Genomic DNA, 57,671 nt, shown 5'->3' on the forward strand with positions numbered 1-57,671 from the left:
ACGGTAAGAAAGGACACCCCGGCGGAACCGGAAGACCCCGTGAGAAGAAGGACGAGCGGCAGGCAGCGCAGGGCCTCGCTGGAGGAGTACCGGGAAACGTACCTCACCGTCCCGAAGATCAGGAACCGCAAGACGGTGTTCGTCAGTGAGGATGTGAGGGACGAACTGGACGCCGTCGTCCGCAGGCTCGGCGGGCGTGGCATGAGCGTTTCCGGACTGCTGGAGAACCTTGCCAGGGAGCATCTTGCCGCCTACCGTGGGGACATCGAGCAGTGGAGAAAAATCTGACAGCCTGTTACCGGGCGTGGAGTATACCCGATGTATGCACCGTCCCCTGTGTACCCGCTTCAATGTGGAAAATGCGGGGGGATTTTTCTGTGTGGGGAGCAAGGGTATGTTTCCGGATTCCCGAAAACCTTTGCTCCCCGCGCCCGGCGGTTGCAAGGAGGGCAAATCCGCTCCCACCGGTCGCAGATTTTGGAATGAAAGAAGTACGGACGAAAAAGAAAAAACATATGACAAAGGATGTGAATGGGATGAAGAAAAGACGCGGGCGTCCGGCACTGGGCAGGACGCGGAAGCTGACCAAGGGAGTGACAGTGAAGTTCTCCCCCGTCAGCTACGAAACTCTTAGGTTCAGAGCAGGGAAGTCCGGCCGGAGCCTGGCGGTCTATATCAGGGAGGCGGCACTGGCGGCCACCGTTACGGCAAGGCATACGCCTGAAGAAAACGCGCTGCTGCGCAGCCTGGCGGGAATGGCGAACAACCTGAACCAGTTGACAAAGCTCCCATACCAGACAGGCTTTTACAGGACAAGGCTGCTGATAGAGGGGCTGCTGGGAAAGCTGAAGCGGATCATGGATGATTACAGGCCGAAAGGAGGATAGCCTCATGATAGGGAAGATCAGGAAAGGCCGCTCGTTCAGCGGCTGCATACGCTACGTGACGCAGAAAGACGACGCAAAAATCATTGCCTCGGAAGGCGTGCTGCTGGGAACGGTGGAGGAGACGGCACGCAGTTTCCGGTGGCAATGCCTGCTGAATCCGGACGTGGCGAAACCGGTGGGGCACATTGCGCTCAGCTTCAAGCCGGAGGACGCACCGAGGCTGACCGACGCGTTCATGGCAAGGCTGGCGGAGGAATACCTGGAGCTGATGGGGATACGGAACACGCAGTTCATCGTGGTGAGGCATCACGGGAGGGACAACCCGCACTGCCACATCGTCTTCAACCGGGTGGACTTCGACGGGAAGGTGATTTCCGACAGCAACGATCTCAGGTGCAACGAGAGGGTAACGAAAATGCTCAAAGACAAGTATTCGCTCACCTATTCCGAAGGCAAACAGGCCGTTAAAACGGAAAAACTGCACGCTTCCGAAAGGGTGAAATACGAGATATATCGTGTGGTTAAGGAAGCTTTGAGGAGTGCAAGTACATGGAAGGAATTTCAAAATAAGCTCTTAAAAATGGGCGTGAAAATGGAATTCAAGTATAAGGGAAATACCAGTGAGGTGCAGGGCATCCGCTTTATCAAGGACGGTCTGTCATTCAAGGGGAGTGAGATTGACCGCAATTTCAGCTGGTCAAGGCTGGATACGGCATTGGACCGTAACCATGCCACGTTTTCGGAAAATATCATTTTCCGAAAACGACTGTACCATGAACAAAGTCATGGTTCTGTTATTGATAACCTAGTCGAAGTCATCGGTACGGGCGGCGTGTTCATGCCGTCGGTGGCACCGACGGAGGACGAGAAGGATGCGAAACGTCTGCGGAAAAAGAAAAAGCGCAGGAAAGGAAGGAGTTTGTGAACCATATGTATAACGAAAAAACTTTGAAAGATGAAACAGGAAAATTATCTGGAAGGCATCTATGGATGCCTTGAAAGGATCGAGAAGAAAGTGGGGGCGCTGCCTGTGGAAGGCACAAGCCCCACAGTTGAAAACCGGACCATTTCCCCGGAAGGGATTGCGGAACTGAAAATCCGTCTGGAACGCCTGCAATCCGCAGTGGAGAAAAACAGTTCGGAAATAGCAGCGGTACGTAGCCATACCGCCTGGTTGTCGGAAGGCAGGCCGTTGTCTGCCGAAACGTTTGCCGGGGAAATGGAAAAGACAAGGGACTGCCTGCGGCAGGACAACCAGGCGGTAAAGGAAACGGTAAGACGGCTGGATGAGAGAATGGTCCTGTTGAAAAAGGAACCGGAGCACAAACTGGTGACCTACCGTCTGGAAAGTGCATCCAAGGCGGTGGTAACGACAGCTTCAGCACTGATCCTGGCACTGGTCGTTTCCGTCTGGGCCAACTGCAACCAGTACCGCACGAACCGGCTTTTGAAAGATGCCGATTTGAAATACCGAGCCATCAGGATCTGCCTACCGGGAGATGATCCCGACATCGCCTTCTTGGAGAAGCATTTCACCATCGAGCGAGACGAGGAAAAGATCCGGCGTGTGGAAAGGCTGGTGACCGCTTTTGAGGACTCGGTCAGGAATCGCATCCGTAATCATGAAATGGCGGCCTACAAGGACAGTCTGGCGCACCGGCTGTTTAGGGAGGCACAGGAAATCAGGAAGCAACTGGACAATCCTAATTCAAAATGACTACACTATGGCAACAATCAAAACCAAATTCAGGTCCTCGTCCGTGGAAGGCAGGGAGGGGACGCTCTATTTCCAGGTCATCCACGGAAGGGTGGCGCGCCAGATAAACACCGGTTACAGGCTGTTCCCTTCGGAATGGGACGGACGCACGTCGGAAATCATACTGCCGGTATTCGGTGATGCCAGAAGAAGCCTCCTGCTTGCGTTAAAGGAGCGGATGGAAAAAGACATCCGCCGTCTGGAAAGTATCATTGCCGGACTGGAACGTTCCGGCGGTACCTATCCCGCCGGCAGGGTTGTCGAACTTTTTCACAACCCGCCCCCTGAGGACAGCCATAATTTCATGGCCTTCGGAAAGAGGCTCGTGGAGGAACTGGAGCGTGTCGGCAAGAAGCGCACCGCCGAGAGGTACACCACCGTACTGAACAGCTTCACGCACTTCCGGGGCAGGGACGGCGACATCCCGCTGGAGGATATCGGCTCCACCCTCATGCTGGAATACGAGGCATGGCTGAAGGACAAGGGGATATGTCCGAACAGCACCTCCTATTACATGCGGAACCTGCGTGCCGTCTACAACCGTGCGGTGGACAGGGAACTGACGGTACAGCGCAGCCCTTTCAAGCATGTCTACACCGGAATAGACAAGACCGTAAAACGTGCTGTTCCATTGAAAGCGGTCCGCATGATACGTGACCTGGACCTGCGCCTTTCCCCGGGCATGGAATACGCCAGGGATATGTTCATGCTGAGCTTTTATACCCGGGGCATGTCGTTCGTCGACATCGCCTACCTGAAAAAGGCTGATCTGAAGAGCGGCGTGCTGACCTACCGCAGGCGGAAGACCGGCCGGCGTCTGTCCATTAAATGGGAGAAGCCCATGCAGGAAATTCTGGACAGGTATGGCCACAATGACAGCCCCTACCTTTTTCCGATCATCAGGGATACGGCCAAGGATGCCGTGCGGCAGTACAGGAGCGCAGCGCATTTCATCAACGGAAAACTCAAGGAACTCGGGAAACGGCTCGGACTCGGTATGCCGCTCACCATGTATGTAGCGCGCCATGCATGGGCGAATATTGCCAGAAGCAAGAATGTGCCGCTGGCAACCATCAGCGAGGCGATGGGACATGATTCGGAAAACACGACCAGAATCTACCTCGCCTCGCTGGATACCTCACAAGTGGACAAGGCAAACGACATCATACTCAAATCCTTATAACGGGGACGGATGCGGCACGCAGAATACCGGACAAAGGCTGTGCCGTTCCTGCTTCTCTTGGCAAGAGAAATATTACAATGTGCAAAGTTACGTAAAATATTGAAAAAACAATAGAAAACGGGTGATAAAATTAACCAAAACATTCATACAGAGTGTATTTGCTTAACATATGTCGGATAAGTACCATAATGCTGTTCCGTATTTCTATCTGTCCGTCAGCCAGTTACGTAAAATATGATCCCCGGATATTTCTCTTGCCAAGAGAAGTAGCGGCAGAAGCCCCGGAAATGAGGTCTGTACACTTTGTCAAAAGTATGGGACTGATAGTGGATATTATGAATAAAGGAAATGTAATCTGTTGTAATACATACCAATATACGAATTGGCATGAACTAGGGGTATATCCTCACCTATAAAATAATCCCGGCAATATGGGTATGAGTTTTTCTACGGTGGAAGAAAAAAAGCAGGTCCGCTGGTTCGTCATGCGCGCCTACAAGAATGAGAAAATGGCGGAGGACAGGCTGAAGGACAAGGAATACGGTCTGGAATATTTCATTCCGAAACATTACGCCGTAAGGATCTACCACGGTGTGAAGTCGACAAGGTTGGTGCCGGTCATACCGAGTCTGGTTTTCGTCCACGCCAGCCACTCGCAGATCACCGAATTCAAGAAACGGTACAACTTCCTGCAATTCGCCATGTGGGAAAAAAGCACGGGTATGGAATATATCACCGTGCCGGACGACCAGATGGACAGTTTCATCCAAATAGCTTCCCTGCATGAGAAGGATACGGTCTATTATAAGCCGGATGAAATCGACATACGGAAAGGTACCCGTGTATGTATCCACGGCGGCAAGCTTGATGGAGTTAAGGGTGTGTTTATGTGGGTAAAAGGGAAACGCAACCGCCGGGTGGTCGTGATGCTTGAGGGGATTATGGGGATATCGGCTGAGGTTCATCCCGATTTGATTGAAGTCATTTCCTGATATGGAAAAGTATGGAATCCCCACTCACGGTTTTACGCAAATAAAAAAAACAATATCTATATATGTATTTTTGGATTGTAAATTGTTCCCTGGCGTTCCTGCTTTGTGTCCTCTGTGCGGGTATCGTCATTCCCCAGATTCTGCTGATCGCTTTTCGCAAACAGCTGTTCGACCTTCCCGATGAACGGAAGATACATCATTGTGCGGTGCCCCGATTGGGTGGTATCGCGTTCAAACCGGTCGTGTTTTTCACCATAGCTTTGTTACTGGGAATCAATATGGCACTGGGACATTCGGAAATGTTGTCTGAAATCGGAAACGATGTACGGCCTTTGGCTTTTGCTTTCTGCTCCATCATGGTACTGTATCTGGTTGGCATGGCCGATGACCTGATCGGCATCCGTTATCGAGCCAAGTTTGTCATCCAGATTCTGTGCGGCGTGATGCTTATCGCCGGTGGGGTATATATCAACAACCTATACGGTATCCTGGGCATCCATGCGGTGCCGTTATGGTTAGGGTATCCCTTGACCATTTTAATCGTGGTCTTCATCATCAATGCCATCAACCTGATTGACGGCATTGACGGATTGGCTTCCGGGCTATGCAGTGTCGCCTGCCTGTGTTATGGTCTGACTTTTTTCATGCTCCACCAGCATGTCTATGCCATACTGGCGTTCGCCACATTGGGAGTGTTGGTACCGTTCTTCTATTACAATGTTTTCGGGAACGCCGAGCACGGAAGGAAGATCTTCATGGGTGACACAGGCAGTTTGACCGTTGGCATGATGCTCTGTTTTCTCAGTCTCAAACTGACCATGTGCGGTCTAGACGATAATACAGGAAATGTACATCCGATGGTGCTGGCCTTCTCACCCTTGCTGGTTCCATGCTGCGACGTAGTCCGGGTTTACCTGCATCGGGTACGTAACGGGAAGAACCCGTTCCTGCCGGACAAGAATCATATCCATCATAAGCTGCTTGCTTTCGGAATAAAGCAGCGCAATGCCATGATTATCATTGTCTCCGTATCAATAATATTCATACTGCTCAATATTCTTCTGTCCCTTTATCTCAATGTGAACTGGATCGTGCTGGGCGATATTCTGATATGGACTCTTGCCAACATTAGGCTGACGAAATCTATCAGACAACTTCAATCGGAACAGAAAACCAACAAATAAAAATCAATAAAATATGAAAATCAGATACATTTTATTCTTATTGACCGTGGCTTTCCTGCTGGGATCATGTGCCACGCCGAAAGTCGCTTATTTCGCGGACCTGAAACCGGGTACCGCAGAGCAAGTCTTGAACCCGCTGGAAATCCGGGTGCGTCCCGAAGACAAGATCTCAATACTGGTCAACAGCAAGGACCCCTTGTTGATGAACCTTTTCAACCTTCCGATCATATCCAGACAGATCGGTACGACATCGGGAATATCCAATAGCCAGGGGATATCAGGATATACGATCAACAAGGATGGAGATATCGATTTTCCAGTGTTGGGGCATATCCATGTGGCGGGAATGACACGCGAGGAAATCGCCTCGTATATAAAAGAGGAACTGGTTTCGAAAAATCTCGTGAAAGACCCCGTTGTTACAGTTGAGTTCATGAACCTGACCGTTTCCGTGTTGGGTGAGGTTGCCAACCCCGGACGTTTCAATATCGATAAGGACAAGCTGACGCTTTTGGATGCTTTAAGCATGGCCGGAGACCTTACCGTCTACGGGAAACGAGAGAATGTCTTGGTACAACGGGAGGAAAACGGCAAACAGACCTTGTATCAGGTCAACCTGAATTCGGGATATGACCTTTATGCCTCTCCCGTGTATTATCTGCAGCAGAACGATATCGTTTATGTGGAACCCAACTCGATGAAAGCACGGCAGGCGACTGTCAACGGCAATAACGTCCGCTCAGCTTCTTTCTGGATGTCGTTGGCCTCGCTGCTAACTACCATTACCGTGTTGATTGTGAAATAATATAGAATCAGATATGATGACCATAAATCAAAAGAATATAAAACCGGGACAGCAGGATGATTTCCTGCGGATACAGGATCTGTTGTACTTGTGCCTTGCAAGATGGAAGTGGTTCGTCTTGTCTTTGGCGATAACGGTCGGTGCCGCTACCGTTCATCTGTTACGTACCCCTGCTGTATATACACGTACCGCTTCGGTATTGATCAAGGAGGATTCCAAAGGCAAGTCGGTCTCCTCGGATCTGGAATCCTTCTCGGAGTTCGGGTTGTTCCAATCCGGTACAAATGTGAATAACGAACTTATCACCTTTCAGTCACCGTCTTTAATGACCGAGGTGGTTAAAAGGTTGCATTTGGATATGAATTACTTCGTTCCGGGGAAATTCCACCGTCAGGTGGCCTATGGACTGACATTACCTGTGGATGTAACGATAAATGACTTGCCTGAAAATGAATCAGCCGGTTTTACGCTGGAAGTGCAGCCAGACGGCACGTTATTCCTATCCGACTTTATACGTAACGGGACGGATCTTGATGAAAAGGATATAAAGGGAAGCTTGCTCGACTCCATTCCTACGCCATTGGGGAAAATCATTATCAATACAACACCCAATTACGTGAAAGGCGAGTCATATATATTGTATATAGACAAATCCAGTTTGTATAACGCTGTAAACTCCTGCTCATCCAATCTGTCCGTTTCATTGAATAATGAGAAATCATCGGTTATAGACCTGGCATTCAAGGATAACTCCATACAGCGGGCGGAAGATGTATTGAGCATGTTGATTTCCGTTTATAACGAGAACTGGGTGAAGGACAAGAACCAGATCGCTGTCAGTACCTCAATGTTCATCAATGAGCGTCTGGGCGTAATCGAACAGGAGCTGGGGAACGTGGACGAGGATATTTCCTCCTACAAGTCAGAACACCTGTTACCCGACGTGCAGGCGGCATCGAGCATGTACATGGCCCAAAGCAGTGCGACCAACGCACAGATCCTAGCCTTGAACAACCAGCTTTACATGACCCGTTACATCCGGAACTATTTAGCCAACGATGCCAACCGTACCCAACTGCTTCCGGCCAATTCCGGTATAGAGAGTGCCAACATCGAATCGCAGATTGCCGAATACAACAAACAGCTGTTACAGCGTAACAGCCTGGTTGCGAACAGCAGCGCAGAAAATCCGCTGGTCGTGGATATGGATCAGGCTCTGGCATCCATGCGTGGGGCGATAATCAGGTCTATCGACAATCAGATAGTAACCTTGAATTCGCAGATAAAAAGTTTACGGCAGACGGAGCAACAGACGACATCACGTATAGCGGCCAACCCTACACAGGCCAAATACCTGCTTTCGGTGGAACGCCAGCAGAAGGTAAAGGAGGCTCTTTACCTGTTCCTACTGCAAAAACGCGAGGAGAACGAACTCTCGCAAGCATTTACGGCCTATAATACCCGCATTGTCACTCCACCGCACGGCAGTATGTTGCCGACATCCCCTGTACACAAAAATATCTTTATGGTCGCATTTGCTCTGGGGCTGCTCATTCCGATAGTCATTATCTTCATGCGCGAGAATATGAATACCCGTGTACGGGGAAGGAAAGACCTGGAGAGTGTGACCGTACCGTTCATCGGCGAGATTCCGCTGTTTACAAGAAAGAAGAAAAGAATATTCGGGAAAAAGCCGCAGGAAGTCAAGGCCATTGTCGTCAAGGAGGGCAACCGTGACATCATCAACGAGGCGTTCCGTGTATTGCGTACCAATCTGGAGTTTATGACCGGCAAGGACAAGACATCGAATGTCATCATCGTGACCTCATTCAATCCGGGCAGTGGCAAATCGTTCCTGACCATGAACATCGCCGTGAGCTTTGCCATCAAAGGGAAGAAAGTGTTGGTAATCGACGGTGACCTGCGTCACGGATCTGCGTCATCCTATATCGACTCTCCTGCCAAGGGATTGAGCGACTATTTGGGAGGCCGTATCGATAACCTGAACGAAATCATCGTATCCGATCCGAAGCAAAAATCTATGGATATACTACCCGTGGGGACGATTCCTCCCAACCCAACGGAACTATTGTTCGACGAACGCCTGAAGCAGGTGATAGATACCGTAAGGGGACAATACGACTATGTGCTGATCGACTGTCCGCCCATCGAATTAGTGGCAGACACGCAGATTATCGAGAAGCTGGCAGACCGTGCCATTTTCGTAGTTCGTGCAGGATTACTTGAACGGAGTATGCTTGCTGAATTGGAGAAAATCTACGAGGAGAAAAAATACAAGAACATGTCCCTGATCCTGAACGGAACCGAGGGAAGCGGTGGTCGCTACGGATACCGTTACGGCTATCGGTATGGTTACCACTACGGTTACGGTTCGGGATACCACTACAGCTCCGATGAAAAGTATCGTGGTAAATAACTGGTTGTCAAATAATTAGAAATTAATGTTGCAAATAAAATCTTCATATCATTGTGTGGCCTTTCAGAAAACGCATCCCGCTGAAAGATAGCGGCATATTCGAGGGGTTTACCGACTGGCACTCGCACATTCTGCCGGGTGTGGATGACGGGGTGCAGACTATGGAGGAGGCGTTGGAGATATTGCGTCTGTATGAGGAGTTGGGTGTGAAATCCGTGTGGTTGACGCCGCACATCATGGAAGACATCCCCAATACTACAGCACACCTCTGGGAGCGTTTCGCGGAACTACAAGCCACCTACACCGGCCCGATAACGCTACATCTTGCGGCTGAAAATATGCTCGATAACCTCTTCGAGGAACGATTGGAAAAGAACGACCTGCTACCTTTGGGTGAGAACGGCGACCATTTGTTGGTGGAAACCTCTTATTTTAACCCTCCGATGGGATTGAACAACATCCTGCTCCGCATCAAGTCGAAAGGCTATGTCCCCGTCCTGGCACATCCTGAACGGTATGTGTATATGGAGTTGAAAGATTACGAACAGTTAAATCGTATAAATGTCGCTTTCCAGCTCAATCTGTCCAGTATCGTTGGTGGCTATGGGTCGGAAGTCAAAAAGAAAGCCGAATGGCTGTTGAGGAACGGCTTCTATGGCTTGACAGGCAGCGACACCCATTGTCTTGCAGCTTGGGAAACAACCATAGCGAGGAAGATAACTAAAATCGAAGACTTGCCACTGAAAAACAGGGGCATGCTTTCGTAGGTTCCAAATCGTGATGACCCACAATCAATGCTTTAGGGAATCTGCGATGCAAGTCCGCAAGCAACCGCTCCAAAGCCTTCTTTTGGGCAGGTGTCCGGGTGTCCATGGGAGTTTTGCCATCGGCAGCCAAACCACCGATATAGCATACCCCGATGGAATGACGGTTATGGTTCTTACAATATGCTCCAATCATTTCTTCGGGTCTGCCCGCTTCGATGGTGCCGTCAGTAGGAATCACATAGTGGTAGCCGCAGCCCAGCCAACCGAGGGAGCGATGGTAGCGGTCGATGTCTGCCATGCGGAGTGCGCTGTCCGCCTTATTGGCGGAACAGTGCACGATAATCAGGGTGATGGTTCTCATAAGTTACCTCCCAACATGCCGCCTGCGGCACCACTGATGAGCAATTCGATGATACGGACGATGTACAACAGTACGGTTTTCCATTTTTTCTTCATGTTACTTTTTGTTTTTAATAAGACAATTATCAATAAATCCATAACTCTCATGTTACTGCAACATTTCATCGTTATCTCCTGTGTTGCCGGAATCATCGCTACCACCGTCCGTCGGCTTCTTGCCTTTTGCGGTGTCGATGTCCACAAGGCCAATGCCGGATTTCTCCGCCTTCAGCGTAGCCACTTGCGCCACACGGCTTGCCACGGGATTGAACTCGGCACGGTCAATGAGATTCTCAAAGTCGGCCCCCGGTGTAAAGAGTATGTTCACACCCTTAATGTTGGCGGCAGTGAACTTCTGGCAGTTCTCCGCACCCGTGCTGGTCAGCGACAGCCAGAAGTCGCCCAACTCGTCAAGTTGCACTTTCTTGCCCTCCAGCAGCATTTCCACCAGGCACTCGCACATATCGGAGAGCACGCCTTTCACTGTGCCGCGCTTGTGACCTCCGTGGTCGGCGATGTGCTGCACAAAACCACGGAACGACATCACTTCCGAAACCTGAGCCTTGGCGAAAGCTTTGGGCGCCGCTTCTTTGTTCTGTGGATTGGGGAGCAAGAATACACTGTAATTGATCATAACAATTGCCCATTGCCGGTATGGGACTTGGTATTTACACAGCCCATTATTAAACTGTGCCCGGCAGAGGTTAGAAAATAGAATTAATCCAATAATAATAAGGTGCATTCCCTCGCTATGGTTGTTGTGTCAAGCTGTCAAAGAACGCTCTGTAACCGGGTTACGTCAGCAAAGTTAATTCAGACTTTTGCCTATTCCCATACTCGTTTGGAAACGCTTCCGAATGTTCAGGAACAGACTCCTTGCCATTTAATCCTGTTCGGTTTCCAGCACCCTAAAACATCCTGAAATGAACGAAAAGACCCTATAGAGAAGTACCGGGAATTCTTCGACATGGCGAAGGAGAGCAGGCTTTTTGAAGGCACCCTCAGCCTACTGCAACGTGCCACCAAAGCGCGTGAAGTGGCGGAGGTAGTGGCATGGCTGTTCGGTGTGGGTAGTGTCAACTCCGACCGGGTGGTCACCAAAGAGTTCATAAGCATCCTCCTTGGAGTGGCGACCCACCTCCAGAAGGGCAGTTCGGTGAACAACCTCCGTGAGCACATCAACAGCATCATCGCCCGTGACCGATGGAAGGCACGGGAGAAGGAAAGCCGTGAAAGCAAACCTTTCAAAATCAACGAGAACACCATCACTGTAAACTTCTCCGTAACTTTCGACCGGGATAAGTTCGCTTTGATGCAGGAGATTATCCACCAAATGGATATGGTTCTGAGCTGGGTCACCGTCAGCCATTTCGACGGTCATCCCGATACAGCCTTCCCCGTCTATCAATTGCAAGGGGCATCCTCGTTTGTGGCGGCGGCACTCCGCCAGATATGCGACAGTTTAGGTACGGATTCCCTTACCGACATGCGCTATGCTTCGGAAAGCTACGGCTTTGAGCGCAGTCACCTCACCCTCTCGCAAACCATCCAGTTAGCAGAAAATGAATATTGACCACAGCCATATATTCCGGCAGATGGCCGAATCGCTCCGTCATTACTACGGCATACAGGCAGTTCCCGAGGTCGCCCACGGTGCAGACTATCTTTTCGCTCTACAACCTTGCCATGGGAGACGGCGTGGACATCGGTGAGACGGTATGCCGCTATGCCCTGTTCCATGCCTTCCTTGAACTGGATGACTATGAGGTAGCACGCCGCCACCTCGATGCGTTCCGCCGGGGAGGTGCAACGCCTGCACCTGGACCGCCGCTCGCCGGAACAGCGTGAGGAGGCACGCGGACAGGTGCTCGTACAGCTGTACTTTACCATGCTGCACGAATCGTTCCACATCATCTTCCGCCACTCGCCCGAATCGGCGAAGATGGCGGCAGAAACCACACGGGAGTTGCTGCGAGACATGAAGGACGAACTGGCAGACCAACTCTCTCTTATCACCAACGACGAACTGCTCTCGGACTCCAAGACCCAAGAGCATCTTGCCGCACTTATTCCGCCTGCGTTGCCACAGGAAGAGCGGGAAGCGATGATGGCACAGATGTGCGAGGAAATGAAATCCAATCCTTATTCCACGGATTATATAGACCGATTGGTCAATGGGAGTGACAACGTGCTGGTTGAGGAACTGGCATGTGACCGCCAGGCATGGCTCAACTTCGTGGATATGGCTACTGCGAACGGATGCTCTACAGAAGATCTGCTCCAGTTCCATCTATGTTTTTTCGTTGTGTTCTGCGCCATGGATTTCAATCAATCCATCTTGTCACAGTACCGTCCGGCCCTTCGTGCCCACTACCAATAGGATGGCAGACGAGTTGTCTTGCGGCATAACGCATTCAAGGTGCTGCTTCGGCAATACAATCCCGAAGTGTACCATCAGATCAGACACCAGTACCTTGAATTGAACAAAGGACTGGAAGCCATCTTCCGCACCGCCACCCTCGGCATCTACAACTATCAAGAGGATTTCATCCATCTCCATGCGCTTTATCAGGCAAGAAAGGCAGATCCTGTCCTCCCTGATATGCGGGCGATACGCCAATTGGAAGCGGAAATGGAAACCGTTGTCAAGGACTTGTAGATGGGAGAAAGAATAAAAGCGGCTTCAACAGGTGTTGAAAGCGGCTTCGCAGACCAACGAAATCGTCTTCATCGCTTATCGAAGTGTATTACGTGATGAGAAGCTATCCCAACCACAAGTAACAAGTGCAGATGTGGTATCTAAAAGGTTTATTTAGAACGCTAAAAAATATAATGCATTAAGAGTAGAAATGGCATGACTTAAAATAAATTCACTAATCTAATCACGAAAGTTACTGCTTGAATGACACAGGAAAACTTTTCCATGAAATATTAAGCGAATCTGGATACTTATAAAATAATCGTATACAATCATTTTTTGCTTTCAACAATGAAAAAATCAAAAATAGATAACACATCCGTTAGGAAACAACATTTGGATAATTTGTCGATAATTCGTGGCATATCCATTATTGTAGTTGTGGCCTTTCATGCATACGGTATGATGTATGTGCATTTTGATGATGCTACCAATCAGATGTATTCACAAATATATGAGAAATTCAATCAATCGGTACTGATATGTATAGCCATGCCTATGTTTGTTTTTGTGTCAGGATTCCTATTCTCATACCTTCTTTCATTAGGTAAATACAATACATGGAAAGAGCTTGTTAGAAAAAAGGTGCAGCGCATTTTGCTTCCTTTCCTTGTTTTCAGTTGGTTTTTCATGATTACTACTGGTGATTGGCGACCACTAGACCCTATTATACAAGGTACATACTGGCATCTTTGGTTTTTACCAATGCTTTTTTGGTGCTTTATCATATACTATGGCTTTATGAAAAAATTGTGGCTAACAATTCCTTTGTTAATGATTACACTGGGGTGTGCAAGCTTACCAAAGTTTGTACCAATGTATATAGGTTTGCACAACATTCATAAATGGTTCTTTTGGTTTTATCTTGGAGGTTTGGTGTGTCAATATCATAATGTAATTTGTAACATACTGTCGAAATATCGTTTATTTTTACTGTTAGTTTCACTATACATTATATATGCAATGGTAGATATTAGAGCTTATGGCGAAGATACGTGGTATGCTACGCTTGGCAACGCCTCTATGGTCATTGCACTTTGGTATCTTTCAACCAAAATAGATTGGACCAGTCAGCGGGTCTCAAATTGCATAATCAGCTTTTCAACCTATAGTTTTGGTATCTATATTTTCCATAATTGGGTAGAATTACTGCTGTTAAGCAATACGTCAAAGCGTATTTTCCATCTCGATATTTTAGCCGCAAATCATGAGATACTTTTTCCACTTGGATTTTTTCTCATAGCGCTTTTTATCTCATAGATTCTCACAAGACTCCTTATGATGACAAAAGTAGGCAAGTTCTTAATCGGTTGATGATATTTTATGGCGGAAACAGATTCACGAGTTAAGAAATCCATGCTCAACGCACGGGTTAATCTTATCTTCTATTTCATCATTCTTGGTCTATCTTTCTTTTCGCGAAAGATATTCCTCAATACTCTTGGAGCCGATTTTGTAGGCTTTACGGGCGCTCTCCAGAACCTGCTCGGTTTTCTCAACCTTGCAGAACTGGGCATAGCGACAGCTATCGGTTATGTACTCTACAAGCCACTCTTTGACCATGACAGACAGAAAATTAACGAGGTTGTATCCGTTCTTGGCTACCTCTATCGTTGGATAGGTATCATTATTCTCGTGGTTGGCCTAATATTGTCAGCATTCCTTCCGTTAATATTTCCCCATACAAATTTCGATTTTGCTCTCATATATTTTGCCTACTATTCTTTTCTGGCATCTACACTTATTGGTTACTTCATCAATTATCGACAGAATCTTCTTGGGGCAGACCAAAGGAACTATGTGGTTGTCAGCTATTTCCAGACTTCAAACATCATCAAGATATTGGTTCAGATGGTATCAGCCTATTATACTGGCAGCTACTATCTTTGGGTTGCCTTCGAATTAGTTTTTGGAATCGTATATTCGTTTATTCTTAACTGGAAGATTAACCAAACCTATCCATGGCTAAAAACAGAATTGAAGGAAGGTCATCGACTGTTTAAAAAGTATCCTGAAGTTATAAAATATACCAAACAACTGTTTATACAGAAAATTAGCGGTATCGTACAGTGGCAGACTGTACCTTTTTTAATTTATGCATTTGCAAGTTTGCAGATGGTAGCTTTTTACGGCAACTATACCATCATAACTGACAAGCTCGCTCAGTTCATCAATACCTTTCTTGAAAGTACCGGTGCCGGTGTTGGCAACCTCATTGCAGAAGGGAACAAGAACAACATCAAGAAAGTCTTTTGGGAGCTTCTGTCAATACGTTATTTCATTGGTGGAGTCATCTCATTTTGCATTTACATGCTCATTGATCCGTTTATCAGGCTTTGGTTAGGCGACCAATACATATTAGACAGCATTGTTGTCTTCCTCATTGTGGTCAACGTATTCATCAGCTATACACGTGGTGGCATCATGCAATTCAATTATGGTTATGGTCTTTTCTGGGATGTTTGGGCTCCTATTGCCGAGATTGTCATTAATTTAGGGGTAGCATGTGGTTGTGGCGCTTTATGGGGACTTCCCGGTGTCTTGATGGGTGGTATTATAAGTCAGCTCCTTATTGTAAATATTTGGAAACCATATCTTCTATACCATTGGGGGTTTAAAGATAGTATTTGGGAATATATCCGGGGAGTTCTTCGTCTTTATTCCATTATACTTCTCCCCATGACGATTGTATATTTTGCAAGCCATATTTTTGTTCCTTTCCAAAACAACACATCGTTTTTGAGTTGGATTACATATAGTGTGATTATTGCGGGTTCGTATTCGTTGATTACATTCATGTTAATGTACACTTGCGTACCGCAGTTTAAAAACGTTGTACATCGATTTAAATAAGAAAATTCATATTATATGGGTATGTCATGTTATCAGGGCTCTGGGGCATATCAGAGTTTATAAATTCAAGATGAACATTTGTAAGACTATTTTCTATTCAATAAAGTTCAAAGGTTGTTGCGTGATAGGCAATACTATAATATCTAGCAAGGGGGGGGTAAAATTTGCAACACCTAAAAGTGTATTAATAGTTGGTATTTCAGGAACGACAAACGTTCCTGCTCAGTTTCTATTAAATGGAACCCTTGTCGTAGATGGATGTGTTGATTTTTACAAGGGGATTAAAGTCGTAGTAAAGTCTAATGTTTCACTATCAATCCAAAATGGAACATATATTAACGAATACTCTCGCATCTTTTGTGCAAAAAAAAATAACTATAGGTAGAGAAGTCGCTATATCATGGTACGTTAATATTATGGATACGGACATGCATCAAATATTTGATAATGATAAACAAATCAATTGTGATCAAGAAATACATATAGGCAACCATGTATGGATAGGAGCAAACTCATTTATAGGTAAAAACGCCAATATTTCCGATAATATAATTATCGGTTCTAGTTCATTTGTAAAAGGAACAATAAAAAGAAGTGGGTATATATATGCAGGATTTCCTATATCTCCCATCAAACAGTTTACTAAATGGTTATAATAGAATAATAAGAACATGAATATTAGTGGTAAGTTATTGCGTAAGTTTATACCATATCGTTGGTACAAGCTACTTGCTAATGGATTTATCGTTGTCCCCAAATACTACAAGAATGCAATTGAGGAGTTGGAGCAATGTTTTGATTTATCTCTTGAAGATCACATCAACAAGGACTTGATGCTGATGCGAAAGTTCGGTCATATTATAGACAAGGGACTCCATCGTGAAGATGCAGCCCCAGGTCACAGCAAAGTATATTACAATGACCTTAAAGAGCTTGTTAAGAAAGTTCAGCATACAGAGTATGCCAATGACCCCACAGTCCTTTGGGCAGCAGAAAAGATATCTAAATATGAGACTTTGCAGTCACATCCAGAACAGTTCACACCTGTTCGTCAAGAGTCCCCTATAAGTCAGATTAGCTTTGAACAACTTGAGCAACTTGTCAAGGAAAGACGCTCTAATCGCTGTTTTACTGATAAAGCGGTTACCGATGAGGTTGTCACACAACTTAAGGATGTAGCTAATTGGGCTGCTAACAGTTGCAACAAACAGCCTATACGTATTTTTGTTGCTAACGAACAGAATCTGGCAAAAGAGTGCCTGAAATGCTGTGCGGGAGGTACGGGGTTTGGAAATAACATTCCTTCTTTCTGGTGTTTTACTGCTAATGTTCGCGGCTATGTGTGGCCATCAGAGATGTATCTTCCTTCTATAGACACAAGTTTGGGGGCACAAAATGTATTTCTTGCGGCACAAACAATTGGCATCACTGGTACAGTGTTAACTTGGGGGCAACATACACCACAAGACGACAAAGTTCTTAGACGACTTCTCAATATACCTAATGACTATGCAATTATTTTTTGTGCAGTCATGGGTTATGCCGAATATGGTTATTTGACTCCTGCACGTAAGAAAAGTTAAAGATGAAAAGAATAGGAATACTGACATATCATTGTGTCATAAATTTTGGGGCTCAATTGCAGACTCTTTCGTCAATTGGGTATTTCAGGAATAACGGGTATGAACCAATCGTATTGAATTGGTATCCTCATGATTTGGAAGAGTTTTATCGTACAGAAGTTCCTTCTTGCCAATACGACGAACAGTTTTCTTTCTCACAGTCTCAAATGCCAGTTTCACGTCTTTGCCGTACAGTAGAGGATGTGGCTAAAGAAATACAAAGACTGAATATAGAAGCTGTATTTATAGGAAGCGATGCTCTTTTCGATTACTCGCCCCAGAAAAACAGAAAGCATTTGGACATCAAGTCAATGAGGTTCGTTTCTAATGGTCCTGTTGGTGCTACACATGATTTACCCAATGCTTTTTGGGGTAGTTTCAATGATTTTCTCCCCAAGCCAATACCATGTGTTGGATTTTCAATTTCCTCTCAGAGTGCACCATATTTTCGATATAACCATGCGGAGCTTAATGAGCTAAAACGTCTTTTGGGGAATTTTGGTTTTTTAAGTCTCCGGGATGATTGGACTTGTAATATGGTTAAGTACATTTGCGGTCGTCAGGATGTAACAGTAACTCCTGACCCAGTATTCGCTTTCAATATAAATACCTCTTACTCTGTTCTTAAAGCAGATTTACTTAAAAAGTATAAATTACCCAAGAATTATATTTTGATAAGTTTCTGTCATGATTATCTTTCTTGCGATTATGTTAACCGCATCATCACTCAAGTGGAAGATGCTACTGGTTGCTCATGTGTTTCTTTCCCAATGCCAAGAAAACTAAAAGAATATAATACAAAATATTCTGTTTCATTACCACTTCCTACGCTTGATTGGTATTACCTTATTAAGTATTCTCAGGGTTATATCGGAGAACTTATGCATCCAATAATAGTCAGTTTACACAATTCAGTGCCTTTCTATTGCTTTGACCAATATGGTACTTTTAAAACCGTAATACCAATGATTTGGCATAAGAAAATCCCCGAATCAAGTAAAATCTATGATATTTTGAAACGAGGTGATTTCCTATCTAATGTTTACGCATATAATCAAAATAATATTCCAGAGGTCAAAGATGTAGTAAATGCATTCTTACATTTTGATAAGGATAAATGTAAGAAATTTGCGGCAACAATGCTGACCAAATATAAATCCGCAATGAAAGAAATAGAACACATATTAAAATAATTCATATAAAACATGAAGATTACATTGTTGTTAAGGGTCCCATTTCTTGACAAAATTCCGAACTTAAAAACTCTTATAGTTGATTTTGCCAAAAAAGGTGTTGACATTACTATCATCTCAGCTGTTAACGAGAATTATCCGGTTTCTGATTTGAGTCGTTTCTCGAATGTTAAAATGGTGCTTGTCAAACAGCGCACTAAGAGGTTTGAACTGCCTACTTCAGCTAAACTTTTACTTGCTACGATAAAGAATATACTTTTTAGTAAATCCAATTATTATATAGGAGGTGATAATTACGCGAGTCATTTATTGATGATATTGAAGAAGTATTTTTCATTCACATACATTAATTTTATATTGGAATATCCCGATATAAATAAAACTGTCGAATTGAATGAAATAGAAGCTGCAAATTACATAATCACACACGACCATTGGCATGCTGAATTTATTAGCAAATATTGCAACTTAAGAAATGGTCAGATACTGTTTCTACCGAATGCATCTTATACAGATGAACATAGAGTACATGACAATTATCTTGCCGAGTGCCTGCAAATCCCATCCGACAAGAACATCATTCTACATTCTGGTGGTTTAGGAAAGTGGTTCTGTAGCAAAGAGCTGGCTGAGGCTGCAATGCAATGGTCAGAGGATAATGTATTGGTTTTTCACACCAGTCATATTGTCGATCATGATTCTTATTTCCAGTCCGTAAAGAGTCTGGTTTCAGATAGTGAAAAAGTTTTCTTTTCAACGAAACCGGTTTCTAATGAAGAACTTGACAGACTTGTTGCTTCAGCAAAGATAGGTATTGCACTATATTCTTTGGCAGAACTTGGATACAGGGCAGAAAATATGGGTCTTGCCGCAGGTAAGATTGGTAATTATTTGAAGTGTGGGATTCCTGTAATTGCAACAAAAGTACACTCTCTATCCTATCTTGAAGATTATCAGTGCGGTATATTGATTGACGACCCTGCCCAAATAAATGACGCAATAAATGATATTGTGCATGATTACGACAACTATGCTAAAAACTCATATACATGTTACGAGACTCTGTGGCATCCAAAGAAGTATCTTGATAAAATATACGAAACATTTATTAATAAATGAAATTTATAATTGATTTTATCCGAAGAATTCGCATACAGACCATTCGTCAGTTAATCTCGCATAAGTCTTTGTTTCCCTTGCCCGAAACCGCCATTATTTTCGCCCCGCATCCTGACGATGAAGTATTTGGCTGCTGTGGGTTGATACAGCGGATGCTGGCGAAGGGAAAGCGGGTGGAGCTGATTGTGATGACTGGCGGCGGAAAAAGTCACAGCGGTTGTTGCACTTTGGATGAAGCGACTCTCATCGCACGGCGACGGGATCTGACGGTCAAGGCAGCGGTTCTCTATGGGCTGGGCAAGGAGCATATCCACTTTCTGGACTTTCCCGACGGGGAAATCTCAGTAGAACACCCTGAGTTGGCTCGGCTGAGAGCTTTGCTGGATGCTCTTCTGAAAGAATGTCGGGATGCAGTGGTATATTATCCCCATCGCCAAGGGGAAGGATGGCCCGATCATGTTCATACGGCGGAGATTGCAGCGGCCTTGTGCAACTCTCATCACACCCAAATCACGCAATACGAATACTGTGTATGGTTTTGGTTTTACAACTGTTGGAAGATAGACTGGTGCAACGCGCGCATTTTGCGTATGGACAAGCGGGAGTACTGCTGCAAGCAGGAGGCTATCAATGCCTATATTCTCCCACAAGCACCCTGCGGCATGCCCTGGAGCGGCGTCTTGCCCGAGATGTTCGTGAAGGCCAACCGATGGAATAAGGAATTGTATTTTGAAGTTAGATGAAGAAAGTTATTATTATAGGAGATTCCACGCACAACACACTCAGTGCCGTTCGCAGCTTTGGTGAGGGTAAAGTTCCTTTTACATTGATTCTAGTTTGTCAGCAGGATAACTGCTACGTGCGGTACAGCAAATACCTTAGGCATGGCAACCTCTATGTGATTAGCGAATTGGATGAATGCACAGTGGTGCTTCGACAGTTGGCTGCGGAGAAGGGACAGCTTCTGATGACTACCTTCGATGCGGCAGCAGAATGGGTGGATGCACGAGAACCTCAACTCAGTAAGCTATTCCTCACTCCTTGTAGGGGCAAACAACTGGGAGTACTTTTCAATAAGGAAGCGCAATGCAAACTGGCTAAAGAATGTGGACTGATTGTTCCTCACTCTATTGTTTATCATCGTGGAGAACGTATACCAGAGGATTTACTCTACCCAGTTATTACTAAACCGCTGGTAAGCAGTAAAGGGGAAAAAAGCGACATACATATCTGCCATTCCGAGAATCAACTGGCAGATGCATTGAGGCAGGAGAGTTACAGCGAATATTTGATTATTCAGGAGTTTGTTAAGAAAGAGTATGAAATTGATGCTGTTGGGGTCAGTACCGAGCGGGGCGTGGTGATGGGTGGTGCAATTCATAAGTATCGCCATTGGCCACGACTGGTAGGTGCAGGAGCTTTTGGCGTGTTTGAACACATAAATCAATTTAATGTAGATATAGCTGCCATTAATCGATTTATCAAGAAGTCAGGCTATCATGGCCCCTTTAGCGTGGAGTTTCTCCACACAAAAGAAGGGAAAAACTATTTTATGGAGGTTAATTTCCGCAATGAGGGACTAGCATATACCTCCACATGTGCAGGCGTCAATCTGCATGCTCTTTATGCAGATTCTGCACATAAGATAGACTGGAGTAGGTTTCGTCGTACCTATATGATGAACTATAGCATCGACCTGCTCTATGTGAAAGAGGGGGACATCACCCTATGGCACTGGCTGAAGGACTTCCTCAAGACCCGTTGCTTCATCAATGTCTGCCTTACTGATTTAGGGCCAACATTGGCATATTACAAACATAAGATTTTCAATAAATGAAAGTATTGGTATGTATTCCGTGCCTGCTGACAGGTGGTACTGAGATACAGACACTGAATCTGGTGCAAGCCTTGGTGGATGGTGGACACGAGGTGACGACAGTTTGTTACTTTGAATATTCGCCTGACATGGTACAGTGCTATGAACAGGCTGGTAGCAAGGTGAAGCTGCTGAGTTCCGATGGTACACGACCTGTCGGAGTATGGCATACATTGACGTTCCTGTTCAAAGGACTCGGGCGAGTAGTAAAATCATGCTGTCCCGATGTGGTACATGTGCAGTACATGGCACCGGGCGCCATTCCTATTATCATATTACGTCTGTTAGGTATCAAGCGCATAGTAGCGACGGCTCATACGGCTGCCGACATCTATCTTTCTTTGCGATTATTACACTTCGTTTCGCGATATATACTTACAGCATTTCAATGTATTACAGAACGAGCAGAGAAATCGTTCTTCGGAAATTCGCAAATGTATAAAGCTGAAATGAAGTTAACCCGACATGGCAATCATTTTACCATTTACAATAACTTGCCACCTTATATCTCCATAGCCAATAAAGAACAACGAATCGGCAAAGTGATAACCATAGGAGTTGTAAGCCGCCTGGAGCCTATCAAGGGAATGGACTTGGTAGTGCCTGCTTTTGCAAAAATTCATGCCATGAATCCAAATACGCGCTTGTTAGTAGTGGGTGATGGCTCGCTATGTCCACTAATGGAGCAACAGAAGAATGATGCCGGATTGAATGAAGTCGTTAAGTTTGCAGGCGTACAACCACAGGAGGCTTTGCAAGCGTATTATGACAGCATAGACATACTGTTGATACCTTCGCGCAGCGAAGGATTCGGACTGACTGCAATAGAAGGAATGGCACGGGGATGTGTAGTGGTTGCGGCAAATACCGGAGGATTACCGGAAGTGGTAAGTAATGGTAAGGTAGGTTTGTTGCATGAACCGGAATCATCGGATTCGCTTGCAGAAAAAGCCATACGGCTTGTAAATGACAGGGAATTGCTTATGACCATGAAACAGAATGCCATCGGTCATGTAGCAAGATTTTCATTTGCACATTATTCTGAATTAATCAATAACTTGTATTCGAAATTGTAATTATGGCTATTGTCATTAACGCAATAATCACGGTCATACTTCTGTACTATGCCTATAAGTATGCTTCCGGTGGCACAATGATCATAAAACATCCGTTTAAGGTTGGCGAATATTATGAATGCAACAACAATTTGTCGTTTATGATATTCAGTGTAATGACGGCAATGGTGTTTTTAGGACCACTATCACTGGTGAAATATGCTATATGGATATTCTTCATGTTGTTGATGTTACGCCGATGGGTCAAGAAATGGGATGGTGTGATGACGATATACCTGATTTTCATATTATGGAATCTATATACGCTTACCTATTCTCACTATGTCTCTCAAGGCTGGATGATGATTGTCAAATTTTGCCTACCGATACTCTATTTTTGGATGGGATATAATGCCATTGAAGATAGTCTGGACTTATGGATATTTCTGAAGCGTACAGTACTAATCTGTGTAATCTATTCATTTCTGATAGGTGGAGTATCTGCTAAGTTGATTAGTCCACTTTATGGGTTTCTTTGTTTTGGAACCGGAGGAACATTCGTTGCATACGCTTCTTTGGCAGACTTTTATGCAATACTGATAGGCGTTCCCGTAATGCTGTATATTTTTACGTCTGAAAGGAAATTTTTATATGCAGCAGGACTGTTGTTTTTATCATTGATATTGGAGAGTGTGCGAACAGGCATCGGCGCATCCATTCTTGGTCTTTCACTTCTGTTTTTAGCCTATAAAAAAGGACGGGCTGTTCCAGCCGTGATGCTTTTGATAGCACTCTTTGTTGGCTCCGTATTCTTTGTCAAACCCGTAAGAGAGAAAATGTTTGGCAAACAGGCAGAAACCGTTACAATCAGTAATGTAGGCAAGGCTAAAATCGAAACTAGCGGACGCGAATACATGTGGAAAAGGATAATGAATCACTGCTACAATCCAAATCCCACGTTCGGTAGTGGCTGTGGTGGAGCCTTGGGATGGCTGAAGGACATAAACAGTAAGGGAGGATTGGTTCTTATTCATTCTGATTGGGTGCAGATGATGTCGGAATCAGGCAATATCGGTTTGTGTCTCTATATTTTGTTTGCCGTATTCATGTTGTTTAAGGTGCTGGCCATCACATGGAGGTATAGGAGCAATAAGATGTTGACACTCTTGGGCGGCACAACCGCAGGAGCCTTTGCCGCCTGTTTCTTTTGCATGGGATTTGACAATGTCATCACATACGCCCAACAAGGCTATGTACTGCCGTTTATGCTGTTCGGCATATTCCTTAAGACAATTGACTTGACTGAAAACAGAGAATTTGAAGAAGAAATAATTCCATAATATTTTGAATTAATGATATCTGTTGTTATACCTTTATATAATAAGGAAAAGAGCATTGCGCAGACACTGGAATGCGTACTCAATCAGACGTACAAGGATTTTGAGGTAATTGTAGTGGATGATGGCAGTAAGGATAATAGCGCTGCTATTGTGGAGGCATTCAATGACGAAAGAATAAGATTAGTGAGGCAGAAAAATGGCGGTGTGAGTGCTGCGCGTAATCGTGGCACAGCAGAGGCACGTGGTGAGTATGTGGCTTTTCTTGATGCTGATGATGCATGGAAACAGAATCATCTGGAATCTATTACAAATCTGATACATCAATTTCCTAAGAGCGGAGCGTGGGCTACGTGCTATGTCAATAACCTAAATGGAGAGAATCATCGGATCATTCTTAACAAGCTGCCTTTCAATGGAGATACAGGTTTGTTAACCAATTATTTTGAAGTATGTAGTTGCTCCCATCCCCCCGTATGGAGTAGTGCCGTGTGTGTTGAGAAGTCCTTGCTACAAGAGATTGGCGGTTTTCCTCTGGGGGTTACTTCAGGTGAAGACTTGCTGACTTGGGCCAGAATTGCAATAAAAACCGACTGGGCATATACAAAGAAAGCGACAGCTGTTTATATGATGCCAGCTACAAATTCATTTACAGAAAGGCCAACTCGCCCAAATGATGAAGGAGACCCTGTTTGCGATGGACTGAAATTATTACTGAAAACGGAGTATTCAAGAAAACATGAATTGAGGCATTTCATAGGTCGTTTCTACAAAATGAAGGCTAGTACGAACTTGCGGTATGGTGATAGGTGGAAGACCATTTGTGAGTGTATGAAGTCACTTGTTTATAGGCCGTTTGCGAAAGAAACTTATCCTATATTGCTTCTTGCCTTGATGCCAGAATTTATTCAGAGAAGGATTTTCACCATCCATTCTTATGATAAAGTAGCTGATATTAAAGATGTAAAAAAACTAATAGGGAGGTAAACATGGGCTTTTCGCATTTAGTTATTCATTGTCTGAATACAATGGAATTGATGTTTTAAAATGAGATAAACGATTAGTATAAAATATGAGTTACATGAACAGAATAGGTTATTATGTATTTCGTTGGTATGCTGTAGCAATAAAACTGATTAGCCAGAAGGGGTATGACAAATGGATTGTAAGAGCCCATAAGAAAGCGGGTGTCATTTTTATTGGAAGTCCGGAATACATTGACTCACATTCGCATTTAGACCCATCTGGAGGATTGACCATAATGTGGGGGGCAGTTATTTCTACTAATGTGATAATCCTTACACATGATTGGTCTTTTCTAAAAGGGTTGATAGCTATCAATAAGGTTAATGAATGTATTTCTTCATTTCATGCTCTTGCTTATAATGGCGTCAGCATTGGAGAAAATAGTTTCATCGGTGCTGAAGCCGTGATTTTACCTGGTACCAAGATTGGAAAATTTTGTATCATTGGAGCCGGATCTGTTGTGAAAGGGAATATTCCTGATTATTCTATTGTGGTCGGTAATCCTTGCAAGATTATCAATGACACGCGAAAGTTTGGGGAAAAATTTTTAGTTCGGTCGAAAGAATCATGAATATCTATTTTAAATATTTACTGTCTTTGCCCAAATCATTATGGTTTAACTTCCGCCACCTGCCACTGAAACAGGCGCTGAAGCTACCGTTTTATGTCCGCTATGGAACACGCGTCAGCGTTAAAGGACGAATAATAATTGAAGATGATAATCATGTAGGTATGGCTATGATTGTTATTGGATCCCATGAAGCTGATGTCTCGGACCCCAAGCATACCACTTGCTTGACGGTGGAAAGAGGCGGAGAATTGGTATTTCAGCACACTGCACACATCGGACTGGGAACGAAGATATTCGTTAAGCATGGAGCAAGGATGTATCTTGGCGATAACTTTGCTGTAAGTGCCAACTCGCAGTTTGTATGTTACAAAAGCATCATTATGGGGCGTGACATACAGTTTGCCTGGAATTGTTTGGTAATGGATAGTGACACACATTCCATCTATAGTGACAAGGGGTGTATCCAAAAAATGAATCCCGACAAAGAGGTTCGTATTGGGGATAAGGTATGGATAGGCTGCAGAGTAACTATCTTGAAAGGCTCGCATGTGCCGAGCAATTGCGTTATTGGTGCAACAAGTTTTGTATCGGGAAGCAAGTTTGAATCCAATAGTCTGATTGTTGGCTCACCAGCTAAGTCGGTCAAACCTATTGCAGGATGGGAATTATAGATTAGAGGATTTCTATCTCTGTTAATAGTTATAAGTTATTTAGGTATTATGTTGGAAAATAATGCAAAGATTCTGTTTGTTTGTCCCTTGCCGCCGCCAGTACATGGCTCGTCAATGGTGAGCCAGAGCATCAAGGAGAGTAGCGTGCTGAACGATGAGTTTGAGATGGACTTTGTGAATCTTTCCACTTCGCGCACGATGGAGGAGATTGACAAAAGGTCGTGGTCGCTGTATGCACGCAAGGCGGTGAGGTTCATCGGGGCTTATGCCAAGACGCTTTGGCTGTTGACTACGCGCAAGTACGACCTGTGCTATCTTGCCATCACTTGCCATGGAGTGGGCTTTCTGAAGGATGCTCCGTTTGTACTGCTGTGCAAACTTTTTAGGCATAAAGTGGTGATACACCAACATAACAAGGGGATGGCTAAAGATGTGGATAGGCATATTTACCGATGGTTGCTGCCTATGGTATATCGGAACACGAAGGTTATATTGCTGTCGTGGCAACTGTATGCTGATATAGAAAAGGTTGTGAAACGTGAGCAGGTGATGATTTGCCCTAATGGGATTCCCGATACGAATAGCAAAATGACTTCTGCGGAAAGGCATAATGATGTACCGCACATTCTGTTCTTGTCTAACTTGATAGTTTCCAAGGGAGTGTTGGTCCTACTCGATGCGCTGAAAACATTAAAAGAAAGGGGATGCAGATTCGTTTGCGACTTTGTTGGAGGAGAGACAAAAGAACTGGATGGTCGGAGATTTGCACTGGAGATTGAAGCAAGGGGATTGGATGATATCGCCGTGTATCATGGCAGGAAATATGGCAAAGATAAGGAGGCGTTTTTGCAAACGGCTGATATTTTCGTTTTTCCAACTTTCTATTTCAACGAATGTTTCCCTTTGGTCATCATAGAGGCTATGATGAATGGACTGCCGGTAATCTCTACCGACGAGGGCGGAATAAGGGATGAGGTGAAGGACGGAAAAAATGGATTTGTGGTGAAACCGCAGGATTCCAAAGTTCTTGCTGATGCGATACAACGATTGTTGGATGATAAGAATGCAAGGCATACAATGGGAGCAGAAGGAAGACGGATGTTCAAGGAGCGATTTACAATGGTGTATTTTGAAAACAACATAAAAGGTATTTTGATTGACTGCATTGAGGCCAATGACAAATAGCTTATGAGTACGCTTTGAGATGGAGTCTCCGAGGTACTTTGTGAATTGGAGCCATGTGAGAAACAGTCTAATAATTAATTCTATTTTGTAATGTACGATTTTTGGCAAGATAATTATGAATGGTTATTATCGGGCATAATTCCTACCTTGATAACGGCAATCTTTGGTATAATTAAATATAGAAAGAACAAAAGGAACAAGGACGTATCTCAAGAAAAGAATATCCAAACTAATACTATTTATGCCAATAACAATTCAGGTCATGTAACTAACAACAACCAGAATATCAATATTGGAGACACGAAGAACACCGCTGAAAGGAGATATAAGAATGCCATTGAAATCGTAAAGAATGAATTATTAGATAATTATCGTAATTTATGTGTGTTGATAAATGGAATTGAAGAACGAGTTCCTCAGAAATTCTGGGATGTACGCAAACCCAACGAATCGGAAGATACATTTCAGGAACGGGCAAAAAACTTTCATAAGGAATATCAAACAGGAATTTTTCAACTGATTCAGACTTTTAAAATAAAAGAAGAGATATACAACATATCCAAACAAGACTTGTCTTTCAATTGTAACAATGCAAACTGCATAAAAAACATATACTATTGGCAAAAAGATGTGTATGACACGCTAAATAATTTTTCATCCACATTATCGCACTACATATCTCTTAATTACAGAAATTACGAACTTTATTTGAAAAACAAATCGCTCCATGAGGATAAGGTGCTTAAATCAAAAATATCACTGTTGCAATCGTTAAGAGAATTCATACATGTATATCCAAGGGAGGAAGACAGCCTCTTTATCCATATCAGTGAAATGGGATTTGACCATATAACAGCAGGTATGGACATAAACATCCAAAATCTAAACATTGAATTGAAAGAGTTATATACGAAAAGGTCGGATATATTAAAAAAAGAAATTCCAACGCCTCTCAGAACGTTAGAAATCGAAAGGATTATGCGAGATCCCTTTTTGATGCTTTTGCGTAAAAGTGCAGGATTGACAGAAGAATTAACCCCTGCTGAATATAGTGCGTTGTTGAATAAAGAAATTCAAACAGAGGTGACTGATCCTCAGAAGTTAATTTCACTTGCAATAGCGTCATACACAGAATCTGACGGAAGAGGGGCAATCTATTATTACAGAAAGGCTTTGGATTGCAAAGAACTACCCTCAAACATCAGGGTCTTTATAGAACAATCATTGTCAAGATTGCTAAATCCAGACATTTATGATGGTGGAATTGGTCTGATTATTTTAGAAATTCAAGAAAATAGCATGTTATCTGGAAGATTGAATATCGGCGATGTCATTTTCAAAATCAATGGAAATGTCCTCTTAGAACCAGCTGAAATTTTATCTACAATGGCAACTGCCAGTAAGGAAGAGAATATATTATTAGAAGTATATACGAAAGAACAAAAAAGAATTTCGATATCTCTTCCCGGAAGAACTCATTTGGAATGTATAGTCAGTCAATCCGTAATGCTAAACTTATTTTTTATATAAACATCATCACATGAATACATATTTTAATATCCGTTACGAGTTTGACAAGAAGCTCGTGTGGAATCGTATTGCCTCGCAGGTAAAAGCGGAAAAGTCTGATTATATATGTGTGGCTGATGGAGTGGTACTGAATATCGCCAATAGGAAACCGGAATACCTGAGGGTGATTAATGGTGGAATGTTCTCTATTTGCGACAGCGGGTATGTGCCGCTCTATCTGAAATGGATCTATGGCGTGAGGTATGAGCAATACTGTGGGGCGCAGATATTCAAAGATATTGTTAGTTCAAGGAAATACCGTATGATGTTCATGGGTACTTCGCAACGGACATTGGATGGGCTGAAGAATACCATAAAAGTATGGAATACAGATGTACTTACGATGACATTCTATGAACTACCATTCTGCGATGTGAAAGAGTTTAACTATGAAGATATAGCACGGCGTGTGGAGGAATCAGAGGCTGACATCATTTGGATAGCTCTCGGTGCTCCGAAACAGGAGATGTTCATGTCGAAACTGAAGCCTTACCTGAAACGTGGGGTGATGATCGCCGTAGGAGCAGCATTCAAATTTTACAGCGGTACAGATGAGAGGCGTGCTCCGCAGTGGATGCTGAAAACGCATTTGGAGTGGGTCTTTCGTATTATGTGCAGTCCGAAGAAGCAATTGAAACGGTGCTCGATGATTATCTTGACCTTACCACGACTGCTAATAGAAGAAATCAAGCGGAAGCACAATAAAAAGCATAATGACACTATTAACACTATATACAAATGAAGAAAGCATTGATTACCGGTATCACCGGACAAGACGGTTCGTTTCTTGCCGAATTTCTTTTGGGTAAAGGATATGACGTACACGGCACCATCCGCCGTTCGTCAGTGGATTATAGAGAACGCATCGCTCATCTGGAGGGGCATCCGAACTTCCACTTGCATTATGCCGACCTTGGCGACTCGATGAGTATCCTGCAAGTGGTAAAGAAGGTGAAGCCGACGGAGATATACAACCTTGCAGCACAGAGCCATGTGCAGGTATCGTTTGATGCACCCGAGTTTACGGCAGACGTGGATGCTACGGGCGTATTACGTATATTGGAAGCCGTGCGCCAATGCGACCTGATTGATACATGCCGCATCTATCAGGCATCCACTTCCGAACTTTACGGCAAGGTGGAGGAAGTGCCACAAAACGAGAAGACGCCTTTTCATCCTTACAGTCCATATGCCGTGGCGAAACTCTATGGCTACTGGATTGTGAAAGAATACCGTGAGGCATATAACATGTTCTGCTGTTCGGGCATCCTGTTCAACCATGAGAGCGAACGGCGTGGAGAAACTTTCGTGACACGCAAAATCACGCTGGCTGCCGCACGAATTTCACAGGGCAAGCAAGATTGCCTCTATTTGGGTAACTTGGACTCCCTGCGTGACTGGGGCTATGCCAAGGATTATGTGGAATGTATGTGGCTGATACTGCAACATGACACCCCAGAGGATTTCGTGATAGCCACCGGCGTGCAGCACACGGTGCGTGAATTTGCCACGCTCGCCTTCCGTTATGCGGGCATTGAACTTCGCTGGGAAGGAGAAGGCATACAGGAGAAAGGCATTGACGTGAAGACTGGGAAAACTGTAGTGGCGGTGAGCGAGGACTTCTACCGTCCGACGGATGTAGTTAACCTTTGGGGCGACCCGACCAAAGCAAAGAACGAGTTAGGATGGAATCCGCAGAGTACCTCCTTTGAGGAACTGGTTCGCATCATGGTGACGCACGACATGCAGAAAGTGGCAGCGGAACATGTTGCTAGCGTAATGCGGACGAACTTGGCTGAATATTTGGAGAAAGGAATCGTAAAATGATTTATAAGCATTACTGTTATGCAAGAAATAAGAATTACATTATCTGATTTGCCGGAAGAAGACAAAATAGCACTGTCAAAACTTGTTTCCGATAATTGTAATATAGAGGAAACTAGGGGTGCGGACGGAGTAACAAATGCAATAATAACCATATTGGCTGAAAATCCAATCATATGTGGAATAGCAGCGAATATTCTCACGGAGATTGTAAAGGCTATTGCCAAGGAGTCATGGAACAGGATCAAAATCTCTGTCAAGATGCCCGATGGCTCAAATTTTATCAATCTTGGAAAGGCAAAGTTCTCACAACTGATGAAGAAACACTTTGGAATAGATCAATGAACAGGCTTTATTCGATGGCTCAGACTTTTGTAGATAAGTACAATGCTGAGTATGACTGCAATCTTGGGATTCAACGGTATTCTGAAAGTGGTTTCAGTCTGCCATATATGCATTCCGACACTATTTACATTGACAAATCAGTCCATGTATGGTTGGCGTTGTATTCTTTCGGAAATCCAAACCTGTTTATTTACTACCGATTGATGAAAGGATTGTTGGATTTTAACAATACTGACGGAGCCTCAAAGTTATTAGAACTAATAAAGGCCGAATACCATTCATCATCCAAACGGTTTCACCATCTGTTATCTCAAAATCCTGAATGGATTACCGCTCTGGTTATGGTCATAACCCTACATGAATTGGGCCACCATAGGTTCAAAAAAGACAGGAACTCATATCAGTTACTTGCAAGTGACGTAAAAGAATTCCTTCAAAACAGACCATTTAAGGTGTCCAAGGATTATGTACCGAATGCAGACTTCAAAGCAATCGGGATAAATCTTGAAGAAATACGAGATTTCGTAGAAGAAATGATTTGGAAGATGAGTCTTTTGGGGAAGAACTGGCCGCTGACAGTTTCGTGTTCAATCATTTCAGCCAGTCTTTAAGTGGATGTGGAGTAAATCAGGCGATTGCATCATCAATGGCCTTGTCCGGCAGTTGTGTGTTCTTCTTAGAATATGCAAATAGAATCAACAAGCTATTTTTCACACCGATCAACAAGGATAAAAAAGAACGAGTCAAACATAACCTTATAGCAACAATTGTAGATTCGGTCAACAGCCGAATAAGAGCCATCTATCAGGATTTTCACATTAACAACTTTTTTGCATCTGAAAATATTGATGATGATTCCAGAATGTTATACAGTACATTAGTGGGTGTTCCACTGTATGATTTTAATGAATCATTGGATGTGGAATTTATGAAATCGTTGCAGCCTTTCCAAGATATTCTGAACGAAGGAGGGCAGATTGAGTTTGATGAGAATAAGCTAAAACTTGTTCGGCAAGAAGTTGACACATTCGAAAATACAATTATTCGATCAATATTAAACGAACTTGATAAAAAATCAACATTTACTATTCGCTAAAGAAATGGAGAAAAACGCAAAAATCTATGTAGCAGGACATCGCGGAATGGTAGGTTCTGCCATCATGCGTGAACTGCAACGCCAGGGATATACGAATATCATCACACGCACGCACAAAGAATTGGACTTGACTCGCCAGGAAGCCGTAGAACGCTTCTTCGCCGAAGAAAAGCCCGAATATGTATTCCTCGCCGCAGCAAAGGTGGGCGGTATCATCGCCAACCAATCGGCATTGGCGGACTTCATGTATGAGAACATGATACTGGAGATGAATGTCATCCACTCGGCATGGCGCAATGGTTGCAGGAAGCTGGAGTTTCTCGGTTCATCGTGCATATACCCGCGTATGGCACCCCAGCCGATGCCTGAAAGCTGCCTGCTTACCTCCGAACTGGAAAAGACCAACGAGGCATACGCATTGGCGAAAATCTCTGGATTGAAATACTGTGAGTTTCTCAATCGCCAGTACGGTACAGACTATATCAGCGTCATGCCTACCAACCTTTACGGGCCGAATGACAACTACCATCCCGAGCACAGCCACGTGTTACCGGCGCTTATCCGCCGTTTCCATGAGGCAAAGATAGCCGGTTTGAAAGAAGTGACCTGCTGGGGTGATGGAAGTCCGCTCCGTGAGTTCCTCTATGTGGACGACCTCGCCAACCTATGCGTGTACCTAATGAACAATTACAGCGGCAACGAGACTGTCAATGCTGGAACAGGAAAGGAACTGACCATAAAAGCGCTGACAGAACTAGTGGCGAAAGTCATAGGCTACGAGGGCGCAATCAAGTGGGATACCGCAAAGCCCAACGGTACGCCCCGTAAACTTTTGGATGTATCGAAAGCGACTTCGCTCGGATGGACATACAAGACGGAACTGGAGGAAGGCATCCGTCTTTCCTACGAGGATTTCTTAAACAACCCGATGAGGGCGGAAAGATAACTTTCACAACATAATCATGCAAATCATACTCTTATCCGGCGGTTCAGGTAAAAGGCTGTGGCCGCTTTCAAACGAATCCCGCTCCAAACAATTCCTCAGACTGCTTCCTTCCCCGGACGGAGGCAGGGAATCTATGGTACAGCGTGTCATACGACAGATCAAGGAATCGGGACTTTCCTGCCCGGTTACAATCGCTACAAGTGTATTTCAAAAGGATGCCATCACCAATCAGCTCGGTGAGGATGTGACTGTCGTCACCGAACCTAGCCGTAGGGATACCTTCCCTGCAATCTGTCTCGCTTCCGCCTATTTGGAGAAAACAGCGAAATGCGACAAGAATGAAACAGTCATTGTTATGCCATGCGACCCGTATACGGAAGAGCGTTATTTTCAAACTATAGCGGAAATGGCGGAAGCAGTGCAGAATAATGTGGCTGATCTTGTACTGATGGGCATAAAGCCCATCTATCCGTCCGCCAAATACGGTTATGTGATACTTCAAAAGCATCGCAAAACAGACGGAATATATGAAGTGGAGCGTTTTATGGAAAAGCCGGATGTCGCCACTGCTGAAAGATTTATCGCAGATGGCGCATTTTGGAATGGCGGCGTGTTCGCTTTCTGTCTCGGATATATGATTGACATCGTAAAGAGTTATCTCGCATACGATACTTTTGAGGAGGTACGCCTCCGATATGAGGAACTGCCAAAGATCAGCTTTGACTATGAGGTGGTGGAGAAAGCGAAGTCTGTGGCTGTCGTTCCATACGACGGGAAATGGAAAGATCTCGGCACATGGAACGTGCTTACCGATGAACTGAAAGAGCGTTGCATCGGTAACGTGGTGATGGACGAGAAATCTGAAAACACCCATGTGATCAACGAATTGGAAATACCTGTCATGTGCATCGGTGCCAAAGACATGGTAATAGCCGCTTCATGCGATGGCATCCTGGTTTCAGAGAAAAGCAGGAGCGAGCACATCAAAACATATGCGGACCGCTTGCAATGCCGCCCGATGTACGAGGAGCGTCTCTGGGGAGAATATAAGGTTATCGATACGGTGAGTTTTCCTGACGGATATGAGACCCTTACCAGGCAGTTAAAGATAAAAGCCGGTAAGAGCATAAGCTATCAGGCTCACCGCTATCGCGATGAAGTCTGGACATTCATTGATGGCGAGGGTATGCTGGCTCTTGATGGGAAAATGACTAGAATCGGCCGTGGAGACACCGTCTGTATCAGGAAGGGCATGAGACATGCCGTCAAGGCCATGACCGATCTGCTCTTTATTGAGGTACAGTCAGGAGATCTGCTCGTGGAGGAGGATGTCGAAAGGTTCGATTGGAACTGGAAATCATAAAAAGAGGAATCAATAGGTCATGATGAAAAAATGGTATGCCTTGAAGGTTTTCTATAACCGTTTTTCGGAAATCAAGGCCACATTGTCACGTGACGGGATTGAGAGTTATATCCCGATGAAAACCAGAAGCTATCCGCAACCGGACGGGGAAGTCGTGATCAGGCGGGTTCCGCTTGTCGCCATGTTGATGTTCCTGCGTTGCGATGATGACTATATCTCTTCCTTGAATTCGATTCTCGATGAGAAAGCCATGGTGTATCATCGTCCCAGTACCCAGATTCCAGCTTCCATTCCGGATGAAGAGATGGACATGTTTATCATGCTCACTTCTTCCATGGAGGACGGTTTCGAACAGATACCGTATGATGACAATCTCGTGAAGAACGCCGAAAAATACCGGGTGACAGGTGGGGAATATGCCGGAGTAGTGGGATATTACAGACGTATCAAAAAGAACAAGCGGCTGGTTATTCCTTTTGAAGGCTTGCTGATATTGGTCGCCACCAATTATATTCCCAAATGTTATTTACAGGAAATAGTATAGTGATAACCTGTGCAAGCAGATATAGAGTCTAATTTTATGAGTAAACACGCATAAAATCAGAATTCGGATATGTACATAACTGCCAGCAATTCCAGGCACCTTTAAAAGATGTTGTTACCAAGTTTCGCAGACATGGAAATGAAATCGTCACTGCATATTCCTTTAAAGGAAGGCAGCTTGAATATATGAGGTATGGCTACAATTCAAATAACCTTTATACCCCAACCGAGAAACATAAAATACTTCTTGATTGGGGTCATTTTTTATATAATTTCCGGTCGTGTAATCGCCGGTAGAAGCAATATACAGGGATTTCGAATATGACTTTTTCGGTAACTACAAATCGATTATGCGATTTCCCTCACTTAATCCCTCAACCTCCCTCTCTTGAATTTTTCCAATCCTCTCTCCCAAATATTTTTTATTTTTCTCTTCGGGATTTTTCTTTAATCCCCAAAATATTCTTACCTTTGTTCAAAGAAGAGTTATACTCATGAGTATGAGGCTGTAAAATGTTGAAATTAGCACAATCTCTAAATCGTTACCTTAGACTTTTCAGAACTTCCATAAGCGTTTGTCTTTCAAATTAATCCATTAAATTGATAAGAATTTAAAGTATAATTCCGTCACTCTCCGTTGGGCTTCCTCTTCATAGAGGAAATGGGTTATCGCTGCATATTAATGATGCCGCTGTCCGTATCACTGTTGTTCAGCCCCTTGTTGCCTGCCTTGTGCTTGCGTCCGAACTCGAATGTATAGCCCATGCGCAGTACGACCATCTGTCCCGTCTCCCTGACGAATGTTTCGGAACGGAAAGGAGCCACTTCACTGATTCTTTCTTTTCCCACCTTATAGTTATTGGTGAAAGGAAACATAATACCGATTCCTGCTTGAAGGTTACGCCGGGTGTACATTGCCATGAATGCCGTCTGGTTTTCGTTCTTCTTGATGGTTTCGCCGAAGAAATTGTTCTGCACTTTCCGGAACTGCCCGAGTAGCGAGAAGTCTTTATATTGCACTTGCGCCATCACGCTGTAATAGAATTCATCGTACATATGGCTATAGTTCAAACCTTCCGACCAACTGCGCGTATATCCTCCCGAAGCATAAAGCGTCAGGAAATCTTTCAGTCCGAACAGTGTAGCGCCATTTATGCCGGCCATCAGTTCCGTATTCAGGCTTTGGAACGACCGCTGGTTTTCATCCTTCAGTATCAGTTTGCCGTCCTCCACGAAGATGCTTTCCATGATGGGATTGTCATAATACTGGTGGCGCACGCTCAGATTGGCGTTGAACTGTTTCTTCGAATAGCTGTAAGACAAGGAGTTCGTGAACTGTTGATACGTTTTCAGCAACGGGTTGCCGCGGACTATCTGTATCGTATCCATCGCCTGCTCCACATCCGTCAGCGAACCGAGTGACGGTATGGCAGGACTGATGTTGAACCGGTAGCGCAGGAATCCCGCCTTCTTCAGATTATAGCTCAACCGCACGGTGGGCGTGAAGGTATAGTAGGCATGGTCTTCCTCACTCTCCTTGAACCAGGCGCGCGTCATGCCTACGCTGCCCGCATAGCTGAAGTCCTTTACCTTGCCCTGCACCTCGAAGAAAGCGGATGTCTGCGACTGGTCCATCTTCGAAGTGGTAGGGTTGGAACCTTTATACTCATTCTCTGTCCGCATCTGATAGTGGCGGGCACCGCCGCTCAGCTTCACCTCCTTGAAGCTCTTTTCATAAATGGCTTCGCCGATGACGGAGCGCTTGTCGCCGTCCACTAATGTCTGAATATCTGCCAATGGTGCACTCTCATCCTTGTACTCTTTGTATTTCCGGTTGTTCTTGGTATGGATGAGCGTTCCCGTCACATTCATCTGGATGCTCTGCTGATGGGGCAGGGTATGCTGGAAGTAAAGGTCGAGCGCCGGAGAGTAGCTGGATGTGTGGTTGTTGACGTACGAATAGATGGACTCCGTGCTGCCCACTGCCCACATCTTGTTCAGTTCATTCTGGTAGGGGGCATTGCTGAGGTTGTTACGGAAGATGGCATTGAATACATATTTGTCCGCTTTCGTCAGATTGTACGTCAGATTCAGGTTGTTGATGAAGCTCAGAGAGGGCGACTCGTCTTCGATGCCTTCCTTGATGCGGTCGATGGTGCGGTCGCCCAGATAGAAGGTTTCGTGGGATTCGAGGCGGCTGTGATACTTGCCGTTCTTGTTGAAGTAGTCGATGCCCCATTCGGAGTTCTTGTAATTGAACTTCGCGCTCAGGAAATTCTCTCCCCATAGGGTGTGGGGCGAATCGGAGAGTTGGAAGTTCACAACACCGCCCGTTTCGCGGCGGCGCAGGATAATGTTGACTACGGCGCCCAGTTCATCGTCTCCGTACTGCTTGCCGGGGTCTTCGATGAACTCCACACGCAGTACGTCTTTGGCTCTGACGGCCGCTATCTCCTTGTCTGTCACTTTAATGCCGTTGATACGGGTTTGTACGGCCCCACCACCGCTGACGCTCATGCTGTTGCTCAGATTGTCCACTTGCAGACGGGCAATGCCGAGATTGTTCAGCAGGTCGTAGGCACCGAATGAGCGTTTGAGCTGGCTTTCGGAAGGCAGGATGATTTGCCGGTCTACCCGCTGCAGCACATTGCTGGCGGATACCGTCACTTCACCGAGGCTCACGGCATCTTCCTGCAACTGTACATCGCCCAGGTCGAGGCTTTTATTCAGTTTCAGCAGTATGTTTTCACTTTGGAGGCCGATGAAGGAGATGGAAAGGCGGTAATCGCCTGCCTTGATTTTATGGAGGGCGAACTTGCCTTGTGCATCCGAGGTTACTCCGGTCACCAAAGTAGAGTCTATGGTCCATAATGACACATTGGCGGCTATAACTGCTTCTTGCGAGGCGTCCGTGACGCGTCCTTTGATGGAGAGGCTCTGTGCCTGCGTACGGAGTACGGAGAGGGCAAGCAATAGTAAAAAAAGTTTGGTTTTCATAATCGTTTGTATTAGTCTGTTACTGTTGGATAGGGATGTAAAAGTCACTCTTCCCGCTAAGGGAAGATGCTGAAGCTTGTATATCAGTTGTTTATACTTTCCTCGTCTGTCCGATGAAAGTTAGGAATGCATGAAGGAATAAATCTCGTACATCAGTGTCGAAACTTTGACAATCGTAAGTCCGAAGAGGAGTCCGAAGGTAATCCATAATGCAGTCTTTGCGTATCTCTTCATGAACCGTCTTTTTTAAGTTTGTTATATCGTTCTGTTATTTCTTCTATACTGATGCCGAGTAGCTCCATGCTGCGGAACATGTCGGCAAGCTGGTTGTCAAAAAACTCTTTCTTCTGTATTCGCATCACTTTCTTCACCGCATCTTTGGAGAGGTAGAACCCCATTCCCCGTTCCGGGTAGATGATGTCCTCCGTCTGGAGGTATTCATAGGCCTTCAACACGGTGCGCGAGTTCACTGCCAGTTGTGTGGAGAGCTCCCTCACGGATACCACCCGCTCTTCCGCCCGCCATTCGCGGGTGAGAATCTTGCTGAAACAGAAGTCTACAATCTGCTGGTATATCGGCTTGTTGGTCTTGAAGTCCATAGGCTACAGTTGTTTTTCTTTGAGCAGGAAGTAGCTCGATACCCATGAACCGAGCAGCACACTGATGGGAGCCGCATAATTGCAGAAAGTCACGATGGCTTGTGCACCGGCCGACAACGGATAGTTGGTGTGGGGCCATGTGGCAATGTTATCCATCCAGTATCCGTCCGCTCTGGCTTCGGGCATGAGGGAGGCCACAAAAGTTACAATTCCTATGCAGACGGCAATGGAGCCTACAAAGATGGTGAAACTTTTCAGCAGGACTTGCCGACTGAAGGCGAAGTAGCCGATGAAGGCGGAAGCATGCAGGATTACATAGGTCAGTATCTGGGTGTTGTGTATCCGGAACATCGTGATGTGCGTTGCAAAATACTGCAGGAACTCGCTGCCGCTTAAGGACAGCAGACCTTTGAGGCAGGCTATCAGCAGACTGCAGAATAGGGGAAGCAGCAGCAGGTATTTTATCCAGATATGCAGGAACTTCTCGAATGCCGATGTCGGCAGCAGTATATCGAGAGTGGAGCTGCGTTTGCTGAATTTTGTTTCCAGCAGGCAGGGGGCCATGAGGATAAAACATAGTACGTAGCGGGAGAATTCGGTGGCAGAGGTCTGTTTGCCGTAGTAACTTCCACCGCGGTTTATGTCGTAGAGAATGCACAGGATGCAGATGAACGATACGACGGCTGCTGACCAAAGCAGGTGTCTGCCGGTCTCATTCCTTTTATATTGTTCCAGTAGCAGGAAGCGTTTCAGATTAAAAGTTGCGTTCATAGTTCTGTTTGTATGATGGATTTTCATTGAAACATGCTCTGTATCTTTTCCGGTTGTTGCAGCACCGCTTTATACAGCAGCTCGATGTCCGGTGTGTTCTCTTCTCCGTCCTCGTTGGGAATGATGGAGAAATAACCCGATAGATTCTCTTCGCTGTAGATGCTTTCTTCCGGCAGAATGCTTGTCCGGGCAAAGAGAAGCCGGTTACTGATTTCGTCCAGCGAACGGTTCAGTAATATTTCGCCTTTGCCAAGGATGATGAGGTGGTCCAGCAGGTTCTCGAAGTCGTGTGCCTGATGGGTGGAGATGAGCAGCGTGCTTTCATCGTCCATGCTGCGGCTGATGATACGCTTCAAGGCTTGGCGAGAGGTGATGTCCAGCCCGTTTGTCGGTTCGTCGAGTAGGGTGTATGGAGTATGCAGGGCAAAGGCGTATGCCAGCATTGCCTTCTTCTGTTGTCCGTAGGAGACGGAAGAGAGTTTCTGTTTCCGGTCGATTTTCAGCTCTTCCAGGTTCAGGTCGAATTCTTCCTGATTGAAATGTGGATAGAATACGGAATGGCGTGCAGCGAAGCTGACGATGCTTTCGGTAGGCATCTGCAACTCTTCGGGCAGGAAGAAGTAACGGGCCAACCCTTCGGGCTGTCTCTCCGCCGTGTTTCTTCCGTCTATGCTGCACTTTCCGTTTTTGGGGAAGAGTAGTCCGCAGATGAGATGCATCAGCGTCGTTTTGCCTACGCCGTTTTCTCCCAGAAGTCCATATATACCGTTTCCTATTTCCAAAGATATGTTGTTGAAAATAAGTGGATTGGACTTGTAACCGTAGCTCGTATTCTCTATCGTTATCATAATTTTATTAGTGTTGCACTGATGTACAACACTGCAAACGTAGGGTAAGTTATGGAGAAAAGCAAGGGAAAGAGATACTTATTAACTTCTTTTAGCGGTTGTGCGCTTGCCGTTTGCTTACAGCATCTTCACCAGTATGTCCCATACAGCCACCATGTGGCAGGCTGAACCGCCCAATACAAAGAAATGGAAAACCGAATGCATGTACCGTGCCTTGCGCAAGGAGTAGAAGGCAGCTCCCGTGATGTAGCATACCCCCTCGGCAATAATCCAGTAGCAGGCTGTGGGGGAGAGGGCGAAAAGCTGCTTGAATACTACCAGTACGGACAGCCCCATCAAGATGTAGCACACTGTTTCCACGTAACTGTGCTCCTCCATCTTGCGGAAGCTGACAACAGTGCCGATAATGGCGCATAGCCAGACGAAGCCGAACAGTCCCCAGCCCCAACCGCCGTCCTCTCTCAATGCAATGAGTGTGATGGGGGAATAACTGCCTGCAATGTGCCAATAGATGGCTGCATGGTCCCAATGCCGCAAGCGTCGTTTCCACGGATTATGATGTTTCAGGGAGTGGTAGAGTGTGGAGGCAAGATAGGAGCCGCCCATACCGAACAGATAGAGCCATACACCGAATGCTGCCCAAAGATTCTGTGCTTGGTAGCATTTTATCAGGAATAGTGTACTTACAATTACTCCCATGGCAATGCCGATGCCATGGGAGATGGAATTGATGGTTTCTTCTTTTTTACTATAAAATAGTCCGTTACGCTTTCTTTTCATCAGTCGAAGCATCCATAGCATGTGGGCAACAGTTTACGGTCTCCCAACGTGTTGTCTACACGTGCCACGTTCACCCAGAACTTGTTTTCGCGCACGCTTTCTATCGGGTAGGCTGCCTTTTGGCGGGTATAGCTATGCTCCCACGTGTCGGCTACCACTTCGTATTCGGGGTGCGGGGCATTCACCAGCACGTTGTCTGTCTTGTAGGCTTCGCCGTTCTTCACCTCTTGAATCTCGTCCCAAATGGTCAGCATCACGTGGACAAAGTTGTCCAGTTCGGCAAGGCTTTCGCTTTCCGTCGGTTCAATCATCAGTGTGCCGTGTACCGGGAAGGAGAGGGTGGGGGCATGATAGCCGTAGTCCATCAGACGTTTGGCGATGTCGTTTTCACTGATGCCCGTCTCTTCGTGCACCTTGCGGCATTCCAATATCATTTCGTGTCCTACGAAGCCGGTAGCACCGCGGTAAACGATGCCGTACGTATCCTTGAGGCTGGCTGCCAGGTAGTTGGCGCTGAGGATAGCTATCTTCGTGGCACGCGTCAGCCCTTCCGTTCCCATCATGCGGATGTAGCCGTAAGTGATGGGTAGGATACCTGCGCTGCCGAAGGGAGCTCCGGACACCTGGTTGGCTGCATTGCCGAACAATTTGTGTCCCGGAAGGAACGGAACCAGATGCTCTGCCACGCAGATGGGGCCTACGCCCGGTCCGCCGCCGCCGTGAGGAGAGGCGAACGTTTTGTGCAGATTCAAGTGGCAGACGTCCGCACCGATAAAGCCGGGATTCGTCAAGCCTACTTGGGCATTCATATTGGCGCCGTCCATATATACCTGCGCACCGCAGGCGTGTATGATGTGGCAGATTTCCACAATTTCCGTTTCAAAGATACCGTGTGTGGAAGGGTAGGTAATCATCAGGGCGGCAAGGTCATCCTTGTTTTCTTCCGCTTTGGCACGCAAGTCGGCCATATCCACATTGCCTTGTGCGTCGCAGGCGCAGGTCACAGTGGTAAAGCCTGCCTGGATGGCAGAAGCCGGGTTGGTGCCGTGTGCGGATGCCGGTATCAGCACCTTATTGCGGTGTCCTTGCCCGATGCTTTCCAGATAGGCGCGGATGACGCGGAGTCCGGCATATTCGCCTGCCGCACCGGAGTTGGGTTGCAGGCTGACACCGGCAAAGCCGGTAATTATCTTCAGTTCTTCACTGAGGTTGCTTATCAGTTCGCGGTAACCTTCGGCCTGGTCTTCGGGCACCAGGGGATGCATGTTCATGAATTCCGGACGGCTGAGCGGAAGCATCTCTGCGGCAGCGTTCAGCTTCATGGTGCACGAGCCGAGGGAAATCATGGAGTGTGCCAGTGAGATGTCCTTGCGGTCGAGACGCTTGATATAGCGCATCATCTCCGTTTCCGTATGGTATTTGTTGAATACTTCGTGTGTCAGATAGGCGCTTTGGCGTTTCATCTCCGCGCTGATGCTGCTTGCCATGGGTATGTCGCTTGCCTTTTCCCAATCCCTTCCGGCGGCAATGGCAAAGATGGAGAGCAGTACGTTGACGGCAGTGATGTCCGTAGTCTCATCGATGCTCATACCTACGTCCCCATTCTTGAAATAACGCAGGTTCACTTCCTTGCTCAAGGCGATGGTACGTATCTGCTGTGCCGAAATGGTGTCGGGCAGTGCAAAGCGGAGCGTGTCGAAATATTGTGCATTGACCTGCTTGTACCCCAGTCTGTTGATACTTTCTTCCAGAAATACGGCAATGCTGTGGATGCGTTCTGCAATGGTGCGGATGCCTTCCGGACCATGATATACGGCATAGAAGCCTGCCATTGTAGCCAGCAGTGCCTGCGCGGTACAGATGTTGGAAGTCGCCTTTTCACGCTTGATGTGTTGCTCGCGGGTTTGCAGCGCCATGCGGTAGCACAACTTGCCGTATTTGTCTTTCGACCAGCCGATGATGCGTCCCGGCATATTGCGCTTGTACTCGTCGCGGGTGGCAAAGTAGGCTGCCGACGGCCCGCCGTAGAACATCGGTGTACCGAGCCGTTGTGTGGTTCCGAAGACGATGTCAGCTCCCCATTCTCCCGGAGGGGTGAGCAGGGCGAGGCTCAGAATGTCGGCGGCAACGGCCACTTTGCAGTTGGCTGCATGGGCTTTTTCCACGAAGGCGCGATAATCTTCCACGTTGCCGGCGGCGTTGGGATATTGCAGTACGCAGGCGAAGATGTCTGGCGTGAATTCCATTTCATGGTATTTTCCTATACGCAGCTCGATACCTTGCGGAATGGCGCGGGTAGTCATTACTGCCAGTGTCTGCGGGAAGACGGCTTCGTCTACAAATACCACGTTGGCGCCCGATTTCTGCATGTCGCGCGGACGCAGGGCATACATCATCGTCACGGCTTCGGCTGCGGCAGTCGCTTCGTCCAGCAGGGAGCAGTTGGCAAGGGGCATGCCGGTGAGGTCGCATACGGCAGTCTGGAAGTTCATCAGGGCTTCCAGGCGTCCTTGTGAGACTTCGGTCTGATAGGGGGTATAGGAAGTGTACCAAACGGGGTTCTCGAATACGTTCCGTTGGATAACGGCAGGAGTGATGGTGTTGTACCATCCCATACCGATATAGGTTGTATAAAGTTTGTTTTTGGCAGCCAACCCTGCAATATGTTGTCCGAATTCGTACTCTGTCATTGTCTTGGGCAGAGCCAGCGGTTCTTTCAAGCGGATGTTGGCAGGAATGGTTTTATCAATCAGCTCGTCCAGGCTTTTCACTCCTATTTTTTGGAGCATCTTCTCCTCGTCTTTTTCGCTGATGCCGATGTGGCGGTAGGCCAATAGGTCGTTTTTCATGGCTGTAATGATTTAAAAGTTTGCTGTATATTTACCGGAAGAACGGATTCTCCGCTTTCTCTATTCCTATGGTAGTCGGCGCTCCGTGTCCGGGATAGACAATCGTGTCGTTGGGCAGGATGAACAGACGGCTGCAAATATGTTCTATCAGTTCGTCGAAGTTGCCACCGGTGAGGTCGGCACGGCCGATGCTGCCTTGAAACAACACATCCCCCGAGAACATGCAGTGGTCTGCCGCGCAATAATACACCAGACTGCCCGGCGAGTGTCCCGGTACATGGATGGCTTCCAGTTTCGTATTGCCGAAGGTGATGATGTCTCCGTCGTGCAGATAAGTGCCCAGGGGCACGGGGGCTTCCTGCAGCTGGAAGCCGAACATGCGGCTTTGTTTCGGCGCTTCGTCAATCCAGAACTCATCGGCCTGGTTGGCTTCGGCCTTCAGACCGAACTCTTTCAGCATGAAAGGATTGCCGAAGATATGGTCCAGATGCAGATGGGTATTCAGCAGATGTTTCACATTCAGCCCATTCTTGGTAATGAAGTTTTTCAAGGCCTGCTTTTCTTCCTCATAAAAGCAGCCCGGGTCAATGACGACCGCTTCATTGGTTTCGTCCCAAAGCACATAACAGTTCTCCGGGAACATATTAAATTCGAATCTCTTTATTTTCATATTATGTATTTAGATTTCTAAACCTCAACTATCTCTCAACACCCTACGTACACTACTTTTTTTGTCTCGAAGAACTCCTCTTCAAAGAACTCCTTCAGGTCCCACAACGTGGTCTTGTTCTTGACGGGCATGGTTTCGTTCCCCAATTCGCCCCCCTTGAGGCAAATCAGTCCGTTGGGCAATGCGTTCTGCTGTTTTGGGGAGATGTTCTTACGGATAATCTTCAGCAGGTCTGTCAGCGGCATCACGGCACGGCTCACCACAAAGTCGAACTTCCCTTTTTCCTCTTCTGCACGGGCATGACGGCAGGTGGCGTTTTTCAGCCCGATGCTGCTGGCTATTTCGGAGGCTACGCGTACTTTCTTTCCGATGCTGTCCACCAGATGGAACTGTACTTCGGGGAAAAGGATGGCAAGCGGGATTCCCGGAAAGCCTCCTCCCGTGCCGAGGTCCATAATCTGTGTCCCCGGTCTGAAGCGGATTACCTTGGCTATGCCCAGAGAATGCAGCACATGGTGTTCGTACAAGTTCTCTATATCTTTGCGTGAAATGACATTAATCTTAGAATTCCAGTCCATGTAGAGGTCGTAGAGGGCGGCAAACTGCCGTTTCTGTTCTTCCGTCAGGTCCGGGAAATATTTGAGTATTAAATCCATTGTGAATTTTATGTTAATAGACAATTGATTACGGTTCCTATTGGTCGCCTGCTTTTATCGTATTGCTCAAGGTGACGAATTCGCTGTTCATCAGATGGGTTATGTCCTCATAAGACAACGTGATTTTGGTTGCTCCCATTACGTATGGGGCAATTTCATATACATTATAATAGAAGGTGATTCCCGTTGGGTCCAGATAGAAATTCTCGATAGGCTCCAGGTCACCGGTGGTGGCGTAGCCCATGTCCTCCAGCTCTTGGCGGGTGCTGACGTTGTTGTCTGCCATCAGCTGTTTCCAAAGCAAGTCGGTCAGCGCTTCCTTATAGTCGCCTTCAAAGAGGTCGCCTAGGTGGATGGGGCTTAGGGTCTTTAGGTCGAGGTTGAGGAAGGTGGACATATAGATGCCGTGTGCGCCGCCGGTATATTCGTTGTAATCTATACGGTAGGTCAGTATTAAGGTATTGCACAACTGCACATGGCTTTCGATTCCTTTATAATAGGAATACCAGGCTCCTATGCTCTGCTCGTCCTGTTTGTCCTCCTCGTCTTTCTTGTACATCGGCTCCAGGTCATTGCGGTAGTCGCCGACATATTTCTCCGTATATTTCTTGACAGCTTCTTCGGGTGTCATCGCCATGTACTTGTCGCCGAAGCAGGCAGATAGGAAGAAGGTGTTCAGACTGTCTTTCAGCCTTACGTCGGATGACTGGCTGGCGTAGGCAACGTTGAGGATGAGGTTGCAGGCCGGCTTGGCTGTGTCTCCGAAGAGATGTACGGTTTCGTTTACTTGTATACTGTCGAACTCCAACGCGTATGCGTTTTTGTTCACGGTGTTACCGCAGGAAAAGAAAAAGCCGCTTGCCGCAAGCAGAAGGACAAGTAGGCTGACAGTTTGCTTTTTCATATTGAGTTTCGTTTATAAATCAACATATCAATCAAAAAACTTTATCGACAAATATAGAACTTATTAACGAACTGCAGGCATAAAAAAGGAAAAATTAATTCCGGCAAACGGTTAAAACTTTCTATCTTTGCAGCGCTTATGAAGGAACTCCGTTACATACTGGCTGTACTCTTTTCCTCTCTTATCATTATAAGCGGAGTGGGGATTTCTGTAGTTCAGTATTGCTGTGCCGGATGCGAGACGACACAAAGTTGTTGCACCTCCGGCTGTTCCAAATGCCATCATGCACATCGTGGTTCACAAAAAACGTGCAAGGATACCGGTTGTACAGCCGTCTACTACAAGGTGGATTTCGTGAAACATGCACACGAGTCTGCTTCGTTCGTGCCATCCCTTACACTGTTTTGTGAGCAACTGCCGCTGTTTGATTACTCCTTGCCGCAAGTGGCCTGCACTCCGGAAGTGCATTTCGGGGCACCGCCATATGTCGTCGGCTCGCGTCATTATCTGGCGCTCTATTCCACGCTTCTCATTTAGTGTTGTTTTATACGGGGCAATGACATGAATTGTCCGGAGGGAATTGTTTGTTTTTTAATCACTTCTTTAAGTATAAAACAGAAATGAAATATAGTTTGATAGCCATCCTTCTGTTCTCTTTCATCCCCTTGCAGGCGCAGGTAAAGGGAACGGTAAAGGATAATTTGGGCGACCCGATTGCGGGTGCCAACCTCTTCTGGCAGGGAACCACTCAAGGCACCACCACTTCGGCGGACGGTACTTTCTCCTTGTCCAAACCCAATGACAAGCATATGCTTGTAGTCAGCTTTATCGGTTTTGAGAATGATACGATACACGTCAGTAACCGCAATGAGACGCTCGACATTGTCTTGCGCGAAGGGGTGGAACTGAGCGAGGTGAATGTGGTCAGCCGTAAGTTGGGCACCATGAAGCTGCGCAACAGTGTGATGAATGAAGATATGATAAGCAGCGCCGAGCTGAGCCGTGCCGCCTGCTGTAACCTGGGAGAAAGTTTTGTGACCAATCCTTCGGTGGACGTCACTTACTCTGACGCCGCCACCGGTGCCAAGCAAATCAAGCTTCTGGGCTTGTCCGGTACGTATGTGCAGATGATGACGGAGAATGTCCCCAACTACCGCGGCTCTGCTGCCCCCTACGGCTTGGGCTATGTCCCTGGGCCGTGGATGCAGAGCATTCAGGTGAGCAAGGGCAGTTCGTCCGTGAAGAACGGCTATGAGGCCATCACGGGACAAATCAATGTGGAATTCAAGAAACCCCAGTTGCCCGAAGCGGACTGGTTTTCGGCCAACCTTTTTGCCAGCAGCACCAACCGTTATGAAGCCAATGCCGATGCCACGGTGAAACTCTCCAAACGCTGGAGCACCTCTTTGCTGGCACATTACGAGAATGAGACCAAAGCTCACGACAGCAACGACGACGGCTTTGCCGACATCCCCCGCGTGGAGCAGTACAACCTCTGGAACCGCTGGGCATACATGGGCGACCGCTACGTTTTCCAAGCAGGCATCAAAGTGCTTACGGAAGACCGCAACAGCGGACAAGTCGGTCATGGCAAAATGCCTCTGACAGACCCTTATAAGATAAGTATAGGCACCGACCGCTACGAAGCTTTCACCAAGAACGCCTATATATTCAACAAGGAGAAGAACACCAACCTGGCATTGATCCTTTCCGGCTCCCTGCATAAGCAGGATGCCTTGTACGGACGGAAAATCTACGACGTAGACCAGCACAATGCTTATGCCTCCTTGTTGTTCGAGACGGAACTGACCAAGCGTCAAAGCCTTTCTGCCGGACTGAGCTTCAACTATGACTCCTACGACCAGCACTATCGCCTGGACAATGACGCCGCACAGCCTTTGACGAAGAAATTCACCAAAGAAGCCGTCCCCGGCGCCTACGTGCAGTACACCTACAACTGGGACGATAAACTGGTGCTGATGGGTGGTATCCGCGGCGACCATAGCAGCGAGTACGGCTATTTCGTCACTCCGCGTTTCCATGTGAAGTACAATCCCAACGAGTATGTACATTTCCGTCTTTCGGCAGGAAAGGGATACCGCACGAACCATGTGCTGGCCGAGAATAACTACCTGCTGGCAAGCAGCCGCCGGATAGACATCGCCAAACGTCTTGACCAGGATGAGGCCTGGAACTATGGCGCAAGCACTTCCGCCTATATTCCCTTGTTCGGCAAAACCTTGAACCTGAATGCGGAATACTATTACACGGATTTCCGCAAGCAGGTGGTGGTGGATATGGATACGGACCCGCATGCCGTTCTGTTCTACAACCTTCACGGCCGTTCCTATTCGCAGGTAGTGCAGGTGGAGGCAAGCTATCCGTTCTTCCCGGGTTTCACCTTTACCGCGGCTTACCGTTGGACGGATGCCAAAACGAATTACAACGGAGAGCTGATGGAGAAACCCCTTACCAGCAAGTATAAAGGTTTGCTGACGGCTTCTTATCAGACACCTTTGGGATTGTGGCAGTTTGATGTGACTTTGCAACTGAACGGTGGCGGGCGCATGCCGGCTCCATACGAACTGACAGACGGCAACTGGTCGTGGGAAAGGCGCTATGGCGGCTTCGAGCAGTTGAGTGCCCAGGTGACGCGTTATTTCCGTCGCTGGTCTATATACGTCGGTGGCGAGAACCTGACAAACTTCAAGCAGAAAAACCCCATCATTGATGCTTCCAATCCCTGGGGAAGCAACTTTGACGCTACGATGGTGTGGGGACCGATGCATGGGGCAAAAGCCTATGTAGGTGTCCGTTTTAACTTGCCGAGAATATAATATTATTTATTAAATCAATAGCGAAACAATGAAAACAAGAAGATTTTTAATGACTTTGGCAGTTGTACTCTTCTGTGCATCTGCCGCAATGGCGAAAGACATCCGTACAGCCGTGTTCAAGGTAGCACAGATGAAGTGTGAGAACTGTGTAAGGAAGATAAACAATAACATCCGTTTTGAGAAGGGACTGAAGGACTTCCACACAGACCTGAAGACAAAGACGGTAACCATCACGTATGATGCCGACAAGACCAATGTGGAAAAGTTGAAAGAAGGTTTCCAAAAGTTCCATTATGAAGTGGAGTTTGTCAAGGAAACCAAGCAGGACGATAAGAAGTAATTGAACAAACTGCTCATTCCGGTTGTTGCTTTATTAAAGCGGAACAACAACCATCTAAAAAATAAATCGAATGAGCAATATAATTACTAAGGCACATCCCGTGCCGGATATGCACAGCACGGGATTGCGCGTCGTCGGTGCATGGCTTTTTGCCATCGTACTGATACTGTTTTTTACAGCCTTTGTGCATGTACCCTATACCCGTGAAATACAGATGGTACTGGCAATTCCGGTACTGCTGTTTTTCGGCGCTCCTTTTTATGCCGGTGCCTGGAAGGGAACCCGGTCGGGCCGCAACAATATAGACCGTCTGGTGGCGCTTACCACCTCTGTGGCTTTTCTGTTCAGTGTGTTCAACACTTTCTTCCCGGATTATTGGCTGGGCATCGGGCTGGAACCGCATGTCTATTATGGGGTTGCCGCCGTCATCATCGCCTTTTCCCTGACCGGCGAGTTTATGGAGGAACGTGCCCGGCGAAATGTGTCGGTGGCTATCTGCCGGTTGGGAGGCTGGCAGCATAACGCAGCCCGCGTACTGCCGGAGAAGCAACGCATTGACGACCGCGTCGCTGGTTTTTTTGTCCCGGTCATTCTCATCATTTCCCTGCTGACCTTTTTTATATGGGTGTTCTTCGGAGGCATAGATGTAGTGTCACACGGTCTGTTTGCCGCTTTGTCCGTATTGGTGGTGGCTTGTCCGTGTGCGGTAGGGCTGGCCACTCCAGTAGCTTTGGCGGCTGGCCTCAATAAAGCCGCCCGCAATCATATCCTGATCAGGGATACTTCCGCTTTAGAGCAGATGCGCAATGTGGATGTGGTGGTATTCGACAAGACCGGGACCCTGACAGAAGGACATCCTACGGTAATAGGCTGGCTGTGGGCGCAAGGGCAGGAGGAGCATTATAAAGATGTACTGCTTGCTGCCGAGTCTACTTCGGACCATCCTCTGGCAGAAGCAATCGTTACGGCCCTGGAAGGGGAGGAGCAGGTTATCCCTGCCCACCTGGACGGTTTCGAAAGCATTGCCGGAAAAGGTGTCAGAGTGGCCTATCAAGGTGCGGAATATTGGGTAGGAAGCCATAAACTGCTGAAAGATTATCAGGCCAATTTGTCGGATATCCTGGCCGATATGCTGACGCAATATGAATCGGACGGAAACAGTATTGTCTACTTTGGGCGTGAGAACGATTTACTTGCCGTTATTGCCATCAAGGACCAGTTGCGGGTGACTTCTATGGAAGCTATCCGGGAACTGCGTATCCAGGACATCGAGATATGCATGCTTACGGGAGACGGTGAGCGTACAGCTTCTTCCGTGGCCGGCAGTTTGGGTATCATGCGTTTTGTGGCTGATGCCATGCCCGACGACAAAGAGGATTTCATCCATAAGCTGCAGCTTCAGGGTAAAACGGTCGCCATGGTAGGTGATGGCGTGAACGATGCGCAAGCCTTGAGCTGTGCTGATGTAAGCATTGCCATGGGGAAGGGGACCGATACGTTGATGGACACCGCCATGATTACTCTCAGGACTTCAGACCTGCTGCTGTTGCCCAAAGTTTTCCGGTTGTCTCACCAGACTGTGGGCCTCGTGTACCGGAATCTGTTTTGGGCTTTCATCTATAATACAGTGGGTATCTTTGTCGCAGCCGGAGTACTCTATCCCGTCTATGACATCCTGCTGAGTCCTGCGCTGGCAGGTGCTGCCATGGCTCTTTCCTGTGTATCCGTGGCTTTGAGCAGCCTTCGTCTGAGTTCCAGGTTCTGACGGCTGTATTCTCAACTGTTCCTATACTCCAGCGGACTCATGCCCATGTGCCTCTTGAAGTATTTTCCAAAGAAGGAAGCACTGGGGAAGTTCAGGGAATAGGCAATCTCCTGAATGGTCATATTGGTTGATTTCAGTTTGGCTTTCACATCCACGATGACGACGTGGGCGATGATGTCCAATACATTTCTGCCGGTCACCTGTCTCACGGTGGTGCTGAGGTGCTGCAGGGAGATGCCCAGTTTGTCGGCATAGAATTGCGCGCGGCGTTCGCGGGTATAGTTTTCGATGACGAGCTGCACCAGTTCGTGGCATATTTCCTCTTTCCGGCTCTTGTTCCCTTTTTGCATTTGCGGACGGTGGCAATACATCTTGTCCACCCCACTGAGGAGCATGCTTAGAGCGCTCTGTGCCATTTTGGTGTCAGGAGGGTAGGGGCCGGTCGTGATGCGTGCCCATAAGGCAAAATAGTCCTTGAAATAGGAGGCGACGGTAGGGTTGACAGCCAGTACCGGATACTCCAGTATGTTGGAGAAAGAGCTCAATGTAGACTGGATGAGGTTGACCCCATTGAGGCAATGGGAGGAAAACCCCACGAATCCCAGGCATACTTTTTCCTTTTGTTCGTAAAACTGTATGATGGTTCCGGGAAGCAGGGTAATGAAGTCCCCTTGCTTGATTTCTGTATCCATCAGGTTGATGGATACGGTGATGGAACCTTCTATGCATAGTGCAAAAATGCACGCTTTCAGACGGCACGACTGTTTGTATATGTTTAGAATGTCTTCCGTTACTTCAGTCCATGCAATCATGTCTACTGGCAGGTCGACTTGGGGAAATTCCATACGCTTTGTCGTTTAGAGTTCGCACAAAGGTAATTCTTTTCCGGGAAAAAGTAACGGAAGACATTCTGTTTTTAAAATGAAATGTTCTTTTTAGAATTCAAAAAAGTGCTATATTTGCTTGCATGAAACTGGAAATATCAGATTGGAACATGATTCCTTATGCCGGAGCATGGAGCCGGCAGACGGAATGGTTTGACGCACTTGTACATGCCAAGCAGGCAGGAGAGTGCTATGTCAATCATATTGTGCTCTGCGAGCATCCCCATGTCTATACATTGGGGCGTAGCGGAAAAGAAGGGAATATGCTGCTGGGAGAAGAACAACTGCGCAGGATAGGGGCTACGCTCTATCATATTGACCGTGGCGGAGACATTACGTATCATGGTCCGGGACAGTTGGTCTGCTATCCTATTCTGAACCTCGAGGACTTTTCTTTGGGGTTGAAGGAATATGTGCATCTGCTGGAAGAGGCGGTAATTCGCGTTTGTGCTTCGTTTGGCATCGCTGCCGGACGCCTGGAGAAGGCAACGGGCGTATGGCTGGAGGGCGATACTCCCCGTGCCCGTAAGATTTGTGCCATCGGCGTGCGCAGCAGCCATTTTGTCACCATGCATGGATTGGCACTGAATGTGAATACCGATTTACGTTATTTCATCTATATCAATCCCTGCGGATTCATAGACAAGGGTGTCACTTCTTTGCAGAAAGAGCTGGGACACGAGGTGCCGATGGAAGAGGTGAAGGAGTGTCTTTGCAAGGAGCTGGTAAATCTTTTGTCATGAACTATCTGGCACATGTATTCCTTTCCGGTCCGAACAGAAAAGTACAGTTGGGCAATTTTGTAGGCGATGCTGTAAAGGGAAGCTCCTATAAGAATTATCCGCCGGATATAGCCAAGGGTATTCAGCTTCACCGCGCTATTGACGACTATACCGACCATCATCCGGCAGTTTGCGAGGTGGTGCATAGGCTTCAACCTGAATTCGGACGCTATTCGGGGGTATTGCTGGATATTTATTTCGATTATTTGCTGGCTTCCCGTTTCGAGTCGTTCTCCGGAGTTTCCTTGAGGAGGTATACCCGGACTTTCTATCTTTCCCTCCTCATCAATTACCGCTATCTTCCGGTACGGTTCAAACGTTTCATCTGGCATTTTATCCTGACCGACCGTTTGCGGAAATACGCCACTCTGAACGGAATAAGAGAGTCTTTGAACATCATGGTGGAATATCATCATATTGATATATCCGTAGACAAGGCTATTCGTTACCTTGAAGAGCACGATGAGGAACTGTTTGCTGTGTTCCAGCCATTTTTTATTGAATTGCAGAGGTTTTGCACTGAATACCGGCATAATTATAAGGACAGTTTTAAGGACGAAGAAGAAATTCATATCGTGTCGGCAAGGAATTAATTTCCTGCCGGCACGATATTTGTTTTTTGTATCACACGTTATTGATTTCCTGCATGACATGTTATTGATAGCTTGTGCCCTGTGGAATCAGCTTCCCGTACTCCGCTTCTCTCTTGCCAGTACCGAGATGATGTACCCTCCCTTGCTGTTCACCTTGCTCCAGTTCGTCCCATTGAATATTTTCCAGACGTAGTTTCCCAGCCTGCCGTAGTCCGATAACTTCAGTATCTTCCTGATTTCCTCCCGGTCGGTGATGTAGAGCTTTTCCAGATTCAGCATGAGGCATTCCAGGTTGTGCGTATTCCTGTTGTAGGCATATCCGGGAATGTCTAAATCAGGATTTCCCTGCGCTCCTCCGCTTTCCCCGGGGGGAGTAAGAGGGGGAAGTGCTCTACTTTCTTTTGCTTTGCTTTCTTTTACTTTGCTTTCTTTGCTTTGTTTGGAATTGCATGCATTTTCGGGGAAAATGTCTGTATCCTGCGTGCAATTTTCCCGTTTTTGCGTACAAGTCTTGTCCTTGTCCGGCTTGTCCTCTTCCGTCTCTACCAGCAGATAGGGCAGGGTGGTGAGGTCCCTTTTTCTTCGTTTGGTGGCTTCCAGCCATATTTTCTGTATCTCGGTAGAGGTCAGTACCCCTTGCTCCTTATAGGTTTTGGGGTCGAAAAAGGCTTTCTTCACCAGGATGTCCACGATTCCCTGCATCTCCTGCTCGTTGATGTCCTTTCCCGCCTTGTTTGTGAACAGTGTGCATTGCTCCGCGTTCCATTTCAGGTAATATCCGTTTTCCTTGTGTATCTTGCACAGCAGTTTCATTACCGCCGCCGTTCCTTTCAGTCCGAACCTGGCTTCCACCAGTTCCACTGCTATCTCTTCGAATAGATTTACTTTGAGGGGGAAGTATAGCATTCCCCCGTACATCATGGCCATTGTTTTTAGTGTTTAATGATTAGTGATTAATGGTTAGCATATGGGGCTCCATTCGAGGAAGTTTTCCAGCTGGAAGGTTTTCCATGCCTGCAGTTCCACGTCCCAGAAGGCTATGGTGCTTGTCACTCTTGTGATGTCATAATCTCTTCTGAAGTCAGCCTTGTAGGGCAGTAGGGTGGCTTTCGTCAGCCTGAATGTCCCGTCCTGCTTGTGGTAGGCTATGAGTGCGTGTCCGTATTGCATGTGGTCTATCAAGCTTTCTATCCGTTGGGCCATCCATGTGGCGCATGTTTCCGTGTAGTTCTTTTCCAGCATGATACGTATTTTCCATAGGTTTCTCAGTGCCTCGTGAAGTGGGGCGTTCTTTTTCGACTTTCTCATCTTGTTGTCTTTAAAATTAATAATTGTATTAGTTTGGCAGGAGGTACGCTTGTATATAAAAAAATGCCGCATTCGTTGAGAAAGCGGCATCTATAGGCGGTGTGGCTTCATCCTTACCAAAGTGGCGGCAAAGATAAGTGGTTTATTCCTTAAGTTGTTTATATTTAATTGTTGTCAATAAGTTTCGTGGTTTCTGCCCTTTTTTGTTTTATTCCTTATATCTCTCCTGCTACCTTCATTTCCCGCCACACTTCACCGAACTCTTGTATTATAGTGTTTTCTGACAGTCTTTTATAGTCTGGCGTTCTGAAGTCGAAATGTGAGTATGCCCATTGTGCTAATGCCTTGTTGCTTGTCGGCTTTTCTTCTATAAAGTATCTTGATTTTTTCCATAGGATGATGTCTTTAATGACTTCTTTCCTATATTGTGGCAGTATTCCTATAACCTCCCCGCTTGAGGGACGTCCTACTCCTGCTTTAGGAGCTGATATGCCGTGCTTTACATCCGTTTTAAGGGTGTCTCTTTTTGTTTTTTTTCCTTACTTTGGAGTGTCTCTTTTGCCTTCATTTTCTAATGTTTTTGGGTTAATAATTAAAATTACTGTAGTTTGTAAAATAAATGCAAAGGTATATCAAGTTTTTTGTTTTTGTGGAGTAAGGATGGAGATAAAAAGCTGGGTTTTATCTTTATGATGGGTTAATGCGTTGATATATAAATGGAAATGACTTTGACTTGGAAGTGTTTTTTAAACGTTCGTTTAATGGACGCAAAGATAAGACTGTTTTTTATATCCTCAAAATGTTTAATAAAAATATTTTGGAAAACCCATCGTATCTCAGTTTAATCTACAGTAATTCAGTATGTTAAGTATCTTATTTAATATTTAAAATTTCCATTCCCTTTTATTAACTCATTCCCTATTTCATTTCCTGAAATTTGACGTCCATTAAACGAACGTTTAAAAAACGCTTTTTGTTTGTAATCCGCTCGTTTATAGTCTCTTACCAGAAGGTAATGACGAACTGCAAAAAAACTGTTGGCAAGAAGGGCACAATGCTTGCTGTATTTTAATAAGGTGCTCGCAAATGATTGGATACCAGGTATATACCGAGGGTTCAAAGCCCCAGAGGAACACTCTTTTGTGAACAAAACAACGAAAATGGAAACGGATAACGAGGTTGAAGTCTGGCATGCCATGCGTGCCACATACCGCAGAGAGCTTGATGCGGTGCATCTTCTCGAGAAGGAGAACCTCGGCTGTTTTGTCCCCATGCAATATAAGGTAAGTATCCGTAAGGGTAAGAAAGTCCGTACTTTGGTTCCCGTCATCCGTAATCTGGTTTTTGTCCATGCACGTCCTTCCGACGTACAACGTGTTAAGTCTCAAATTACTTATTTGCAATATATAACCGATACTCGCAGTGGTCAGAAGATAATTATTCCCGACCATGAGATGCAGCGTTTCATCGCCGTTGCCGGAACCTATAACGACCATTTGCTTTATTTCCAGCCCGAAGAGTTGAATCTGTCGAAAGGAACTAGAGTCCGTATTACGGGTGGTGACTTTACAGGTCAGGAGGGTATTTTTCTGAAAGTAAAGGGTGCACGTGACCGTCGTGTGGTTATAGAGATACAAGGTGTCATTGCTGTTGCCATGGCCACCATCCATCCGGACCTTATAGAAGTGATCGGCTGAATTATAATTCATAATTTACAACTCATAGTTTACAATTCATAATTCAAAAAAATGTCCTCCTCCCTTTTCGAAGAAGCAATTAATCTCCAGCGTGCTGCGCACGAACTGATGTATTTAGGTATGGACGGTAGTCCTATCTATAGTGATGACCTTTCCCGCCGCAACGGTGAGGTTTACCGCTTGACTGCGGCTTTGTATGGTTCCAGTGCTCGAGGTACTACTACGGAAGAACAGGCAAACGTCTGTCTTGCTCTCTTGATGGGTTATAACGCATCGTTCATTGACCATGGCGAGAAGCAGGATCACCTCCAGGAGATATTAAACCGTTGTTGGAATCTCCTTGATACCCTTCCCGCTTCGCTGTTGAAACTCCGTCTGCTTACTGCCTGTTATGGAGAAGTGTTCGATGAGCTCCTGGTCGACGAAGCCCGGAAGATTATTTCTTCCTGGGACTCCGCATCGCTCACTGCCGAACAGCAGGAAGCTGTCGAGGAATTCCGGAATGTAGTTGACAATCCCTATCCGTGGGAATATCTTGAGGACTAAAACAGGTGAAAGTTTTCTCGCAAGGCAAAAAAAAAATGGAGTGGAGAATGTAAGAGACACGGGAAAAGTTAAAGACATATAGAGCTAAACATACAAGTGATATATTCATGTAATGAGTGAAAAGGATTCCACGCATTGTATTACGAAAAATAGCCTCCAGAGAAACGGATTATATGGCATTTCTGCCAATGAATATAGTAAAATAACTTATTATTTGATTAAAAATATAACTCAAAGTGGGTTATACCCCCTTTAGTAGATGCCCAATATCTATTGAATATCCGGGAAGCGTGGTACTAACTCTTTCATTACTACGCGAAGTAATAAATATAAATCACCTTTGGTTCCACCTTCCCGGATTAGTTTGATTTTTTCAGTGTGTGACATATAAGAATCTAACAAACATTAAATTATGCGTCGAATCTTATTTCTGATTTTATGTCTTTTTATTTTCTTCGGTTCTGCCTATGCCCAGCGCATGTCCGACGAGCAAGTGGTTGAATATGTGAAACAAGCACAGGCAGCCGGAAAATCTCAGAAGCA

59 protein-coding genes (1 of these 59 only partly in view) are annotated in these 57,671 nt (G+C 46.1%); 45 read left to right on the plus strand and 14 right to left on the minus strand.

The genetic code is table 11. The features are described from left to right. The 10 genes from DWY57_RS11960 to DWY57_RS12010 all read left to right on the plus strand — a co-directional run. Window positions 1–288: DUF3408 domain-containing protein (locus tag DWY57_RS11960; RefSeq protein ID WP_119961879.1), on the plus strand; the 288-nt coding region annotated here is incomplete at its 5' end. A gap of 227 nt (window positions 289–515) precedes the next feature. After that, a complete protein-coding gene (locus DWY57_RS11965) occupies window positions 516–887 on the plus strand; it encodes a mobilization protein (protein ID WP_165853607.1) in 372 nt (123 codons plus the stop codon). Window positions 888–891: 4 nt separating this feature from the next. After that, entirely contained in the window at window positions 892–1,812 is a 921-nt protein-coding gene (locus DWY57_RS11970) for a relaxase/mobilization nuclease domain-containing protein (protein ID WP_165853605.1), read from the plus strand. A gap of 30 nt (window positions 1,813–1,842) precedes the next feature. Next, the gene (locus tag DWY57_RS11975) at window positions 1,843–2,604 is read left to right on the plus strand and encodes a hypothetical protein (RefSeq protein WP_119961819.1); all 762 of its coding nucleotides are present in this window, start codon (window positions 1,843–1,845) and stop codon (window positions 2,602–2,604) included. Between the two features lie 7 nt (window positions 2,605–2,611). Beyond that, the gene (locus DWY57_RS11980) at window positions 2,612–3,826 is read left to right on the plus strand and encodes a site-specific integrase (RefSeq protein WP_119961820.1); all 1,215 of its coding nucleotides are present in this window, start codon (window positions 2,612–2,614) and stop codon (window positions 3,824–3,826) included. A gap of 431 nt (window positions 3,827–4,257) precedes the next feature. Beyond that, window positions 4,258–4,818, plus strand: a complete 561-nt coding sequence (locus DWY57_RS11990) for a UpxY family transcription antiterminator (RefSeq protein WP_119961822.1) — start codon at window positions 4,258–4,260, stop codon at window positions 4,816–4,818. A 62-nt stretch (window positions 4,819–4,880) separates the two neighbouring features. Continuing rightward, the gene (locus DWY57_RS11995; RefSeq protein WP_119961823.1) at window positions 4,881–6,002 is read left to right on the plus strand and encodes an MraY family glycosyltransferase; all 1,122 of its coding nucleotides are present in this window, start codon (window positions 4,881–4,883) and stop codon (window positions 6,000–6,002) included. Window positions 6,003–6,015: 13 nt separating this feature from the next. Further along, the gene (locus DWY57_RS12000) at window positions 6,016–6,807 is read left to right on the plus strand and encodes a polysaccharide biosynthesis/export family protein (RefSeq protein ID WP_119961824.1); all 792 of its coding nucleotides are present in this window, start codon (window positions 6,016–6,018) and stop codon (window positions 6,805–6,807) included. A 16-nt stretch (window positions 6,808–6,823) separates the two neighbouring features. After that, window positions 6,824–9,244, plus strand: a complete 2,421-nt coding sequence (locus DWY57_RS12005; protein ID WP_119961880.1) for a polysaccharide biosynthesis tyrosine autokinase — start codon at window positions 6,824–6,826, stop codon at window positions 9,242–9,244. Between the two features lie 53 nt (window positions 9,245–9,297). Next, a complete protein-coding gene (locus DWY57_RS12010; protein ID WP_119961825.1) occupies window positions 9,298–10,011 on the plus strand; it encodes a CpsB/CapC family capsule biosynthesis tyrosine phosphatase in 714 nt (237 codons plus the stop codon). Here DWY57_RS12010 and DWY57_RS12015 read toward each other — a convergent pair. Continuing rightward, window positions 9,965–10,372, minus strand: coding sequence for an N-acetylmuramoyl-L-alanine amidase (locus tag DWY57_RS12015; RefSeq protein WP_119961826.1), 408 nt, complete (start codon window positions 10,370–10,372; stop codon window positions 9,965–9,967). The genes DWY57_RS12010 and DWY57_RS12015 overlap by 47 nt on opposite strands. 147 nt (window positions 10,373–10,519) lie before the next feature. Then, on the minus strand, window positions 10,520–11,044 hold the full coding sequence (locus DWY57_RS12020) for an HU family DNA-binding protein (protein WP_119961827.1): 525 nt from the start codon (window positions 11,042–11,044) through the stop codon (window positions 10,520–10,522). A gap of 333 nt (window positions 11,045–11,377) precedes the next feature. On the opposite strand from DWY57_RS12020, the gene DWY57_RS12025 reads away from it, so the two are divergent. From DWY57_RS12025 to DWY57_RS12160, 26 genes are all read left to right on the plus strand, one after another. Further along, window positions 11,378–11,983 carry a hypothetical protein gene (locus tag DWY57_RS12025; protein WP_119961828.1) on the plus strand — a complete coding sequence of 202 codons (606 nt, stop codon included), beginning with the start codon at window positions 11,378–11,380 and terminating at the stop codon, window positions 11,981–11,983. Further along, a complete protein-coding gene (locus DWY57_RS12030; RefSeq protein WP_119961829.1) occupies window positions 11,980–12,258 on the plus strand; it encodes a hypothetical protein in 279 nt (92 codons plus the stop codon). Before DWY57_RS12025 ends, DWY57_RS12030 begins: the two co-directional genes overlap by 4 nt. Next, window positions 12,197–12,790, plus strand: a complete 594-nt coding sequence (locus DWY57_RS12035) for a hypothetical protein (RefSeq protein WP_133302455.1) — start codon at window positions 12,197–12,199, stop codon at window positions 12,788–12,790. Before DWY57_RS12030 ends, DWY57_RS12035 begins: the two co-directional genes overlap by 62 nt. Window positions 12,791–12,829: 39 nt before the next feature. Further along, window positions 12,830–13,069, plus strand: a complete 240-nt coding sequence (locus tag DWY57_RS12040) for a hypothetical protein (RefSeq protein ID WP_133302569.1) — start codon at window positions 12,830–12,832, stop codon at window positions 13,067–13,069. 330 nt (window positions 13,070–13,399) lie between these two features. Continuing rightward, the gene (locus DWY57_RS12045) at window positions 13,400–14,368 is read left to right on the plus strand and encodes an acyltransferase (protein ID WP_119961832.1); all 969 of its coding nucleotides are present in this window, start codon (window positions 13,400–13,402) and stop codon (window positions 14,366–14,368) included. 63 nt (window positions 14,369–14,431) lie between these two features. Beyond that, window positions 14,432–15,961, plus strand: coding sequence for a sugar transporter (locus tag DWY57_RS12050; RefSeq protein WP_119961833.1), 1,530 nt, complete (start codon window positions 14,432–14,434; stop codon window positions 15,959–15,961). Window positions 15,962–16,377: 416 nt separating this feature from the next. Continuing rightward, window positions 16,378–16,617, plus strand: a complete 240-nt coding sequence (locus DWY57_RS12055) for a hypothetical protein (RefSeq protein ID WP_207817810.1) — start codon at window positions 16,378–16,380, stop codon at window positions 16,615–16,617. A gap of 15 nt (window positions 16,618–16,632) precedes the next feature. Continuing rightward, window positions 16,633–17,544: a nitroreductase family protein gene (locus DWY57_RS12060; RefSeq protein WP_119961835.1), complete on the plus strand. Its 912-nt coding sequence runs from the start codon at window positions 16,633–16,635 to the stop codon at window positions 17,542–17,544. Window positions 17,545–17,546: 2 nt separating this feature from the next. Continuing rightward, on the plus strand, window positions 17,547–18,776 hold the full coding sequence (locus DWY57_RS12065) for a polysaccharide pyruvyl transferase family protein (protein ID WP_119961836.1): 1,230 nt from the start codon (window positions 17,547–17,549) through the stop codon (window positions 18,774–18,776). Between the two features lie 12 nt (window positions 18,777–18,788). Continuing rightward, window positions 18,789–19,895: a hypothetical protein gene (locus DWY57_RS12070; RefSeq protein WP_119961837.1), complete on the plus strand. Its 1,107-nt coding sequence runs from the start codon at window positions 18,789–18,791 to the stop codon at window positions 19,893–19,895. Then, a complete protein-coding gene (locus tag DWY57_RS12075) occupies window positions 19,892–20,638 on the plus strand; it encodes a PIG-L family deacetylase (RefSeq protein WP_119961838.1) in 747 nt (248 codons plus the stop codon). The genes DWY57_RS12070 and DWY57_RS12075 overlap by 4 nt, the downstream gene beginning before the upstream one ends. After that, window positions 20,635–21,732, plus strand: a complete 1,098-nt coding sequence (locus tag DWY57_RS12080) for an ATP-grasp domain-containing protein (protein WP_119961839.1) — start codon at window positions 20,635–20,637, stop codon at window positions 21,730–21,732. Before DWY57_RS12075 ends, DWY57_RS12080 begins: the two co-directional genes overlap by 4 nt. Beyond that, window positions 21,729–22,847, plus strand: a complete 1,119-nt coding sequence (locus DWY57_RS12085; RefSeq protein WP_119961840.1) for a glycosyltransferase family 4 protein — start codon at window positions 21,729–21,731, stop codon at window positions 22,845–22,847. Before DWY57_RS12080 ends, DWY57_RS12085 begins: the two co-directional genes overlap by 4 nt. A gap of 140 nt (window positions 22,848–22,987) precedes the next feature. Continuing rightward, the gene (locus DWY57_RS12090) at window positions 22,988–24,166 is read left to right on the plus strand and encodes an O-antigen ligase family protein (RefSeq protein ID WP_243634678.1); all 1,179 of its coding nucleotides are present in this window, start codon (window positions 22,988–22,990) and stop codon (window positions 24,164–24,166) included. A 12-nt stretch (window positions 24,167–24,178) separates the two neighbouring features. Next, window positions 24,179–25,150 carry a glycosyltransferase family 2 protein gene (locus tag DWY57_RS12095; RefSeq protein ID WP_119961842.1) on the plus strand — a complete coding sequence of 324 codons (972 nt, stop codon included), beginning with the start codon at window positions 24,179–24,181 and terminating at the stop codon, window positions 25,148–25,150. 94 nt (window positions 25,151–25,244) lie between these two features. Further along, entirely contained in the window at window positions 25,245–25,760 is a 516-nt protein-coding gene (locus tag DWY57_RS12100) for an acyltransferase (protein ID WP_243634682.1), read from the plus strand. Next, a complete protein-coding gene (locus tag DWY57_RS12105; RefSeq protein WP_005639514.1) occupies window positions 25,757–26,431 on the plus strand; it encodes an acyltransferase in 675 nt (224 codons plus the stop codon). The genes DWY57_RS12100 and DWY57_RS12105 overlap by 4 nt, the downstream gene beginning before the upstream one ends. Before the next feature lie 48 nt (window positions 26,432–26,479). Then, on the plus strand, window positions 26,480–27,616 hold the full coding sequence (locus DWY57_RS12110) for a glycosyltransferase family 4 protein (RefSeq protein WP_119961844.1): 1,137 nt from the start codon (window positions 26,480–26,482) through the stop codon (window positions 27,614–27,616). 90 nt (window positions 27,617–27,706) lie between these two features. Then, window positions 27,707–29,146, plus strand: coding sequence for a hypothetical protein (locus DWY57_RS21310; protein WP_243634684.1), 1,440 nt, complete (start codon window positions 27,707–27,709; stop codon window positions 29,144–29,146). Between the two features lie 10 nt (window positions 29,147–29,156). Beyond that, window positions 29,157–29,927, plus strand: a complete 771-nt coding sequence (locus DWY57_RS12125; protein ID WP_119961846.1) for a WecB/TagA/CpsF family glycosyltransferase — start codon at window positions 29,157–29,159, stop codon at window positions 29,925–29,927. Further along, complete coding sequence (gene gmd, locus DWY57_RS12130; RefSeq protein ID WP_119961847.1) at window positions 29,924–31,012, plus strand: GDP-mannose 4,6-dehydratase; 1,089 nt, start codon at window positions 29,924–29,926, stop codon at window positions 31,010–31,012. The genes DWY57_RS12125 and gmd overlap by 4 nt, the downstream gene beginning before the upstream one ends. 18 nt (window positions 31,013–31,030) lie before the next feature. Next, window positions 31,031–31,354, plus strand: a complete 324-nt coding sequence (locus tag DWY57_RS12135; protein ID WP_119961848.1) for a hypothetical protein — start codon at window positions 31,031–31,033, stop codon at window positions 31,352–31,354. A gap of 538 nt (window positions 31,355–31,892) precedes the next feature. Continuing rightward, window positions 31,893–32,450, plus strand: coding sequence for a hypothetical protein (locus tag DWY57_RS12145; protein WP_133302457.1), 558 nt, complete (start codon window positions 31,893–31,895; stop codon window positions 32,448–32,450). 4 nt (window positions 32,451–32,454) lie between these two features. Further along, complete coding sequence (locus tag DWY57_RS12150; protein ID WP_119961851.1) at window positions 32,455–33,396, plus strand: GDP-L-fucose synthase; 942 nt, start codon at window positions 32,455–32,457, stop codon at window positions 33,394–33,396. A 16-nt stretch (window positions 33,397–33,412) separates the two neighbouring features. Continuing rightward, window positions 33,413–34,759 carry a sugar phosphate nucleotidyltransferase gene (locus DWY57_RS12155; protein WP_119961852.1) on the plus strand — a complete coding sequence of 449 codons (1,347 nt, stop codon included), beginning with the start codon at window positions 33,413–33,415 and terminating at the stop codon, window positions 34,757–34,759. A 19-nt stretch (window positions 34,760–34,778) separates the two neighbouring features. Then, the gene (locus DWY57_RS12160) at window positions 34,779–35,303 is read left to right on the plus strand and encodes a UpxY family transcription antiterminator (RefSeq protein ID WP_119961853.1); all 525 of its coding nucleotides are present in this window, start codon (window positions 34,779–34,781) and stop codon (window positions 35,301–35,303) included. A gap of 665 nt (window positions 35,304–35,968) precedes the next feature. Here the strand turns inward: DWY57_RS12160 and DWY57_RS12165 are convergent. The 9 genes from DWY57_RS12165 to DWY57_RS12205 all read right to left on the minus strand — a co-directional run bounded on the left by DWY57_RS12165 (window position 35,969) and on the right by DWY57_RS12205 (window position 46,376). Beyond that, window positions 35,969–38,299 carry a carboxypeptidase-like regulatory domain-containing protein gene (locus tag DWY57_RS12165; protein ID WP_119961854.1) on the minus strand — a complete coding sequence of 777 codons (2,331 nt, stop codon included), beginning with the start codon at window positions 38,297–38,299 and terminating at the stop codon, window positions 35,969–35,971. 230 nt (window positions 38,300–38,529) lie between these two features. Further along, a complete protein-coding gene (locus DWY57_RS12170; RefSeq protein WP_009036896.1) occupies window positions 38,530–38,898 on the minus strand; it encodes a GntR family transcriptional regulator in 369 nt (122 codons plus the stop codon). A 3-nt stretch (window positions 38,899–38,901) separates the two neighbouring features. Next, window positions 38,902–39,696 carry a hypothetical protein gene (locus DWY57_RS12175; RefSeq protein WP_119961855.1) on the minus strand — a complete coding sequence of 265 codons (795 nt, stop codon included), beginning with the start codon at window positions 39,694–39,696 and terminating at the stop codon, window positions 38,902–38,904. Then, complete coding sequence (locus DWY57_RS12180) at window positions 39,693–40,517, minus strand: ABC transporter ATP-binding protein (protein WP_119961856.1); 825 nt, start codon at window positions 40,515–40,517, stop codon at window positions 39,693–39,695. The genes DWY57_RS12175 and DWY57_RS12180 overlap by 4 nt, the downstream gene beginning before the upstream one ends. Before the next feature lie 117 nt (window positions 40,518–40,634). Beyond that, window positions 40,635–41,297, minus strand: a complete 663-nt coding sequence (locus DWY57_RS12185; protein ID WP_226791145.1) for a hemolysin III family protein — start codon at window positions 41,295–41,297, stop codon at window positions 40,635–40,637. Beyond that, the gene (gene gcvP / locus DWY57_RS12190; protein ID WP_117600574.1) at window positions 41,297–44,146 is read right to left on the minus strand and encodes an aminomethyl-transferring glycine dehydrogenase; all 2,850 of its coding nucleotides are present in this window, start codon (window positions 44,144–44,146) and stop codon (window positions 41,297–41,299) included. The genes DWY57_RS12185 and gcvP overlap by 1 nt, the downstream gene beginning before the upstream one ends. Before the next feature lie 31 nt (window positions 44,147–44,177). Continuing rightward, window positions 44,178–44,816, minus strand: coding sequence for an MBL fold metallo-hydrolase (locus DWY57_RS12195; protein WP_117600573.1), 639 nt, complete (start codon window positions 44,814–44,816; stop codon window positions 44,178–44,180). Between the two features lie 35 nt (window positions 44,817–44,851). Beyond that, a complete protein-coding gene (gene rsmG, locus DWY57_RS12200) occupies window positions 44,852–45,472 on the minus strand; it encodes a 16S rRNA (guanine(527)-N(7))-methyltransferase RsmG (RefSeq protein WP_119961857.1) in 621 nt (206 codons plus the stop codon). Window positions 45,473–45,509: 37 nt separating this feature from the next. Beyond that, window positions 45,510–46,376, minus strand: coding sequence for a DUF3298 and DUF4163 domain-containing protein (locus DWY57_RS12205; RefSeq protein ID WP_117600571.1), 867 nt, complete (start codon window positions 46,374–46,376; stop codon window positions 45,510–45,512). Window positions 46,377–46,514: 138 nt separating this feature from the next. On the opposite strand from DWY57_RS12205, the gene DWY57_RS12210 reads away from it, so the two are divergent. From DWY57_RS12210 to DWY57_RS12225, 4 genes are all read left to right on the plus strand, one after another. Continuing rightward, a complete protein-coding gene (locus DWY57_RS12210) occupies window positions 46,515–46,913 on the plus strand; it encodes a hypothetical protein (protein ID WP_057253292.1) in 399 nt (132 codons plus the stop codon). Window positions 46,914–46,996: 83 nt separating this feature from the next. Continuing rightward, the gene (locus tag DWY57_RS12215; protein ID WP_119961858.1) at window positions 46,997–49,213 is read left to right on the plus strand and encodes a TonB-dependent receptor; all 2,217 of its coding nucleotides are present in this window, start codon (window positions 46,997–46,999) and stop codon (window positions 49,211–49,213) included. A 28-nt stretch (window positions 49,214–49,241) separates the two neighbouring features. Next, window positions 49,242–49,553, plus strand: a complete 312-nt coding sequence (locus DWY57_RS12220) for a heavy-metal-associated domain-containing protein (protein ID WP_119961859.1) — start codon at window positions 49,242–49,244, stop codon at window positions 49,551–49,553. Window positions 49,554–49,623: 70 nt separating this feature from the next. Beyond that, window positions 49,624–51,318 (plus strand): heavy metal translocating P-type ATPase, encoded by a 1,695-nt coding sequence (locus DWY57_RS12225; protein WP_119961860.1) that lies wholly within the window; start codon window positions 49,624–49,626, stop codon window positions 51,316–51,318. 11 nt (window positions 51,319–51,329) lie between these two features. Here the strand turns inward: DWY57_RS12225 and DWY57_RS12230 are convergent, their stop codons facing one another. Continuing rightward, window positions 51,330–52,163 (minus strand): helix-turn-helix domain-containing protein, encoded by an 834-nt coding sequence (locus tag DWY57_RS12230; RefSeq protein ID WP_119961861.1) that lies wholly within the window; start codon window positions 52,161–52,163, stop codon window positions 51,330–51,332. A 122-nt stretch (window positions 52,164–52,285) separates the two neighbouring features. Between DWY57_RS12230 and lipB the strand changes: the two genes are divergently transcribed. Beyond that, on the plus strand, window positions 52,286–52,945 hold the full coding sequence (gene lipB / locus DWY57_RS12235) for a lipoyl(octanoyl) transferase LipB (protein ID WP_119961862.1): 660 nt from the start codon (window positions 52,286–52,288) through the stop codon (window positions 52,943–52,945). Next, window positions 52,942–53,577, plus strand: coding sequence for an ACP phosphodiesterase (locus tag DWY57_RS12240; protein WP_117880798.1), 636 nt, complete (start codon window positions 52,942–52,944; stop codon window positions 53,575–53,577). Before lipB ends, DWY57_RS12240 begins: the two co-directional genes overlap by 4 nt. Before the next feature lie 87 nt (window positions 53,578–53,664). On the opposite strand, the gene DWY57_RS12245 is transcribed toward DWY57_RS12240, so the two are convergent. Together DWY57_RS12245 and DWY57_RS12250 are read right to left on the minus strand one after the other, a co-directional pair. Continuing rightward, window positions 53,665–54,504 carry a DUF4373 domain-containing protein gene (locus tag DWY57_RS12245; protein WP_119961863.1) on the minus strand — a complete coding sequence of 280 codons (840 nt, stop codon included), beginning with the start codon at window positions 54,502–54,504 and terminating at the stop codon, window positions 53,665–53,667. A gap of 33 nt (window positions 54,505–54,537) precedes the next feature. After that, window positions 54,538–54,885: an SH3 beta-barrel fold-containing protein gene (locus tag DWY57_RS12250; RefSeq protein WP_117600564.1), complete on the minus strand. Its 348-nt coding sequence runs from the start codon at window positions 54,883–54,885 to the stop codon at window positions 54,538–54,540. 1,160 nt (window positions 54,886–56,045) lie between these two features. On the opposite strand from DWY57_RS12250, the gene DWY57_RS12255 reads away from it, so the two are divergent. The 3 genes from DWY57_RS12255 to DWY57_RS12265 form a co-directional block, all read left to right on the plus strand. Beyond that, window positions 56,046–56,582, plus strand: a complete 537-nt coding sequence (locus DWY57_RS12255) for a UpxY family transcription antiterminator (protein ID WP_035457919.1) — start codon at window positions 56,046–56,048, stop codon at window positions 56,580–56,582. A 51-nt stretch (window positions 56,583–56,633) separates the two neighbouring features. Further along, window positions 56,634–57,128 (plus strand): UpxZ family transcription anti-terminator antagonist, encoded by a 495-nt coding sequence (locus DWY57_RS12260; protein WP_016273536.1) that lies wholly within the window; start codon window positions 56,634–56,636, stop codon window positions 57,126–57,128. A 412-nt stretch (window positions 57,129–57,540) separates the two neighbouring features. After that, a protein-coding gene (locus DWY57_RS12265) for an SLBB domain-containing protein (protein WP_016273537.1) crosses the window boundary here: on the plus strand, window positions 57,541–57,671 show its 5' end (the start). Its footprint extends 2,290 nt past the window's final position; only the first 131 of its 2,421 coding nucleotides appear in the window; the start codon lies at window positions 57,541–57,543; the stop codon falls past the right edge of the window.

The sequence above is a fragment of the Bacteroides sp. AF25-5LB genome, from assembly GCF_003602965.1.
GTDB classification, from domain to species: domain Bacteria; phylum Bacteroidota; class Bacteroidia; order Bacteroidales; family Bacteroidaceae; genus Bacteroides; species Bacteroides uniformis.

What these genes read in the sequence shown, in the direction of transcription:
- DWY57_RS12105 (WP_005639514.1), top strand. Translation starts at nt 25,757, where the DNA reads ATGAATATCTATTTTAAATATTTACTGTCTTTGCCCAAATCATTATGG.
- DWY57_RS12205 (WP_117600571.1), bottom strand. Translation starts at nt 46,376, where the DNA reads ATGAAAAAGCAAACTGTCAGCCTACTTGTCCTTCTGCTTGCGGCAAGC.
- rsmG (WP_119961857.1), bottom strand. Translation starts at nt 45,472, where the DNA reads ATGGATTTAATACTCAAATATTTCCCGGACCTGACGGAAGAACAGAAA.
- DWY57_RS12240 (WP_117880798.1), top strand. Translation starts at nt 52,942, where the DNA reads ATGAACTATCTGGCACATGTATTCCTTTCCGGTCCGAACAGAAAAGTA.
- DWY57_RS11970 (WP_165853605.1), top strand. Translation starts at nt 892, where the DNA reads ATGATAGGGAAGATCAGGAAAGGCCGCTCGTTCAGCGGCTGCATACGC.
- DWY57_RS12185 (WP_226791145.1), bottom strand. Translation starts at nt 41,297, where the DNA reads ATGAAAAGAAAGCGTAACGGACTATTTTATAGTAAAAAAGAAGAAACC.
- DWY57_RS12195 (WP_117600573.1), bottom strand. Translation starts at nt 44,816, where the DNA reads ATGAAAATAAAGAGATTCGAATTTAATATGTTCCCGGAGAACTGTTAT.
- DWY57_RS12255 (WP_035457919.1), top strand. Translation starts at nt 56,046, where the DNA reads ATGGAAACGGATAACGAGGTTGAAGTCTGGCATGCCATGCGTGCCACA.
- gcvP (WP_117600574.1), bottom strand. Translation starts at nt 44,146, where the DNA reads ATGAAAAACGACCTATTGGCCTACCGCCACATCGGCATCAGCGAAAAA.
- DWY57_RS12210 (WP_057253292.1), top strand. Translation starts at nt 46,515, where the DNA reads ATGAAGGAACTCCGTTACATACTGGCTGTACTCTTTTCCTCTCTTATC.
- DWY57_RS12090 (WP_243634678.1), top strand. Translation starts at nt 22,988, where the DNA reads ATGATATTCAGTGTAATGACGGCAATGGTGTTTTTAGGACCACTATCA.
- DWY57_RS12035 (WP_133302455.1), top strand. Translation starts at nt 12,197, where the DNA reads ATGCGTTCCGCCGGGGAGGTGCAACGCCTGCACCTGGACCGCCGCTCG.
- DWY57_RS12080 (WP_119961839.1), top strand. Translation starts at nt 20,635, where the DNA reads ATGAAGAAAGTTATTATTATAGGAGATTCCACGCACAACACACTCAGT.
- DWY57_RS12070 (WP_119961837.1), top strand. Translation starts at nt 18,789, where the DNA reads ATGAAGATTACATTGTTGTTAAGGGTCCCATTTCTTGACAAAATTCCG.
- DWY57_RS12075 (WP_119961838.1), top strand. Translation starts at nt 19,892, where the DNA reads ATGAAATTTATAATTGATTTTATCCGAAGAATTCGCATACAGACCATT.
- DWY57_RS12220 (WP_119961859.1), top strand. Translation starts at nt 49,242, where the DNA reads ATGAAAACAAGAAGATTTTTAATGACTTTGGCAGTTGTACTCTTCTGT.
- DWY57_RS12260 (WP_016273536.1), top strand. Translation starts at nt 56,634, where the DNA reads ATGTCCTCCTCCCTTTTCGAAGAAGCAATTAATCTCCAGCGTGCTGCG.
- DWY57_RS12055 (WP_207817810.1), top strand. Translation starts at nt 16,378, where the DNA reads ATGGATACGGACATGCATCAAATATTTGATAATGATAAACAAATCAAT.
- DWY57_RS12160 (WP_119961853.1), top strand. Translation starts at nt 34,779, where the DNA reads ATGATGAAAAAATGGTATGCCTTGAAGGTTTTCTATAACCGTTTTTCG.
- DWY57_RS12135 (WP_119961848.1), top strand. Translation starts at nt 31,031, where the DNA reads ATGCAAGAAATAAGAATTACATTATCTGATTTGCCGGAAGAAGACAAA.
- lipB (WP_119961862.1), top strand. Translation starts at nt 52,286, where the DNA reads ATGAAACTGGAAATATCAGATTGGAACATGATTCCTTATGCCGGAGCA.
- DWY57_RS12165 (WP_119961854.1), bottom strand. Translation starts at nt 38,299, where the DNA reads ATGAAAACCAAACTTTTTTTACTATTGCTTGCCCTCTCCGTACTCCGT.
- DWY57_RS12125 (WP_119961846.1), top strand. Translation starts at nt 29,157, where the DNA reads ATGAATACATATTTTAATATCCGTTACGAGTTTGACAAGAAGCTCGTG.
- DWY57_RS12150 (WP_119961851.1), top strand. Translation starts at nt 32,455, where the DNA reads ATGGAGAAAAACGCAAAAATCTATGTAGCAGGACATCGCGGAATGGTA.
- DWY57_RS12025 (WP_119961828.1), top strand. Translation starts at nt 11,378, where the DNA reads ATGGCGAAGGAGAGCAGGCTTTTTGAAGGCACCCTCAGCCTACTGCAA.
- DWY57_RS12155 (WP_119961852.1), top strand. Translation starts at nt 33,413, where the DNA reads ATGCAAATCATACTCTTATCCGGCGGTTCAGGTAAAAGGCTGTGGCCG.
- DWY57_RS12245 (WP_119961863.1), bottom strand. Translation starts at nt 54,504, where the DNA reads ATGGCCATGATGTACGGGGGAATGCTATACTTCCCCCTCAAAGTAAAT.
- DWY57_RS12085 (WP_119961840.1), top strand. Translation starts at nt 21,729, where the DNA reads ATGAAAGTATTGGTATGTATTCCGTGCCTGCTGACAGGTGGTACTGAG.
- DWY57_RS11980 (WP_119961820.1), top strand. Translation starts at nt 2,612, where the DNA reads ATGGCAACAATCAAAACCAAATTCAGGTCCTCGTCCGTGGAAGGCAGG.
- DWY57_RS12045 (WP_119961832.1), top strand. Translation starts at nt 13,400, where the DNA reads ATGAAAAAATCAAAAATAGATAACACATCCGTTAGGAAACAACATTTG.
- DWY57_RS11965 (WP_165853607.1), top strand. Translation starts at nt 516, where the DNA reads ATGACAAAGGATGTGAATGGGATGAAGAAAAGACGCGGGCGTCCGGCA.
- DWY57_RS12000 (WP_119961824.1), top strand. Translation starts at nt 6,016, where the DNA reads ATGAAAATCAGATACATTTTATTCTTATTGACCGTGGCTTTCCTGCTG.
- DWY57_RS12170 (WP_009036896.1), bottom strand. Translation starts at nt 38,898, where the DNA reads ATGGACTTCAAGACCAACAAGCCGATATACCAGCAGATTGTAGACTTC.
- DWY57_RS12050 (WP_119961833.1), top strand. Translation starts at nt 14,432, where the DNA reads ATGGCGGAAACAGATTCACGAGTTAAGAAATCCATGCTCAACGCACGG.
- DWY57_RS12110 (WP_119961844.1), top strand. Translation starts at nt 26,480, where the DNA reads ATGTTGGAAAATAATGCAAAGATTCTGTTTGTTTGTCCCTTGCCGCCG.
- DWY57_RS12005 (WP_119961880.1), top strand. Translation starts at nt 6,824, where the DNA reads ATGACCATAAATCAAAAGAATATAAAACCGGGACAGCAGGATGATTTC.
- DWY57_RS12100 (WP_243634682.1), top strand. Translation starts at nt 25,245, where the DNA reads ATGAACAGAATAGGTTATTATGTATTTCGTTGGTATGCTGTAGCAATA.
- DWY57_RS12095 (WP_119961842.1), top strand. Translation starts at nt 24,179, where the DNA reads ATGATATCTGTTGTTATACCTTTATATAATAAGGAAAAGAGCATTGCG.
- DWY57_RS11990 (WP_119961822.1), top strand. Translation starts at nt 4,258, where the DNA reads ATGGGTATGAGTTTTTCTACGGTGGAAGAAAAAAAGCAGGTCCGCTGG.
- DWY57_RS12065 (WP_119961836.1), top strand. Translation starts at nt 17,547, where the DNA reads ATGAAAAGAATAGGAATACTGACATATCATTGTGTCATAAATTTTGGG.
- DWY57_RS12225 (WP_119961860.1), top strand. Translation starts at nt 49,624, where the DNA reads ATGAGCAATATAATTACTAAGGCACATCCCGTGCCGGATATGCACAGC.
- DWY57_RS11995 (WP_119961823.1), top strand. Translation starts at nt 4,881, where the DNA reads ATGTATTTTTGGATTGTAAATTGTTCCCTGGCGTTCCTGCTTTGTGTC.
- DWY57_RS12230 (WP_119961861.1), bottom strand. Translation starts at nt 52,163, where the DNA reads ATGGAATTTCCCCAAGTCGACCTGCCAGTAGACATGATTGCATGGACT.
- DWY57_RS12215 (WP_119961858.1), top strand. Translation starts at nt 46,997, where the DNA reads ATGAAATATAGTTTGATAGCCATCCTTCTGTTCTCTTTCATCCCCTTG.
- DWY57_RS12015 (WP_119961826.1), bottom strand. Translation starts at nt 10,372, where the DNA reads ATGAGAACCATCACCCTGATTATCGTGCACTGTTCCGCCAATAAGGCG.
- gmd (WP_119961847.1), top strand. Translation starts at nt 29,924, where the DNA reads ATGAAGAAAGCATTGATTACCGGTATCACCGGACAAGACGGTTCGTTT.
- DWY57_RS12060 (WP_119961835.1), top strand. Translation starts at nt 16,633, where the DNA reads ATGAATATTAGTGGTAAGTTATTGCGTAAGTTTATACCATATCGTTGG.
- DWY57_RS11975 (WP_119961819.1), top strand. Translation starts at nt 1,843, where the DNA reads ATGAAACAGGAAAATTATCTGGAAGGCATCTATGGATGCCTTGAAAGG.
- DWY57_RS21310 (WP_243634684.1), top strand. Translation starts at nt 27,707, where the DNA reads ATGTACGATTTTTGGCAAGATAATTATGAATGGTTATTATCGGGCATA.
- DWY57_RS12175 (WP_119961855.1), bottom strand. Translation starts at nt 39,696, where the DNA reads ATGAAAATCCATCATACAAACAGAACTATGAACGCAACTTTTAATCTG.
- DWY57_RS12020 (WP_119961827.1), bottom strand. Translation starts at nt 11,044, where the DNA reads ATGATCAATTACAGTGTATTCTTGCTCCCCAATCCACAGAACAAAGAA.
- DWY57_RS12180 (WP_119961856.1), bottom strand. Translation starts at nt 40,517, where the DNA reads ATGATAACGATAGAGAATACGAGCTACGGTTACAAGTCCAATCCACTT.
- DWY57_RS12250 (WP_117600564.1), bottom strand. Translation starts at nt 54,885, where the DNA reads ATGAGAAAGTCGAAAAAGAACGCCCCACTTCACGAGGCACTGAGAAAC.